45 protein-coding genes and 1 pseudogene (2 of these 46 only partly in view) are annotated in these 57671 nt (G+C 63.5%); 10 read left to right on the top strand and 36 right to left on the bottom strand.

Features of this window, described 5'->3' with window-relative positions; genetic code table 11:
• The 6 genes in view from AUL39_RS04275 to gndA are tightly spaced (at most 54 nt apart) and all read right to left on the bottom strand, a layout consistent with a single transcriptional unit that may run on beyond the window.
• Positions 1-807, bottom strand: partial view of a D-isomer specific 2-hydroxyacid dehydrogenase family protein gene (locus tag AUL39_RS04275; RefSeq protein WP_059053915.1) — the 5' portion only. Its footprint begins 183 nt before the window's first position; only the first 807 of its 990 coding nucleotides appear in the window; its start codon is at positions 805-807; the stop codon falls past the left edge of the window.
• Positions 808-810: 3 nt separating this feature from the next.
• Complete coding sequence (locus AUL39_RS04270) at positions 811-1305, bottom strand: PTS system mannose/fructose/N-acetylgalactosamine-transporter subunit IIB (RefSeq protein ID WP_059053912.1); 495 nt, start codon at positions 1303-1305, stop codon at positions 811-813.
• A 24-nt stretch (positions 1306-1329) separates the two neighbouring features.
• Positions 1330-1746: a PTS sugar transporter subunit IIA gene (locus tag AUL39_RS04265; RefSeq protein WP_059053910.1), complete on the bottom strand. Its 417-nt coding sequence runs from the start codon at positions 1744-1746 to the stop codon at positions 1330-1332.
• Positions 1747-1795: 49 nt separating this feature from the next.
• Positions 1796-2722 (bottom strand): PTS system mannose/fructose/sorbose family transporter subunit IID, encoded by a 927-nt coding sequence (locus AUL39_RS04260; RefSeq protein WP_082667223.1) that lies wholly within the window; start codon positions 2720-2722, stop codon positions 1796-1798.
• Positions 2723-2776: 54 nt separating this feature from the next.
• Entirely contained in the window at positions 2777-3589 is an 813-nt protein-coding gene (locus AUL39_RS04255) for a PTS sugar transporter subunit IIC (protein WP_268873218.1), read from the bottom strand.
• A 42-nt stretch (positions 3590-3631) separates the two neighbouring features.
• Positions 3632-5071: an NADP-dependent phosphogluconate dehydrogenase gene (gndA, locus tag AUL39_RS04250; RefSeq protein WP_059053905.1), complete on the bottom strand. Its 1440-nt coding sequence runs from the start codon at positions 5069-5071 to the stop codon at positions 3632-3634.
• Positions 5072-5406: 335 nt separating this feature from the next.
• On the opposite strand from gndA, the gene AUL39_RS04245 reads away from it, so the two are divergent.
• Positions 5407-6288, top strand: coding sequence for a MurR/RpiR family transcriptional regulator (locus tag AUL39_RS04245; protein ID WP_059053902.1), 882 nt, complete (start codon positions 5407-5409; stop codon positions 6286-6288).
• A gap of 188 nt (positions 6289-6476) precedes the next feature.
• Here AUL39_RS04245 and AUL39_RS04240 read toward each other — a convergent pair whose 3' ends face one another.
• Entirely contained in the window at positions 6477-7574 is a 1098-nt protein-coding gene (locus AUL39_RS04240) for an iron-containing alcohol dehydrogenase family protein (protein WP_059053901.1), read from the bottom strand.
• Positions 7575-7639: 65 nt separating this feature from the next.
• Positions 7640-8299, bottom strand: coding sequence for a bifunctional 4-hydroxy-2-oxoglutarate aldolase/2-dehydro-3-deoxy-phosphogluconate aldolase (locus AUL39_RS04235; protein WP_082667221.1), 660 nt, complete (start codon positions 8297-8299; stop codon positions 7640-7642).
• Positions 8300-8688: 389 nt separating this feature from the next.
• On the opposite strand from AUL39_RS04235, the gene AUL39_RS04230 reads away from it, so the two are divergent.
• On the top strand, positions 8689-10779 hold the full coding sequence (locus AUL39_RS04230; RefSeq protein WP_059053899.1) for a glutamine synthetase III family protein: 2091 nt from the start codon (positions 8689-8691) through the stop codon (positions 10777-10779).
• A gap of 386 nt (positions 10780-11165) precedes the next feature.
• Here the strand turns inward: AUL39_RS04230 and AUL39_RS04225 are convergent, their stop codons facing one another.
• The 5 genes from AUL39_RS04225 to AUL39_RS04205 form a co-directional block, all read right to left on the bottom strand.
• Positions 11166-11705, bottom strand: coding sequence for an HdeD family acid-resistance protein (locus AUL39_RS04225; RefSeq protein WP_059053897.1), 540 nt, complete (start codon positions 11703-11705; stop codon positions 11166-11168).
• Positions 11706-11849: 144 nt separating this feature from the next.
• Positions 11850-12926, bottom strand: a complete 1077-nt coding sequence (locus AUL39_RS04220) for an ABC transporter ATP-binding protein (protein ID WP_032110949.1) — start codon at positions 12924-12926, stop codon at positions 11850-11852.
• A 3-nt stretch (positions 12927-12929) separates the two neighbouring features.
• Positions 12930-14651, bottom strand: a complete 1722-nt coding sequence (locus AUL39_RS04215; protein WP_059053894.1) for an ABC transporter permease — start codon at positions 14649-14651, stop codon at positions 12930-12932.
• Positions 14652-14720: 69 nt separating this feature from the next.
• Entirely contained in the window at positions 14721-15878 is a 1158-nt protein-coding gene (locus AUL39_RS04210) for an ABC transporter substrate-binding protein (RefSeq protein WP_059053891.1), read from the bottom strand.
• 232 nt (positions 15879-16110) lie between these two features.
• A complete protein-coding gene (locus tag AUL39_RS04205; protein ID WP_059053888.1) occupies positions 16111-16677 on the bottom strand; it encodes a manganese efflux pump MntP in 567 nt (188 codons plus the stop codon).
• A 177-nt stretch (positions 16678-16854) separates the two neighbouring features.
• Between AUL39_RS04205 and AUL39_RS04200 the strand changes: the two genes are divergently transcribed.
• Positions 16855-17775, top strand: a complete 921-nt coding sequence (locus tag AUL39_RS04200) for a zinc dependent phospholipase C family protein (protein ID WP_059053886.1) — start codon at positions 16855-16857, stop codon at positions 17773-17775.
• Positions 17776-17913: 138 nt separating this feature from the next.
• On the opposite strand, the gene AUL39_RS04195 is transcribed toward AUL39_RS04200, so the two are convergent.
• The 5 genes and pseudogenes from AUL39_RS04195 to gltB all read right to left on the bottom strand — a co-directional run bounded on the left by AUL39_RS04195 (position 17914) and on the right by gltB (position 26495).
• Positions 17914-19080: an iron-containing alcohol dehydrogenase gene (locus tag AUL39_RS04195; protein ID WP_059053884.1), complete on the bottom strand. Its 1167-nt coding sequence runs from the start codon at positions 19078-19080 to the stop codon at positions 17914-17916.
• A gap of 55 nt (positions 19081-19135) precedes the next feature.
• Positions 19136-19591 (bottom strand): annotated as a pseudogene (locus AUL39_RS04190) (flavodoxin); the annotation flags it as partial.
• A 359-nt stretch (positions 19592-19950) separates the two neighbouring features.
• Positions 19951-20283, bottom strand: a complete 333-nt coding sequence (locus tag AUL39_RS04185) for a hypothetical protein (RefSeq protein WP_059053882.1) — start codon at positions 20281-20283, stop codon at positions 19951-19953.
• Between the two features lie 116 nt (positions 20284-20399).
• Entirely contained in the window at positions 20400-21872 is a 1473-nt protein-coding gene (locus AUL39_RS04180) for a glutamate synthase subunit beta (RefSeq protein WP_059053880.1), read from the bottom strand.
• Positions 21873-21875: 3 nt separating this feature from the next.
• The gene (gene gltB, locus AUL39_RS04175; RefSeq protein ID WP_059053878.1) at positions 21876-26495 is read right to left on the bottom strand and encodes a glutamate synthase large subunit; all 4620 of its coding nucleotides are present in this window, start codon (positions 26493-26495) and stop codon (positions 21876-21878) included.
• Between the two features lie 341 nt (positions 26496-26836).
• On the opposite strand from gltB, the gene AUL39_RS04170 reads away from it, so the two are divergent.
• Positions 26837-27874, top strand: a complete 1038-nt coding sequence (locus tag AUL39_RS04170) for a DUF2804 domain-containing protein (RefSeq protein WP_059053876.1) — start codon at positions 26837-26839, stop codon at positions 27872-27874.
• Between the two features lie 340 nt (positions 27875-28214).
• Here the strand turns inward: AUL39_RS04170 and larC are convergent, their stop codons facing one another.
• From larC to larE, 3 genes are read right to left on the bottom strand one after another with little or no spacing between them, the layout of a single operon-like run.
• The gene (gene larC / locus AUL39_RS04165; protein ID WP_070807544.1) at positions 28215-29615 is read right to left on the bottom strand and encodes a nickel pincer cofactor biosynthesis protein LarC; all 1401 of its coding nucleotides are present in this window, start codon (positions 29613-29615) and stop codon (positions 28215-28217) included.
• Entirely contained in the window at positions 29612-30316 is a 705-nt protein-coding gene (larB, locus tag AUL39_RS04160) for a nickel pincer cofactor biosynthesis protein LarB (RefSeq protein ID WP_059053873.1), read from the bottom strand. Before larB ends, larC begins: the two co-directional genes overlap by 4 nt.
• Complete coding sequence (gene larE / locus AUL39_RS04155; protein WP_201783910.1) at positions 30313-31191, bottom strand: ATP-dependent sacrificial sulfur transferase LarE; 879 nt, start codon at positions 31189-31191, stop codon at positions 30313-30315. Before larE ends, larB begins: the two co-directional genes overlap by 4 nt.
• A 180-nt stretch (positions 31192-31371) precedes the next feature.
• Here larE and AUL39_RS04150 point away from each other — a divergent pair, with 180 nt between their 5' ends.
• Positions 31372-31986, top strand: a complete 615-nt coding sequence (locus tag AUL39_RS04150; protein ID WP_059053871.1) for a zinc ribbon domain-containing protein — start codon at positions 31372-31374, stop codon at positions 31984-31986.
• A gap of 20 nt (positions 31987-32006) precedes the next feature.
• Here AUL39_RS04150 and AUL39_RS04145 read toward each other — a convergent pair whose 3' ends face one another.
• The 4 genes from AUL39_RS04145 to AUL39_RS04130 all read right to left on the bottom strand — a co-directional run bounded on the left by AUL39_RS04145 (position 32007) and on the right by AUL39_RS04130 (position 36554).
• Positions 32007-32873: an EamA family transporter gene (locus AUL39_RS04145; protein WP_059053867.1), complete on the bottom strand. Its 867-nt coding sequence runs from the start codon at positions 32871-32873 to the stop codon at positions 32007-32009.
• A gap of 39 nt (positions 32874-32912) precedes the next feature.
• Positions 32913-33860 (bottom strand): polyphosphate kinase 2 family protein, encoded by a 948-nt coding sequence (locus AUL39_RS04140; RefSeq protein WP_070807543.1) that lies wholly within the window; start codon positions 33858-33860, stop codon positions 32913-32915.
• A 59-nt stretch (positions 33861-33919) separates the two neighbouring features.
• Positions 33920-34912: an HAD-IIB family hydrolase gene (locus AUL39_RS04135; RefSeq protein ID WP_082667220.1), complete on the bottom strand. Its 993-nt coding sequence runs from the start codon at positions 34910-34912 to the stop codon at positions 33920-33922.
• Between the two features lie 127 nt (positions 34913-35039).
• Entirely contained in the window at positions 35040-36554 is a 1515-nt protein-coding gene (locus AUL39_RS04130) for a radical SAM protein (protein ID WP_059053863.1), read from the bottom strand.
• A gap of 606 nt (positions 36555-37160) precedes the next feature.
• On the opposite strand from AUL39_RS04130, the gene AUL39_RS04125 reads away from it, so the two are divergent.
• Genes AUL39_RS04125 through AUL39_RS04115 form a run of 3 tightly spaced genes read left to right on the top strand, consistent with a single transcriptional unit; the run spans position 37161 to position 41326 of the window.
• Positions 37161-38798: a class I adenylate-forming enzyme family protein gene (locus AUL39_RS04125; RefSeq protein ID WP_059053860.1), complete on the top strand. Its 1638-nt coding sequence runs from the start codon at positions 37161-37163 to the stop codon at positions 38796-38798.
• A 54-nt stretch (positions 38799-38852) separates the two neighbouring features.
• A complete protein-coding gene (locus AUL39_RS04120) occupies positions 38853-40658 on the top strand; it encodes a thiamine pyrophosphate-dependent enzyme (RefSeq protein WP_059053858.1) in 1806 nt (601 codons plus the stop codon).
• A gap of 29 nt (positions 40659-40687) precedes the next feature.
• Complete coding sequence (locus AUL39_RS04115) at positions 40688-41326, top strand: indolepyruvate oxidoreductase subunit beta (RefSeq protein ID WP_201783908.1); 639 nt, start codon at positions 40688-40690, stop codon at positions 41324-41326.
• A gap of 619 nt (positions 41327-41945) precedes the next feature.
• Here AUL39_RS04115 and AUL39_RS04110 read toward each other — a convergent pair.
• Together AUL39_RS04110 and AUL39_RS04105 are read right to left on the bottom strand one after the other, a co-directional pair.
• The gene (locus AUL39_RS04110; protein ID WP_059053855.1) at positions 41946-42872 is read right to left on the bottom strand and encodes a PLP-dependent cysteine synthase family protein; all 927 of its coding nucleotides are present in this window, start codon (positions 42870-42872) and stop codon (positions 41946-41948) included.
• A gap of 2 nt (positions 42873-42874) precedes the next feature.
• Positions 42875-44053, bottom strand: coding sequence for a trans-sulfuration enzyme family protein (locus AUL39_RS04105; RefSeq protein WP_059053853.1), 1179 nt, complete (start codon positions 44051-44053; stop codon positions 42875-42877).
• 568 nt (positions 44054-44621) lie between these two features.
• On the opposite strand from AUL39_RS04105, the gene AUL39_RS04100 reads away from it, so the two are divergent.
• Positions 44622-44993, top strand: a complete 372-nt coding sequence (locus AUL39_RS04100) for a YegP family protein (protein WP_059053851.1) — start codon at positions 44622-44624, stop codon at positions 44991-44993.
• A 253-nt stretch (positions 44994-45246) separates the two neighbouring features.
• Here the strand turns inward: AUL39_RS04100 and AUL39_RS04095 are convergent, their stop codons facing one another.
• From AUL39_RS04095 to gatC, 4 genes are read right to left on the bottom strand one after another with little or no spacing between them, the layout of a single operon-like run.
• Positions 45247-45858, bottom strand: coding sequence for an HD domain-containing protein (locus AUL39_RS04095; RefSeq protein WP_059053848.1), 612 nt, complete (start codon positions 45856-45858; stop codon positions 45247-45249).
• Entirely contained in the window at positions 45855-47390 is a 1536-nt protein-coding gene (gene gatB, locus AUL39_RS04090; protein WP_059053846.1) for an Asp-tRNA(Asn)/Glu-tRNA(Gln) amidotransferase subunit GatB, read from the bottom strand. The genes AUL39_RS04095 and gatB overlap by 4 nt, the downstream gene beginning before the upstream one ends.
• Positions 47387-48883, bottom strand: a complete 1497-nt coding sequence (gene gatA, locus AUL39_RS04085) for an Asp-tRNA(Asn)/Glu-tRNA(Gln) amidotransferase subunit GatA (RefSeq protein ID WP_059053844.1) — start codon at positions 48881-48883, stop codon at positions 47387-47389. The genes gatB and gatA overlap by 4 nt, the downstream gene beginning before the upstream one ends.
• Positions 48883-49209 carry an Asp-tRNA(Asn)/Glu-tRNA(Gln) amidotransferase subunit GatC gene (gatC, locus tag AUL39_RS04080; RefSeq protein WP_059053842.1) on the bottom strand — a complete coding sequence of 109 codons (327 nt, stop codon included), beginning with the start codon at positions 49207-49209 and terminating at the stop codon, positions 48883-48885. The genes gatA and gatC overlap by 1 nt, the downstream gene beginning before the upstream one ends.
• Positions 49210-49998: 789 nt before the next feature.
• Here gatC and AUL39_RS04075 point away from each other — a divergent pair.
• Complete coding sequence (locus AUL39_RS04075) at positions 49999-51102, top strand: ATP-binding protein (protein WP_059053841.1); 1104 nt, start codon at positions 49999-50001, stop codon at positions 51100-51102.
• Between the two features lie 23 nt (positions 51103-51125).
• Here the strand turns inward: AUL39_RS04075 and AUL39_RS04070 are convergent, their stop codons facing one another.
• The 5 genes from AUL39_RS04070 to pepT form a co-directional block, all read right to left on the bottom strand.
• A complete protein-coding gene (locus tag AUL39_RS04070) occupies positions 51126-53000 on the bottom strand; it encodes an ABC transporter ATP-binding protein (protein ID WP_059053840.1) in 1875 nt (624 codons plus the stop codon).
• 2 nt (positions 53001-53002) lie between these two features.
• On the bottom strand, positions 53003-54757 hold the full coding sequence (locus AUL39_RS04065; protein WP_059054133.1) for an ABC transporter ATP-binding protein: 1755 nt from the start codon (positions 54755-54757) through the stop codon (positions 53003-53005).
• A complete protein-coding gene (locus tag AUL39_RS04060; RefSeq protein WP_059053838.1) occupies positions 54744-55247 on the bottom strand; it encodes a MarR family winged helix-turn-helix transcriptional regulator in 504 nt (167 codons plus the stop codon). The genes AUL39_RS04065 and AUL39_RS04060 overlap by 14 nt, the downstream gene beginning before the upstream one ends.
• Before the next feature lie 128 nt (positions 55248-55375).
• Entirely contained in the window at positions 55376-56671 is a 1296-nt protein-coding gene (locus tag AUL39_RS04055; protein ID WP_059053836.1) for an MFS transporter, read from the bottom strand.
• 176 nt (positions 56672-56847) lie between these two features.
• Positions 56848-57671: the 3' portion of a peptidase T gene (gene pepT / locus AUL39_RS04050; protein WP_059053835.1), read on the bottom strand. The gene runs 460 nt beyond the window's last position; the window shows 824 of its 1284 coding nt (coding positions 461-1284); the start codon falls outside the window, past its right edge; it ends in the stop codon at positions 56848-56850.

Here is a 57671-nt window from a genome sequence, read left to right as displayed (position 1 = left end):
ATGCATGACGTCGATGGCGAGACCGGCAACCGTTCCGTCATCGAGGGCCTTGAGCATGGCCTGCTGGTCGATGAGGTCCGCGCGGGCATTGTCGACCACGTAGACGCCCTTCTTCATCTTGGAGAACTGCTCCTCGCCAAGGATGTGGTAGGACGTGGGGTTGAGATCGGCGTTCAGGGTAAGCACGTCGCAGTTGCTCACGACGGTATCCAGATCGGTGTACTCGACGCCCAGGACATCGGCCCAGTGCTCGAAGTGCTTGGGATCGCAGGCAAGAACGCGCATGTCAAAGCCGCGCTTGAGAATCTCGACGACCCTGCTTCCGATGTTGCCGCAGCCGATGATGCCAAGCGTCTTGCCAGAGAGCCCGTTGCCGAGGAAGCTGGCGCGCTCCGCCCAACGGCCCTCGTTCGCCGCCACGTGGGAGTCGCTCACGCGGCGCATGCAGTCCATGAGCGTCGCAACGGCGCCCTCTGCAACTGCGTCGCGCTCGACCTTCGGCGAGACGGTGGTCACGAGCGTGCCGCATGCGGCGGCCGCGTCGACGTCAACGTTGTTAAAGCCAATTCCATGCCTGCTCAAGAGAAGGAGGTCGCGCTTGTTGTCGAAGAACTCCTTGTCAAAGAAGGGGGTCACCGACGCGATGACGATGTTGTATCCCTCGAGCGCCTGGGCAAGCTCCTTGCCGTGGCAGTCGCCGGCGACACGAACGCGCTCTACCGGACCAATCTTCTCGAGACGCTTGATGTGCTCGGGAAAGTGCTGCCCAAACGAGGAGGAGTTGACGATAGCGATCCGATAATTCATGCCCTACTTTCCCATCTTCTTAGCAGCGTCATCCATCGAGAGCTTCTCGCTCGAAGGAATGTTCTGGAAATAGACCTCGACGCCCTTGTCAGAAATCTCCTTGAGGTCCTCGTAGTCCTTGTCCGAAAGGTAGACAGTCTTGATGACCTGCACGGTGTTGGGCTTGTTGCAGACGTTGCCCACATCGACCGAGGTGATAGGCACGCCACCCTCAACAGCCGTCTTCACGTAGTCCGCGTTCTTGAAGACCAGCATGAGCTTCCTGTCGCCAAACTGGTTCTTTGCATACTGCTTCACGAGGCCCTTGGCGGAGAAGACCTTGATCTTGAGTCCACCGGTAGACTGGGTCGACTCGTAGATCTCCTTCATGAACGCGTCCTTGGCGGTGTCATCGTCAACGACGTAGATCGTGTTGGTGCCGTTGCCCTTGGACCAGACCTGCATGACCTGGCCGTGGATGAGGCGATCGTCAATTCTTGTGAGGTTGATGGTTGCCATAATAACTACCTGCCTTTTCTTTCGCTATTTCCCGAGCAGAATTGCCCTGTCCTTGACCACAACGCCGTCACGGGCTGCCTGCGCTGCAGTGTTGACGAGCTCGTCGAGGTCCTCCGTATCATGGATGTCTTGAGCAAGCTGGACGAGCATGGGCATGTTAACACCAAGCACGACCTTGCAGTCGCTCTTGCCTAGGCAGGAGAGTGCAACGTTGCTGGGGCTGCCCCCAAACAGGTCGCAGCACACGATGGTGTCGGCGCCGTCGGCATCGTTCTTGGCAACGACCTCAAACGCCTTCTCCCTGAGGTCATCAACAGAACAACCAGGCAAAAGCCCCATTGCCGTGACGTAGTCCTGCTTGCCCATGATCATCTCGACACTCTTGACGAGCTCCTCGCCAAAGTGGCCGTGCGTGATGACGAGAACTCTTCTCTCCTTCAACGGAGGACCTCCTATAGACAGACGGTAAATGGTTTCCTAAAACCTAATCCTAGAGGACGTTCACAAGGCCGAGCACGAGAAGCACGATCGTGTAGATGATCATGGCCTTGGTGATCTTGAGGCCGTTCTTCTTGAAGTACAGGTACAGAAGGACAACGGCCAGGAGCGGCAGGAACCCAGGAAGAATTCCGTTGAGGATGGTCTGGATGGCAAAGGTCTTGCCCGACAGCTCGAACGAGATGGGCGTGGACACCTTGACGTAGCTAGCTGCCAGAATGCCCATCATGAACAGTCCGAGAACGCCCAGGCCATCGATGACGGCCTTGATCTTGGTGCCCTTCATGACCTCAAGCGCGGCACGACGGCCCATCTTGTAGCCAAGCTTCACAAAAGCGAAGCCGTAGATGAACGTTGCAACCGTGAAGCAGATCCAGGGGAGCAGAGCGCCCCATGCGCTGCCCTGCTGAGCGAGCGGCAGGAACATAGCGATGAAGATGTACTGAACGGTACCGGAGTCGATGGAGTCACCAATGCCGGCGAGCGGGCCCATGAGGCCGACCTTCGTTGCGTTGATGATCTGCGGGCTGATTGCCTCGTCTGCCCTGCCCTCGTGGAGCGCCTTGGCGCGCTCCTCCTCGAGCGAAGCGGTGATGCCGGTGATGAGGCCCTGGCCCCAGATTGCCTGGGTGTTGAAGAACACCATGTGGCGCTGGTACGCCTCGCCGAGCATGACCTTGTTCTTGTAGAGCTTCTGGAGGATCGGCATGAGGCCAAAGAGGAATGCGGGTGCAATCATACGGTCGAACGAGTGTGGAACCTCGTTTGCCCACCATCCGCGGAACCAAGCCTTGAACAGGTCGTGCTTGGTAATCTCTTCGGGTGCGTTCTCGTCACCGAGCATGAGAGCGGGGTCGGCCTCAATCATGCCCTCACTGTTGAGGTAGTCATGATAATCGTTGGAAAGCGTCTCACTCATTGTGATTGGTTCCCTTCTAGGTTGCCTTGGCTGGGGATGTCAAAGTTGTTGGTGCTAGTCCTCGTCATCCTCGTCCTCGTCCTCTTCCTTCTTGGCGGTGAAGAGGGTGTACAGGAAGGCGATGATGATGCCGAAGGCAGCCCAGGTAACAGTAGTGATGCTGGACATCGTGACGTCAAGCGACGCAGCGGTGCTCACGGCGTTGATTCCGCTCACGAACTGGTTGGCGGTAACGACCAGGAAGTAGCCCAGGAAGAAGAAGGGCAGGAGCTTCTGGTTGCCGATGACGTGCATGGTGACTGCGATACCGAGGGCAGCCAAGCCACCGCCAACGGTGTTGAGGGCATGCAGGATCGGGCCGTTGCTGATGGAGTTCATGAAGTCGGAGATGACAGGAGCGCCAAGGTAAAGAGCGATGAACATGGTGGGCACAAACAGTGCGAACGAAATCATCGTAGGAACGGCGCCAATCCAGAACGCGAGCTTGTGGCTCTCGCCCTCAGCAGCATAGACATCCATCTTCTGGATGGCGAAGGTGTTCAGGAAGAAGCGGAGCTGGTAGAGATAGCTGCCGAGCAGGCCAACGGGGACTGCGATTGCAACCGCTGCGTTGGGGTCAAGGTTACCGATGACTGCCGCAGAGACGGCGACTGCCGCAGAGATGGACGGCTCAGAGGGAAGCGGGCCACCAGGAGCAACGACGCCCATGTAGATGAGCTGGATGGCGGCAGTCGTGACCATTGCCACCTCCATGTTGCCAAGGACAAGACCAACCCACATGCCCGTCATGAGAGGAGAAAACCTCATTGTAAGAGTCGCGTAGCCAAGGGCTCGGGACTCGATTGCGGCTACGAAGACCGCAATCAACCACAAGTTTGACCAGGAGAAAAATGCTCTGCTGCTAGACAGCTAGTCGAGCTTCTCCCAGGTGTGATGGAAGGACTCGTCGTGCGGACGGTCGTCGCGATGGAACGTGTGCGCGCCAAACCAGTCGCGCTGGGCCTGGCACATGTTGGCCTCGAGCTTCTCGGAGGTATAGCCATCGAAGTACTGCAGGGAGGCGACCATCGTGGGGATATAGAGGCCGCACTCGATGGCCTTGGCAACGACGCGACGGTATGCAGGGATGGCAGCCCTGATCTCCTCGCGGAACTCGTCCGTAAGGATGAGGTTCACGACCTTCTTCCCCTCGCTGTATGCGGACTTGATGCGATCGAGGAAGCCAGCGCGGATGATGCAACCCTCACGCCACAGCAGCGCGATGTCGCCGAGCTTGAGGTCCCAGTTGTGCTCGTCGGAGGCGGCGGACAGAAGCTGGAAGCCCTGCGCGTAGGCGATGATCTTGTTGGCGTACACGGCCTGCTCGAGGTCGGCGAGGAAGGCCTGCTTGTCCTCGATGTGCGCCGCGGGCTTCTCGGAGAAGACCTTGGAGGCCTCGACGCGCTGACCCTTGATGGCAGAGAGGTTGCGGGCGAACACCGCCTCGGCCATGGTTGGGATGGGCATGTGCATCTCGAGGCCGTCAATGGCCGTCCACATGCCGGTGCCCTTCTGGGCCGCCTCGTCGAGGATGTGGTCGATGAGGTCGTCGCCGGTCTCGGGGTCCTTCTCGCGCAGAATCTTGTAGGTAATTTCGACCAGGAACGAGTTGAGACGGCCGTTGTTCCAGCTCTCGAAGACGTCTGCCATCTCGGCGTTGCTCATGCCGAGAAGCTGCTTCATGATCCAGTACGCCTCGTCGATGTTCTGGATGTCACCATACTCGATGCCATTGTGAACCATCTTCACGTACTGGCCAGAGCCCTCGGGACCAATGTAATCGCAGCAAGGCGAGCCATCAGCGGTATGGGCCGAGATGTCAGTGAGGAGCTTGGCAAGGTAGGTGTCGTAGAGGTTCTTGTCACCGCTGGGCATAATGGAGGGGCCAACGAGGGCGCCCTTCTCGCCACCGGAGACGCCCATGCCAAAGAAGTTGATGCCCTTCTCGGCATAGTAATCCATGCGACGCTTGGTGTCCTTGTAGTACGAGTTGCCAGCGTCGATAACGATGTCGCCGGACTCAAGGTAAGGGAGAAGCTCGTCGGTAACGGCATCCACGACGGGACCGGCCTTGACCATGAGGATGATCTTGCGAGGAGTCTCGAGAGAATCGCAGAACGACTTGAGGTCGTAGGAGTCGCTCACGAGCTTCATGCGGTCCTCGTGACCCTGAACGCGGTTCTCCATGAACTTCTTCGTGGCTTCGCCGTGCCTGTTGAAGACAGAAACGGAGTACCCCTTGCTGGCGATGTTCAGGGCGAGACTCTGTCCCATGACGCCCATGCCAAAGACCCCAACGTAACTACCCATATTGCTCCTCTCGTCGGCAGCACTTGCCTACGTAACGGCTACATACTATGACACTTTTCAAGTAATTTTTTTCTTTTTTCTCTAAACGGAGAAATATTTTTTGTGGACGTACTGTTGAGATTTCATTTCTTATATGTGTGGATGGCAATTTTATCTTTTGCGAAGGGGAAGTGATAAGATTGCGGCTTCTTCCACTTCTGCGGATAAATCGCCGTTGACCTGCTAATGTTTATTTAAGGTCACCTGTTGGGACAAGGACTGGAAAGACCCCCTTGGGCCACCGGCGACAAGCCCTACCCCATCGCGCTATTTCTCTGGAAACATTGGAGTGCGCCATGCCCGTCCACAACAGTTCGGTCTTGCTCAAGATCAAGGCTGCCATGCCCTCCTTCTCCTCCAAGGAGAGGGAGATTGCCGAGTACGTCATTGCCAACCCCGATGACGCCTCGCTCATGACAATCTCCGAGATGGCCTCCACCCTTGGCCTGGCGGACTCCACGGTCTTCAAGTTCACGAAGAAGCTCGGCTACCAGGGCTATCGCGATTTTAGGAACGACCTTCTCACCGATGCCTACAATCCGGAGATTTCGGTCCACGAGAACGTCTCGCGTGACGACTCGGCCATCGACATTGCGAAGAAGGTTTTTCGCTCTTCAGTCATGTCGCTCGAGGACACGGCGAAGCTCTTCGATGCAGACGATCTCGACAAGGCAGTCCAGCTTCTGCTTGATGCACGGCGCGTCTCGTTCTACGGAAGCGGCGAGTCGAATGCCGTCGCCTATGACGCTTACCAGAAGTTCCTTCGCTCCCCTATCGAAGTCCAGTTCGCCGCTGACTACCACGTCCAGCTCATGCAGGCCTCTCTTCTCGGGAAGGAAGACTGCATCTTTGCCATCACCCACACGGGCCTCTCAGAGGGAATCATCAACATCGCGCGCATCGCGAAGGACGCAGGCGCAAAGGTGATTGCCGTAGCAAGCTACCCCTCTAAGTACCTGGAGCAATACGCGGACGTCATCCTGCTCTCGGCATCTGAGGAGACGGGGTACCGCTCGGAGTCGCTCTCGAGCAGGATCGCCCAGCTTGCCCTCATCGATTCGCTCTACACGACCGTCATGTTCCGCAAGCCTGGCGTTCCGGAATCCCTGCACGCCATTAGGTCTGCCATCAGCCTCACCAAGTTGGACAACCCCGAGAATTACATGTCCCAGCTGTAGGACAGTGCCCAGTAGGCGCCCAGTAGGGCGGTTCCTGCGCGCGGATAGGCGCATGCGCGCGGGGCTGCACGAACAGACGCCCGCACTAAGACGCGACCCCGGCTGCCTCTCCCCCAAGGCAGCCGGGGTCGTTTTCCCTTCGCTCCGCGGGCTTCCCCACAGACGCGGAATAGGTGTATGAGAAGTGCCTATGCCATCTCGTGAACCGCGTCGTGCAGGCGCTTGCGGTCCGCCGGGTCGGTGCTCGTGAAGTGACGAGAGTTCGCGATGTACTCCTCGAGCTTGTCCATGTTCTCCTCGGTCGGCTCGATGCCAAGGTCGGAGAGGGTCAGCGGCATATCCATGCTGCGCATGAACTCGCGCAGCTCGGCCTCCTTGTCCTCCTGGCCGTTGAAGTAGAGCTGGCAGAAGAGGCCAACTCCCACGATCTCGCCGTGGATTGCGTCAGCCGCCTCCTTGGTGAAGATGGTGCGAACGCCATCGTAGATGACGTGAGCAAGCTCAGACTGCTTGAAGCTCTTGGTGGTGTTGGCGATGACGCCCGTCACCGGCACGTTCATGAACGCGACGTCGTAGAGCGTCTTTGTTGCCTTGTGCTGCCTGTTGTCCTCGATTGCCTTGAGGGCATTCTGCTCCAGCACCGAGTACGTGTAGCACGCAATGCTATAGGCCGAGAATATGTCGATGGGCGTGTCCTCCTCCTTGAGGGCGGGCTGGCCGTTGAGCATCTCGATGCGCTTGGCCATGGCGTCAACGATGCCTGCCGCGTTGTAGCGGATGGGGCAGTTCGCAATCACGTCCATGTCCATGAGGCAGGCATCGATCTCGTGGTCGAACCTCCAGCTGAGCTTCTTGCCACCCTCCGGCGTGTACATGACGCTCATGCACGTGAACGGGGCGCACGTGGATGCCGAGGTGGGGACGTTGACAGTCCCGAGCTTTGCCACCTCGCCAACCGCCTTTGCGAGGTCCATGATCTTGCCGCCGCCAATGCCAACGATCTCCTGCGCGCCGTAGGCGTGGGCCTTGTCGGCAAGCTCCTTTGCCGCCTCAAAGGAGCACCATCCGCCAAAAACCTCCAGCTGGAAGTCAATGCCGGACTCGTTCATGCTTGCGGTGAACTTGTCCTTCACGGCATCCCATGCACGCGGACCGGCAACGACAAGGACCCTGCGGCCAAAGCGGCGAATTTCCTCGCCAATGTGGTCGAGAAGGCCGCTCTCCTGCCGATACCTTCCTGCACCAAACTTGATTGCGCTGTCGAGCTTAGTTGTGCTGCTTGCCATGGAATCTGCTCCTCTCGTCAGCCGTCTGAGCGACAGCCACGTTGCCTGCATGCCGCACCTGGTGCCTACATGCCCCTGATCTCGCGAACCATCTTTGCTGCCTCGGCGGACTTGCGCTCCACCTCGGTGAAGTCACCGTCGCTGAAGAGGGCGGGCTTCACCATCCACGTGCCACCAGCAGCGATAATCGCCTTGTCGCTGAGATAATCGCGGAGGTTATCGGCGTTGACGCCACCGGTAGGCATGAAGCGGTGCCCAACAAACACCGAAGCCAGTGCGTCGATGGCCTTGATGCCACCGTAAATGCCTGCAGGGAAGAACTTGGTGACCTCGATGCCCCGGTTGACCAGGGTCGTGAGCTCGGTCGGCGTCACACCGGCGGGAATCACGTCAATCTTGTTAGCGAGGCACCAATCGACAACCTCGAGGTCAAAACCGGGGCTCACGATGAACTTCGCGCCAGCATCCACCGCACGCTTTGCCTGGTCGAGGTTGAGTACGGTTCCCGCACCAACGAGGACGTCGGGGCACTTGGTTGCCATGGCGTGAATGCAATCGGCCGCCGCGGAGGTCCTGAACGTCACCTCGGCTGCAGGCAGGCCGCCCTTAGTAAGCGCGTTTCCCATGGGAACTGCATCCTCGAGCTTCTCGAGAACGACAACCGGCATGACGCCGATCTTCTCGACATTCTCATAGAAGCCATCCTGCTTCATATAATCTGTCATGAGTGTCTCCTTGGCCCGCTCCGTCCGTTACGTGAACCATTATAGAAAAGTTTTTTCTTTTTTTCCTCAACAATTTGGAAAATTTTCTTTGTTTTTCCCTGTTGTTGCCACGGCTGCGCCCGCCTTCATTTCCCCTCGATAGCCGCACGCCCCTTTTACTCGCGAATCTCTGTGACTCTTGCGAGCGTACGGTGCGGTTGGAGGCGCCAAATGCCCCCAGACGCCCCTCTGTCCCCCAACCTTCCCTTCCTTGAAATTGCGTGGAAACAAGCTCTTCCCGCTTTGGGAAACAAAGCCACGGTACAGTGGTGTGCGTACAAGGGTACAGGGCGGGCAGCAACCCTCGCGCGGTACCTCCGGGAAAGTTCAGGGACAGGAGAAGAGGCAGTATGGCCACAGACAAGGTCTCAGAGGAATACGGGAGCCTGCTGTTCACCGACAAGGACATGCAGGAGCGCCTCCCCAAGCCGACCTACAAGAAGCTCATGCAGGTCATCAAGGAGGGCGCGCCTCTCGACATCGACATCGCCAACGAGGTCGCCCACGCCATGAAGGAATGGGCACTCGAGAAGGGCGCCACGCACTACACCCACTGGTTCCAGCCGCTGACGGGCATCACGTCCGAGAAGCACGACAGCTTCATCTCCCCCAAGGGCGACGGCTCCGTGCTCATGACCTTCTCCGGCAAGGAGCTAGTCCAGGGCGAGCCCGACGCCTCGAGCTTCCCCTCCGGCGGCCTGCGCGCCACCTTCGAGGCCCGTGGCTACACCGTGTGGGATCCCACCAGCCCCGCCTTCATCAAGGACGAGGTCCTCTGCATCCCCACCGCCTTCATCAGCTACACCGGCGAGGCGCTCGACAAGAAGACCCCGCTGCTCCGCTCCGAGGTCGCCCTCGAGAAGCAGGCCAAGCGCCTGCTGGCGCTCTTTGGCCAGAAGCCGCACCGCGTCTACACCACCATCGGCCCGGAGCAGGAGTACTTCCTCATCAAGGAGGAGGACTACCAGGCCCGCCCCGACCTCATCCTCACCGGCCGCACCCTCTTTGGCTGCGAGCCCGCAAAGGGCCAGGAGCTCGAGGAACACTACTTCGGCGCCATTCGCCCCACGGTCAACGAGTTCATGAAGGAGCTCGATGACGAGCTCTGGAAGCTCGGCATCCCTGCCAAGACCAAGCACAATGAGGTCGCGCCGAGCCAGCACGAACTTGCCCCCATCTTCGAGAAGGGCTCACTCGCGATTGACGACAACCTCCTCACCATGGAAAAGATGAAGCTCATCGCTTCTCACCATGGCCTGGTGTGCCTGCAGCACGAGAAGCCCTTCGACTATGTAAACGGCTCCGGCAAGCACAACAACTGGTCGCTTTGCGCTGACAACAAGAACCTCCTCGAGCCGGGCGACGACCCGCAGGACAACCTGCAGTTCCTGGTCTTTCTCGCCTGCCTGGTTGCTGCCGTCGACGACCACGCCGACCTGCTGCGCATGTCCGTGGCCTCTGCCGGTAACGACCACCGCCTTGGCGCCAACGAGGCGCCTCCGGCGATCATCTCCGTCTTCCTGGGCGACGCCCTCACGCCTATCGTCGAGGCACTCGTGAAGAAGGAGCAGCCCGAGGCCCACGATCGCGAGTCCATTGACCTGGGCGTCCCGCAGCTGCCCGAGGTCCTGCGCGACAACACAGACCGCAACCGCACCTCCCCGTTCGCCTTCACCGGCAACAAGTTCGAGTTCCGTATGTGCGGCAGCCAGCAGAACCTCTCCGATCCCAACGTCATCCTCAACACCGCAGTCGCCGAGCAGTGCGAGCGCTTCGTGGACTACGTTGCCGACCGTGCCGACGAGGACTTCACTACCGTCGCCATGCGCTTCGTGCGCCACACCTTCCGTGACCACCAGCGCATCCTCTTCGATGGCAACGGCTACTCCGAGGAGTGGGAGGCCGAGGCAGCACGCCGTGGCCTGCCTAACCTCAAGACCACGCCGGATGCTCTCCCCGCGCTGATCAAGCCCGAGAACATCAAGTTCTTCGAGAAGTACGGCGTCCTCAGCGAGTCCGAGGTCCACGCTCGTTACGTGGCCAAGGCCGAGCAGTACGCAAAGCTGCTCAACATCGAGGCCAACACCATGGTCTACATGACGCGCCACATGTACCTGCCCGCCCTCTTCGACTACTCCGGCGACATCGCCACGAGCGTCGCGACTAAGGCTGAGCTGGGCATCGACGCCAAGGCCGAGAAGAAGATGGTAAGCGTCCTCACCGACGGCATCAACGCCATCTCTGACGCCGTGGATGACCTTGAGGCCAAGAACGCCCAGGCCAAGGGCCTTGAGGATCCGCAGGCAGCCGATGACTGCTACCGCGACGTCGTCATCCCCGCAATGACCGCGCTGCGCACCGCTGTCGATGACATGGAGAAGGTCTGCGGCCACGACTACTGGCCTGTTCCGAGCTACAACAAGATGCTGTTCTACGTGTAAGCGCAGGACGAAAGCGAGCGATTGGAGCCCCGCCGCAACCAACCTTGCGGCGGGGCTCTTCTTTGGCCGCGGCAACCGCTTTGACGTCACTCCGAATGCATCTAGGGGACTTCCCTGCCCAAAATTTGCGGTTGCCGGTCAAAATTTAGGGTCCCGCTTAGTATCACCTCACGAGTACCATTTCCCTACCTGCGGTTCCGCAAAAGGTTAGAGGCTTCGTACTTGGCAATTCATCTAAAAAGGGCCGGCATCCGCAATTTTTGGGCAACGGGGCTCTCAACATCGCGGAGTCAGGCCGGCGAGAATAAGAGTTAAGGCCCAAGTCACGCGCAACTCAACAACTGGCGACTGCCGCTCCTAAGTGTCTCTATGCCAGTCGAGTTTCCCTACGCGCGGTGCTCGCTCGGCATGCGCACGCCATCCACAATGCGCACGATGCCACAGTAGACCAGCGCAATGCCGCAGATGACCACGGTCGTATCAGCAAAGAGACCAGGCGAGAACAGCACCAGCACACCCAGCACGATGGCGAGAATGGCACCCACCTTGGCGGTTCCAGCCCTCGGCAGGCCAAGCGCCTGCAAGGCGTTTGCGCCGTACAGGGAGTTGAGGCCGGAGACCAGGATGAAGATGCCCAGCAGGATGAAGATCCACGTCACAAAGAAGCCTGGGATGTTCACCAGAAGGATGCCAAAGAGCAGCTCGACGATGCCGGCGTAGAGGTCGGCAGTCGAGAGGATCACGCTCCAGCGCGTGAGCGCGCTCGCCAGAGAAACAATGCCCATGACAACCAGCACCCATCCAAGCATGACGGTGATCGTAAGCATGGCGGATTGCGGGTTGGTGAAGAGAATGATGCCCATAGCCGCCAGCGCAACGCCAGAGACGATGGTTCCCAACTTAGTGCTTGCAAACTTCTGGTCCATGGTATGCCTCCAGACGCGCTAACAAACTGACACACTCTGCTCATACCCATCGATTCTACCCGCCAATACCAAGAACGGGCGCCTCCCCCGCCCATGGCGCAGGAAGACGCCCGTCGAATGAGACAAAGGGAAACTCCCTTTGTCTCACAGTGCGTGAACGTCACCTTTTGTGAAGCTCACAAAGGCATCGTCGCCCACCTCGTAGATCTTGTGGGTCTTGGGGTTGAAGTCCTGAATCTTGACAAGGGTGTTGCCTACCATGACCTGATAGTTCTGGTAGCTACCCATGAAGCGCGAGAGTGTGACCTTGCAGTGGAGGACGCCCTCGTCAGCGAGGGTGGCCGCCTCGGGACGCAGCACCAGGGTGATGTCATCGCCCACGCTGTGGGCGGAAACGCCGTCAACCTCAACGCTGTGCCCCTCGATGGTCGCGACGCCCGTGTCACCCTCCTTCTCGGCAAGCTTGCCACGCAGGAAGTTGGACTCGCCGATGAAGTCGGCCACAAACTCGTCGACGGGACGATAGTAGACGGCGTGCGGGTCGCCAACCTGGTCGATGACGCCACGCTTCATGACGATGATCCTGTCGGCGATTGCCATGGCCTCGGACTGGTCGTGCGTCACGTAGACTGCGGTGATGCCCGCCTCCTGCTGGATGCGACGCACCTCGGTGCGCATCTCCACGCGCAGCTTGGCGTCCAGGTTGGAGAGGGGCTCGTCGAAGAGCAGGACCGAGGGCTCGATGACCAGGGCACGCGCCAGGGCAACGCGCTGCTGCTGGCCACCCGAGAGCTGGTTGGTCATGCGATCCTCCATGCCCTCCAAGCCAACCATGCCCAGGATTCGCGTGACCTTGTCGCGAATCTCGTCGGCGGGGAGCTTGCGGATCTTGAGGCCGTACGCCACGTTATCAAAGATGTTGTAGTGCGGGAGCAGAGCGTAGCTCTGGAAGACCATGGCCGTGTCGCGCTTGTTGGGGGTAAGGTCGTTGATGGGCTCGCCGCCCAGGTAGATCTGTCCCTCGTCCGGGCTTTCGAAGCCGGCGATCATGCGCAGGATGGTGGTCTTTCCGCAGCCAGAGGGGCCAAGCAGCGTCACGAACTCACCGGGCGCTATCTCCAGGTTGGCATCGTGGACGGCGTAGAAGTCCTTCTTTGTCTTGGGGTCCTGATAGATCTTGGAGATGTGCTCAAGGCGCACACCCTTCTTCTCCTTGGCCATGGGTTACTCCCCCTCGCTCTGAGCGTTGATCTTTGCGCTGGTGCCAAAGTGCTTGATGAAGACATTCATGAGCACGACGGCCGCGTACGTGATGATGATGAGAATCGTGGCAAAGGCGCAGGCAATGCCATAGGCGCCCTTCTCGGCGTACTCGTTGATCTGCACGGTGATCATGAGCGTCTGCGGCGTGACCAGCAGGATGACCGCCGAGATTGCCGTGATGGAGCGCACAAAGGCGGTGACGAGGCCAGAGAGGAACGAGTCCTTGATAAGCGGCAGCGTCACAGTCATGAAGACCTGGAAGCTGTTGGCGCCCATGTCGTAGGCGGATTCCTCGATGGACTTGTCGATCTGGCGCAGCGCCGAGATGCCCGAGCGCGTACCGGTTGGCAGCGACCTCACGATGAACACGATGACGAGAATGGCCGCCGTTCCGTAGAGCCCCTGCATAAACCCGGAGTGGAAGACGCCGCTCGAGAAGCCGCGGATGAAGCCGACGCCCAGGACGGTGCCGGGCACGGCCATGGCGAGCATGGAGACAAACTCGATGAAGCCGCGGCCGGGGAAGCGCCGCTTCACCACGAGGTAGGCGATGACCATCGATAGCAGGGCCGTAAGCGGTGCCGCAATGAGCGACAGGCCAAACGAGTCGGCAAAGGCCTCGAAGCCGTGGTGGAGGGTAAAGACCTGGATGAACCACTTGGGCGTGAGCGAGTAGTCATAGCCCCACGTCTTGAACAGCGCGCCAAACGGCACGCACACATAGAGCGCCACGACAAAGACGGCAACGGCACCGCACAGGACCGAGAGCGGGATGCGGACAGAGTTGTCGGTGATGAGCATGCGACCGCGCGCGGCCTTGCCCGTGAGTGTTGCCGTGCTCTTACGCTCGAGCACGTACTTCTGGACGATGAACATAATGAGCGTGATACCGAGAAGCACGCACGACATGGCAGAGGCGCCCTGCTTGTCGTAGGCGCCCGTAATCTGCAGGTAGATGGACGTGGCAAGCGTGTCGTAGGAGCCACCGATGATCATGGGGTTCGCAAAATCGGCGATGGACTCCATGAAGGAGACGAGAAACGCGTTGCCCATGCCCGGCAGGATGAGCGGCAGTGTGACGCTGGTGAAGACCTTCCAGCGAGAGGCGCCCATGTCGCGCGCAGCCTCCTCAAGGGAAGGGTCGATGTTTCTCAGCAGTCCCCTGAACATCATGTAGCACACGGGGAAGAACGTGAGCGTCTGCACGAGGGCGATGCCCCAGAAGCCGTAGACGTTGTTGTCATAGATTCCCAGGAGCGTGCGGGTGATGAGGCCCGCCTTGCCAAAGAGCAGGATCACCGAAAGCGACAGTACAAACGGCGGAGAGACCACGGGGAGCATGGAGACGAGCTTGAAGAGCCCGCTCATGAAGCGTGACTTGAGGTTGACGTATACCTCGACGTAGGCAAAGAGCAGGCCGATGAGCGTGGCCACTATGCCTACGAAGAGCCCCAGGACCAGCGTGTTGCTGATGGCCGTCTCGAAGGACGGCATCGCCAGCACGCGCTGGAACACGGAAAGCGTGGGGCCGCTCTCCCCTACCACGGCATCGACGAGCAGGATTGCCAGCGGATATAGGATGAATAGGGTCAAGAACACGATCAGGACGATGATCGTGGTGACCAGTATTGGATCTGCCAGCAACTTCTTCTGGTCCAGCCGAGCACTCTGACCTCGTGCCATGGCATCTCTCCTCTCGCTTGACGCACTCCGCCCCGAGGCATGCGACGCCCCGGGGCGGAAGGCAGGGTGCTACTCGGTCTGGAAGCGGTCGTCGCCGCCACCGAGGGCGTTCATGATGTCAGAGACGTACTGCTCGGTGTTCTCCTTGGCGTCCTCGAAGTCGTAGTCCATGACGTTGTTGGGATCGAGGCCGTACTCCTCGACAACCGCCGGCTGCTTTGCGTCATCGATGACCAGGAACTGGTAGGCGCCAACCTCCTGGGCACGCTCAACGCACTGCGGCGAGAGAGCGTACTCGATCCAGAGCTTGGCGGCGTTCTCGTGCTTGCAGCCCTTGAAGATGGCCGTGGCGCCAACCTCGTAGGAGGCACCGGAGGACGGGATCACAAGGCCGATGTTCTGGTAGCCGTTGTCGACAATCTGGTAGATGGCGTCGTGCAGGAAGCCGATGCCGATGGTGCACTCGCCGGTGCCCACGTTCTTGGACGGGCCAGAGCCACTCTTGGTGTAGACCTGCACGTTCTTGTCCAGGTCTACCAGGTACTTGATGCCGTCGTCGTGGCCGTACTTCTGGATGACGGTGTTGAGGATGAGCTTAGCCGTGCCGGCCGTGTTGTAGTTGGACATCCAGATGAGGTCCTTGTACTTCTCGTCGAGAAGATCGGGCCAGTCCTGCGGGACATCGAGGCCCTTGCGCTCGAGCTCGTCCTTGTTGTAGAAGAAGCCGAGGATGCCCTTGTAGATGCCGTACCAGTTGCCATCGGCGTCACGGAACTTGTCCGAGATGAGGTGCGAGGCGTTCTTTGCCTCGTAGGGCTCGAGGATGCCCTTGGTCACGGCAACGTTGTAGGGATCGGTGGTTCCGCCAAACCAGACGTCCGCGGAGGGGTTGCCGTTCTCCTCTTCCACCTTTGACTCGACCTCGCCCGTGGAGAGGCGCTGATAGGAGGTCTCAATGCCAAAGAGCTCCTGGAAGTGCTGGGCGCAGGCGGCCACGTGCTGCTCCTCGCAGGAACCGTAGACCACGAGCTTACCGTCCTTCTTGGCGGCCTCGATCACGTCGTCGCTCGCGATGCGGGACAGGTCGTCCGAGCCGGAGCTCGAGCTGGTGTCGGTGCCGCTGGAGCTGGAGCCCGACGTGTCTGATCCACCGCACGCGGCAAGGCCAAGGCCTGCTGCTGCGACAGCAGTCGTGCCAAGAAACTCCCTACGAGATACGTTCTTCATGAGACACCCCAATCCGACGGGCCTTCCTGAGGCCCGCTACGTTGCGCCGTGGCATGCCGCGGCTCTCCCTATGCCCCCAAGGCCACGTAGCCTTGGTTCTTTTATCAAGCTTTACACTTCTCGTTTATTTTTCTTACAGAATTCGATTACCGAGGGAGAGGGTCCCCCTAAGCGGCATACCGAGGCCGTGAGCGGGGCTTGGTTGTTCTCGCATGGGGAGACGGCGCCGGGCTTATGCCAGCAGCGCCTTGATGCCAATGCCGATAAGCACGCAGCCGCCAAGGATCTCGGCGCGGTCGCCGAGGATCGTGCCCAGCTTGCGCCCAAGCGCCAGCGCGATGACGCAGCAGATGGCAGTGGTAAGGCCGATGGTGCACACCGAGAAGACCAGGTCAACGGCCTGCGCGCGCAGCGAAACGCCAACCGCAAAGGCGTCGATGGCGGTGGCGATGGCCTGGACGAAGAGGATCCAGAGGGTAAGCCTCCCCTTCGTGGGCGCGGGCTCGCAGTTACGGCACGCGCGAATGGACGAGACGCCCTCGCGCACCATGTTGCCGCCGATGATGCCCAGAATGACCAGGGTTACGATGCCCGCATAGCTCTCGATGAAGTCCGCCGCGACACCGCCCAGATAGTAGCCAGCAACGGGCATGAGTGCCTGGAAGACACCAAAGAAGACCGGCATGAGCGCGAGCCTGGAGATGCGCTCGTTCCTGTAGGCAAAGGTGTTCGAGATAGTGACCGAGAATGCGTCCGCTGAGAGGGCGAGGCCGAGTACGACAATCTCCAGCAGGCTCAATCTGACTCCCTGAAGGCAGACGACAATCAAGCTCTTAATGCTACCCAAGCAATCGCAACGTAAGGTAATGGCTGTACCGCTCCCCAAAACGCACGAGTTAGATTATCCTAAAGGCTTGATTTGCATCCGTTGCTGGCCGTGGGCGCGGCCTGCATGGCGTACCCAAGGAGCGCGAGCATGCCCTCTCTGATAACGCATCACATCTTTGGTGAGGACGCGGCACAGCGTCTTCCCGAGGGCCTTGTCGACGGCGAGGAGGAACTTCTCGCCTTCCTTCTGGGCAACGAGGGCCCGGATCCCTTCTTCGTGCGCTTCCGTACCATCCCGGCACGCGTTGCCGCATGCCGTCACCTCGCGCACGACATGCACGCCAGTCACGTCACCGATGCGTTTGGCGACATTCGCTCCTCGGTGGGACACCTGCCCCTCGAGGACGAGCGGATTGGCAGGGCGTTTGCGCTGGGGCTTCTCGGCCATTACGTGCTGGACCGCACAGCACACCCCATGATCTACGCGCAGCAGTACGCGCTGCTGGAGCAGCCCGGCCTCTCCGACGCCTCGCACGAGATTCACGCAATCATCGAGAGCGACATAGACTCCTGGATTCTCTGGGAGAAGCGCCACGTGACGGTGCTCGAGCACCACCCAGCCTCTGATCTCATGCGCACGGGGCGCATCGACCGCGTTGGCGGGACGATCTTCTCGCAGGTGGCGCTTGCCGTCTTTGGCCTCAACGTTGGACCCGAGGAGTACGGTGCAGCAGTGAGCGACTACCAATGGGTGTACCGCCGGATCGAGCCGGCGGACTCGCCAAAGACGCGCCTCATTGGGGCGGTTGAGCGCCTGGCGCGGCCGCACTCCATGGCGGAGGCGTTTGCCCACCGCGTAACCGAGTCGGACGAGTGTGCATCGGCGAACCTCGAGCGCCGCGAGTGGGCCAACCCCTTTACGGGCGAGAAGCGCCACGCGAGCTTTGCCGATCTGTTCGAGGAGGCTCTTGTGACGTACCCGCAGCTGGCCGAGGCGTTCGTGCGCGGGGACAAGCAGCGCTTCGAAGCCATTGTGGGCGGCCTCAACTACGACGGTCGCCCGGCGTAGGGACGGCCACGTCCACGTGAGACCATCCCCCCCACATTCTTTATCGGTTTCTGAGAATCTTCTCGACGTTTCCGCAGGTAGATTTTGGCGAGATTCTCAGACTCCGATAAAGAACGGGAGGGGGAGACGGAGGCGGGACTACAGACTCGCTCGGAAGATCTGCGCAACCTCGCCGGTCGTGAGCTTGTGGTAGCCGCCATCCAGAATGATGGTTGCCTTCACGGCAGCGGGGATGAGTTCCTCGGTGAGGCCCAGCTCGCTCGAGTGGCGCACCACGCCAATCTCGTCCATCCAGGCACTCAGAGCCTCAAGGCCAGCCTCGGCAAGCTGCTGGGTTGTGCGGCCCTCAGCGGGCACGTCAAATACGCTGGTAGCAAAGCGCGCGAACTTCTCGACGCCATAGGGCATGACAAGGCGATAGTAGGGCAGCGCCACGGCGGAGAGGGTCATACCGTGCGTGGCGTCAGTCACCGCACCGATGGCCTGGCCCAGCATGTGAACCTCCCAGTCGGTTGACTTGCCACAGGCGATGAGCGTGTTGAGCGCCCAGGTGCACGCCCAGCTGATGTTGGAGCGCGCCTCGTAGTTGGTGGGGTCCTTCACCGCGATGCGGCTGGCGTGCACGAGGCTGCGCATGAGGCCCTCGGCCATGTAGTCGGAGGTGTTGTCATCAGTGCCGGAGAAGTACTGCTCCTGGATGTGGTTGAAGGCATCGAAGATGCCGGCCTTCATCTGGTAGCCGGGCACGGTAAAGGTGAGTTCGGGATTCACGATGGCAAACTTGGGCATCACCTCGGGGCCAAAGACGTGGCCGATCTTGAGGCCCTGCTCGTGGTTGGTGATGACGGAGCCAGCGTTCGTCTCCGAGCCGGTGCCGCTCATGGTGAGCACGTCGCCCACGGGGATGACCTTGCCGGTGGGCTGCTCCATGTGCAGGTAGAGGTGCTCCCAGGGGTCGCCCTCGGTCCAGGCGGAGACCGAGACGCCCTTGGCGTAGTCGATGGTGGAGCCGCCGCCCACGGCCAGGATAAGATCGACGTCGTTCTCACGAGCGACGCGGGCGCCCTCGCGAAGCTTGTCGGCGGTGGGGTTGGACATGACGCCGGGCACCTCGACCACGGTCTTGCCGGCGGCAGCGAGCGCTGAGATCACCTTGTCGTACAGGCCGTTGCGCTTGATGGAGCCACCACCGTAGGTGAGCAACACCTTGGGGCCAAACTTGGCCAGCTCGCCGGGCAGGTCGTCCAGGGCGTTGGGGCCAAAGTGCACGCGGCAGGGGTTCTCGTACGTAAAGTTTCCGAGCATGATGGTTCCTCTCGTCTTTTTGATATGGCTGGTATGGCATTTGTGGCGGGTAGGCCTAGAGCCCAAGGCCCCGAATCCAGGCCTCGAGCTCGCTGGTAGAGGGCCTGTCGTTCATCATGCGGCCATCGAGCACGCGTGCCTGGGGGACAATGTCGCGCACACGGCTGGCTGCGCGGTGGATTCCGCTGCTCCCGCTTGTCGCAAAGGGGACCACGGCCTTCCCTCCAAGGTCGCAGGCCTCCAGAAACGTGTCGACAATGCGGGGTTCCACGTACCACCAGATGGGAAAGCCCACAAAGACCACGTCGTACGGGGAGAGGTCCGGTGCGGCCTGGGCCAGTGCAGGGCGGGCGGAGTCATTGCCCATCTCGACAGACGACCTGCTCGAGGAGTTGTTCCAGTTGAGGTCCCGGCTGGAATAGGGCTGTGCAGGCGTAATGCGGTAAAGGTCTGCCCTCGCAGCCTTGGTAAGGGCATTTGCCGCCCCCTCCGTTGTGCCGGTGGCGCTGAAGTACGCAACTAGTGACTAGTTCATCGGGCATGTCCTTTCTTGTGCACAAGGGGCTCATGGGGCGGAAGCGCCCTTGCGTGCCATTCTGTGACCTGAAGTTAGGTTTAGGTCAAGCGGCATGCCGGTCCATCTTGGAAATTGTCAGCCGCGGAAAGGCGGCCCCGGCGCCAAACGACCCCGAAGCGTGGATTTGGAACGTACTTGCTGCGGCAACGTACCCCCGGCTCGCAACGACGCCCGAGCGAGTCTTTCCGACGCGATTCCGTACGAGATGAGCCCTCCGGCGTCGTTTTGACGCCAGAGGGCTCAAGTTAAACGCGATAGTTGCCAACATGAGACAAAGGGACTGTCCCTTTGTCTCATAGCCACACGAGGGTGTTGGGGGGTGTGGGGTCCTCTCCCCCATCGCCGGCACTGTCGGTGCCGCCTGCAGCTCCAGCGGTAGAGCCCGTCCACTCGGACGATTCCTCGAGCCACGTCCTTGTTGGCTCGTCAAGGTCGGGCGCATCCTTCTCGACGCCGCCCTCCATCCATAGGAGCTTGTTGGGCTCGCCCTGCGCGTCCGGCGAGGACCACAGCAGGCCGTCCCTCCCGGCTGCGGCATCTGCGCGCCGGGCCCCACTTCTTTTGAGCGAGAGATGCCTCTCTCGCATCTCGGTCATCCTGAGCGGTGCGGACGAGGCGTGTGACATGGCCTTTCCTCCAATCGGGAACGAGAAGTGGAACAGGCGGGTGGCGAGAAGCGCGCCAGGCAGCGATCCCAAAAGCGCTCGGCCGGCCCCACGCAGAACCGGCCGAGAAGACCCCCCTAGAGCCCCAACTCGCTAGCAACCTCGCCGGCGCAGGCAAGGCCGTCGGAGATAGCGGCAACCACGAGCGACGAGCCCGAACGCGCATCGCCGGCGGCAAAGACGGGCACCTTGCCCTCTCCCACGGTGCGGTGCGAGCCCGCAGCGGCGAGCTTGGGCCTCACGCCACCACGCACCTCCTCAGTCGTGACGCCCAGCGCGTCATAGACCGAGGCCTCGGGGCCGGTGAAGCCCATGGCGAGAAGGACTAGCTGCGCGGGAATCTCGCGCTCAGAGCCCTCGATGGGCTCAGGCTTGCCATGCGACCAGTCGAGCGAGACCACGCGAAGGCCACGGATGCCGCCGTTCTCGTCCTCGAGCACTTCGAGGGTGTTCGTTGCCCAGCTGCGCGGGTCAGCGCCCTGCACAAGCTCTGCCTCGACCTGACCGTAGTCGGTCTTCTTGACGTTGGGCCACTCGGGCCACTGGTTGGAGGCAGCGCGGACCTCGGGCGGGGCCGGCAGGAACTCCAGCTGGTGGACGCTCTTTGCGTGCTGGCGCAGCGCCGTTGCAACGCAGTCGGTGCCGGTGTCGCCACCGCCGATAACCACCACGTCCTTGCCTTTGGCGCTCACCGCCGGCGTTTCCGCATGACCGTCGAGCAGGGCCTTAGTCTGCGCCGTAAGGTAGTCCACAGCAAAGACCACGTTAGGGTTGTCCGCACCGGGGACGCGCAGGCCGCGCGCCTGAGCTGCGCCCGCAGCCACAACCACGGCGTCGAAGCCCGCAAGCTCAGCCGCAACCTCGGGCGAGGTGGCGTCGGCACCGCAGCGAATCTCGATGCCGCTCTTCTCCATGAGGTCGAGCCTGCGCTTAACGACCTCCTTGGGAAGCTTCATGTTGGGGATGCCATACATGAGCAGGCCGCCCGCACGGTCATGGCGCTCGAAGAGCGTCACGCGCGCGCCGCGGCGCGCGAGCTCCCACGATGTAGCCAGGCCGGCGGGGCCGGACCCAACCACGGCGACGCGGGGTGCGTCCTCAGCGGCAGGCGCAAGCGGCGCGGGGCCGCCCGCAGCCCACTCGTGATCGGAGATGGCACGCTCGTCGTCCTTGATGGTGGTGGGCTCGTCCTCAAGGCCCAGGTTGCACGCGGCCTCGCAGGGAGCGGGGCACACGCGGCTCGTGAACTCGGGGAGCGGGTTGGTGAGCGCCAGGCGCTCAGCGGCGTCGGTCCACATGCCGCGCCACATGAGGTCGTTCCACTCGGGGATCAGGTTGTGCAGCGGGCATCCCGAGCTGCGCGCCTTGCCAAACGAGAAGCCCGTCTGGCAGAACGCCACGCCACAGTACATGCAGCGACTGGCCTGCGAGCGCTGGCCCTTCTCGTCCAGCGGCACGGCAAACTCGCCAAAGTCCTTGAGCGTCTCGGCTGCGGGCCTCTCGCCGTGGGCGACCCTTCCGAGGTCGATGTAAGCTCCGACCTTGCCCATGGCCTACCTCCCGTTCCTCATGGTCTCGAAGGCGATCTCAATCGCCTCGTCGTGGGTCTTGCCCGCGGCCTCGGCGGCCTCGGTGAGCTCGAGGGCAACCTCGTACTCGTGCGGGATAACCTTCACGAACTTGTCCTTGATGTCGTCGAACATGTAGAGCATCTTGATGCCGCGCGGGCTCTTGGTCCTTCTCGCATGCTCCTCGATGAGGACGCGGATGGTCTGGAAGTCGCGCTCGGTTGGCCGCTTGAGTTCGACCATGTCGGTGTTGCAGCGGCTAGGCAGCGTGCCGTACTCGTCGTAGACGAAGGCCACGCCGCCGCTCATGCCCGCGGCAAAGTTGATGCCAACCTCGCCCAGGATGAGGGCCATGCCGCCTGTCATGTACTCGCAGCCGTGGTTGCCCACGCCCTCGCACACGATGGTGGCGCCGGAGTTGCGCACGCCAAAGCGTTGGCCGGCCAGGCCGTTGATGAAGCCCTTGCCGCCCGTGGCACCGTAGAAGGCCACGTTGCCAATGGAGACGTTCTCGTCGAACTTGTATGTGGCGCTGGGTGCGGGGGCAACCGTGAGGATGCCGCCCGAGAGGCCCTTGCCAAAGTAGTCGTTGGCGTCACCAATCACGTTGATGGTGATGCCGGCCGGAAGGAAGGCGCCGAAGCTCTGGCCGCCGGAGCCAACGCAGTCGATGGTGATGGAGCCCTCGGGGAGGCCCTCCGGGTGCGCGCGGGTGACCTCGGAGCCGAGCATGGTGCCCACGCAGCGGTTCACGTTGGCAATGTCAGCGTGAAAGTGCACTGGCGTGAGCGTGCGGCGCGCGGTCTCGGTGTAGGGCACAAAGAGCGTGGCGTCCAGCGTGCTCGAGAGCTCGTCTGCCGGGCCCATCTCGGGCAGGAAGTGACGGGCGGCGGCACCGGGAACGCTCTTGCCAAACTCGTTGGTCACGCTTGCGAGGACGGGCGAGAGGTCGATGGTATTGGCCTTCCAGTTGCCCGGGACCTCCACCTGGCGCAGGCACTCGGGGTGGCCGACCATCTCCTGGACCGTGCGGAAGCCCAGCTCGGCCATGATGTGGCGCAGCTCCTCTGCCACCAGGTACATGAAGTTGACCACGTGCTCGGGCTTGCCGTGGAAGCGCTTGCGCAGCTCGCAGTTCTGCGTGGCGATGCCCATGGGGCAGGTGTCCGTCTGGCAGTCGCGCTGCATGAGGCAGCCAAGCGAGAGCAGCGCGGCCGTGCCAAAGTCAAAGACCTCGGCGCCGAGAAGCGCGGCCACGGCCACGTCGCGGCCATCCATGAGCTTGCCGTCCGCCTCCAGCTCCACGCGCGAGCGCAGGCCGTTCTTGAGCAGCGTCTGCTGGGTCTCTGCAAGGCCAAGCTCCAGCGGCAGGCCCGTGTGGTAGATGGAGTCGCGCGGTGCGGCGCCGGTGCCGCCGTTGGCGCTCGAGATCAAGATCTTGTTCGCGCCACCCTTGGCAACGCCCGTGGCAATGGTGCCCACGCCCGCCTCGGAGACGAGCTTCACCGAGACCGTGGCCTTGGGGTTGGCGTTCTTGAGGTCAAAGATGAGCTCGGCCAGGTCCTCGATGGAGTAGATGTCGTGGTGCGGCGGGGGCGAGACAAGCCCCACGCCAGGCGTGGAGTTGCGGACCTTGGCGATCCACGGCCAGACCTTGGTACCGGGCAGGTGCCCGCCCTCGCCGGGCTTGGCGCCCTGGGCCATCTTGATCTGGATCTCCTCGCCGGAGACCAGGTAGCGGCTCGTCACGCCAAAGCGCGCAGAGGCAACCTGCTTGACCTTGGAGTTTGCCGAGTCGCCGTTGGCGAGCGTGGTCTCGCGGTCGGGGTTCTCGCCGCCCTCGCCCGTGTTGGACTTGGCGCCAATGCGGTTCATGGCAATGGCAAGCGCACGGTGCGCCTCGTCGGAGATGGCGCCAAAGCTCATGGCGCTGGTCTCGAAGCGCTTCACGATGGAGTCGGCGCTCTCGACCTCGTCCAGGGGCACGGGTCCCGAGGCCAGCGGCACAAACTCGAGGAGGTCGCGCAGCATGATGGCGCGTCCCTTGGGGTGGAGCGCCTTGGAGTACTCCGAGAAGAGCTCGGGGCTGTTCTCGCGCACGGCACGATGCAGCAGATAGATGACCTGCGGGGTGATGATGTGTTCCTCGCCGCCAAGCGGGCGCCACTTGGTGATGCCGGAGCTTGCCAGCTGCGTGGGTGCGGGGGTCTTGAGCAGGGCCAGTGCCTCGTCATAGCGCTCGTTGCACTCGCGCTCTACGCCGTCCTCGTCGAGGCCGCCCACGCGCGAGACGGTGCCCGTGAAGCAGCGGTCAACAAAGCCCTGGTCAAAGCCAACGATCTCAAAGATCTGCGCGGAGTGGTAGCCCTGCATCGTGGAGATGCCCATCTTGGACATGATCGAGGTGATGCCAGCGTTGACCGCGCGGTCGTAGTTGGCGATGCCCTCCTCGGCACTCACGCCCAGAGAGCCGCGCTCCGCCAGGGCGGTAATGCACGCGTGCGCCATGTAGGGGTAGATGCCCGAGGCGGAGTAGCCCACGAGCGTGGCGTAGTCATGCGGGGTGATGGCGTCACCGCACTCCACCACGATGTCCGCCTTCATGCGGATGCCGGTGCGGATCATGTGGTTGTGAACAGCCGAGACCGAGAGCAGCGACGGGATAGGAACCTGACCCTCGCCCGCGCGGTCGGAGATGACCACCACGTTGGCGCCGGCGCGCACGGCCTTCTCGACGCCCTTGCACAGGGACTCGAGCGCCGCCTTGAGCGCGCCCTCGCCCGCCTCGCGCGGATAGGTGGCCGAGAAGCACGCGACGTGGAAGCCCTGACGGTCAAGCGAGGCGATACGCTGGAACTCGTCCTTGGTGAGAATGGGGTCGTCCAGGCGAAGGAGCTGGCAGTTCTTGCGGGAGTCCTCGAGCATGTTGCCGTGGTTGCCCAGGTAGAGCACAGAAGACGTCACGAAGCTCTCGCGCAGCGCATCGATGGGCGGGTTGGTGACCTGCGCAAAGAGCTGGTTGAAGTAGTCGAAGAACGAGCGCGGGTGGCCGGAGAGCACGGCGAGAGGAACGTCGGAGCCCATCGAGGCCAGGGGCGGCTTGCCCGTGTTGGCCATGGGGCGCACGGCCTCCTCGACGTCGTCAAAGTGGTAGCCGTGACGGGCAAGGCGCTGGGTGAGGGGCACCTCGGCGTCGATTGCCTCGAAGGGGTTCTTCTCGCTCCTGGCGAGGTCTGCCACCGAGAGGGTCTCCTCGTCGATCCAGTCGCGGAAGGGCTTCTGCGCGGCAAAGTGGGCCTTGACCTCGTTGTCCCAGAGGATACGGCCCTGGGAGGGGTCGACGACGAACATCTGGCCGGGGCCGAGCGAGCCCGTCTGCAGGATCTCGTCGGGCTCGACGGTGAGCGCACCCGCCTCGGAGGCGAGGATCATGCGATCGTCGTGCGTGACGTAGTAGCGCGCGGGACGCAGGCCGTTCCTGTCGAGGGCGGCGCCGGTGATGCGGCCGTCCGAGAAGGCGATGGCGGCAGGGCCGTCCCAGCTCTCGGTGAGCATGGACTGGTAGCAGTCGTAGGCGCGGCGCGCGTCGGAGAGCTGCTTGTTCTTGTCCCACGGCTCGGGGAGGAGCATCGTGACGGCGCGCGAGAGGGGCCTGCCGTTCATGGTGAGGAACTCGAGGACGTTGTCGAGGATGGCGGAGTCGGAACCCTCGCGGTTGATGACGGGCATCACGCGGCCAAGGTCCGAGCCAAGCACGGGTGAGTAGAACTCGGACTCGCGGGCGCGAATCCAGTTGACGTTGCCGCGCAGCGTGTTGATCTCGCCGTTGTGGACGATGTAGCGGTTGGGGTGGGCGCGCTCCCAGCTGGGCGTGGTGTTGGTGGAGTAGCGGGAGTGCACGAGGGCGAGCGCCGACTCTGCGGCAGCGTCGTTCAGGTCCAGGTAGAAGTTGCGCATCTGGGTGGCAACGAGCATGCCCTTGTACACGATGGTGCGCGAGCTCATCGAGCACACGTAGAAGATCTTGCCCTCGAGCGCGTGGTGGGCGGCTGCGGTCTTCTCGATAGAGCGGCGGCACACGTAGAGCTTGCGCTCGAACTCGTCGCCTGCGGGCACGTCTGCCGGACGCCCAAGGAACGCCTGGTAGATGGTAGGCATGCAGGCTAGTGCCGTCTCGCCCAGGTCATGCGGGTCGATGGGCACCTCTCGCCAGAAGAGCAGTGGGATGCCCTGCTCAGCGCAACCCTCCTCGAAGACGCGGCGCGCCACCTGCGCACCCTCCGCGTCCTGCGGGAAGAAGACCATGGCCACGCCGTACTCGCCCTCGTCGGGGAGCAGGTGGCCGTACTTCTGGGCCTCCTTGCGGAAGAAGCGGTGCGGGATCTGGAACAGGATGCCGGCGCCATCGCCGGTGTTTCTCTCCAGGCCCTTGCCGCCGCGGTGCTCGAGGTTCACAAGGAGCGTGAGAGCGTCGTCGAGCAGCTGGTGTGACTTCTGGCCCTTGAGGTGAGCAATCGCGCCGATGCCGCAGGCGTCGTGCTCGAACTCCTCCCGGTACAGGCCCTGACCGGTGCTGGTGTCCTTGGCCACCTGGTTGGATGCCATGTATTCCCCTCTCCAAGCGCCCGCGCAGGCGGGCGTGCCATGCGGGTTCCCGCCGCCTTGCTGCGGCGGGAACCCCTTCGTACCGATGGAAGTCTATGCTGGGTGTGTTTCGTCAAGAAAAACGGGGCTAGCTTGCTGTCCAACATACACACGTCTGAAACGCGTTCGAAAAATGGGCGGGATTGAGTTGCCGGGCAATGCAATCCCGTTGCCGAGCAAATCAATCCCGCGTGCGACTCAGTTACCGGGCAACTCAATCCCGTCCGCCGAAGTGGCGATGTCAACTTCCATCGGACGGCGGATGCTGAATCCACGGAGAGGTCTCGTGGAGAGGGGTTGCCATGTCCGAGCATCGCATCACCGGAACCGGCAGGCTTCTTGACGAGGAGGGCCGCCTTCGCGAGCCCGGCTGGGCAACGCGCCCGCCCTTTGCCTACGATCACGCGGACATCCAGGCGCCACCGTGGCGAATCAAGGATTGGGACTACTACCTCATAAACGACGAGCGCTATGCCGTAGCGCTCACCTTTAGTGACCTGGGATACCTTGGGCTTGTCTCGGCATCTGTCCTGGACTTCTCAGCACGAGCCTTCAAGACCACGTCCGAGACGGTACCTCTGCCGCTGGGCTCGATGGGGCTGCCGGCCAGCTCGGACGCCGGCGACATCTGCTGGGAGAACGCGCGCTGCCGCGTGGAGTGGCGTCACGTGGGAGGCGCGCGGCGCCTCTCGTTTGCCATGCGCGACTTTGACGAAGGCGAGGGCCTTGAGGTCGAGGCCCTTCTCGACCAGCAGCCGCGCGACTCTATGGTCATCTGCACGCCGTGGGACGAGGACCCCCATGCGTTCTACTACAACCGCAAGATCGTGGGCATGCGCGCGTGGGGCGGTTATAGGCGGGGCGCGCTCTTCCACGAGTTCTCGCGAAATGACTCGTTTGGCCTTCTCGACTGGGGCCGTGGCGTTTGGACGTACGAGAACACCTGGTACTGGGCAGTTGCGCAGGGGCGCCAGGGCGGGCGCGTGGTGGGCCTCAATCTTGGATACGGCTTTGGCAACACGCGCGCGGCAAGCGAGAACATGGTCTTCGTGGACGGCGTAGCCCATAAGCTGGGACGCGTTGACTTTGGCATCCCTGTTGGCGAGAACGGCTACGCGTACCTCTCGCCCTGGCATATGACCGACAACGAGGGCAGGCTTGACCTGGCCTTCGAGCCGCAGATTGACCGCACTGACAACATCGACCTTGCGGGCATTATCGTAAGCCAACAGCACCAGGTGTTTGGGACGTTCAGCGGGACGGTGCTGCTCGACGATGGTAGCGCGCTCTGCGTGGACGGGCTACGCGGCTCGGCGGAGCACATCTACAACAAGTACTAGCGGCGGGGTGTGGTGGCGGCCGCGGCGGGGCGCGGTGGCAGGCTCTCTGTTTGACAGCACCCCCGGCGTCGCCGGAGCAGGCGTTTTGGCGACAAGTGCGTACAAAAGGGGCCTTCCGGCGACATTTCTCCGGTTCCGGCGGCACGGCATCTCACTCGGGCGTCGGCACTGAAAAAACCTGCGGCTTAATAGCAGTTCGAGAAAAGCCCTGCCGAGAAGAACCACAGGTAGGCGCGCTGCAGCCATTTTCCGAAGTGCTATTAAGCCGCAGGTTTTGGACAAGCTCTTGGACGCGCCCTCTGGTAAGCCCAGGGACAATGGTCACCAGCAACCACACACCCTAGGCGGATGTCGCTGCGGCTAGGTACACCGTGCGGAAGTCGGTCCCTGCGGCGCGCGCGACCGCGCGCACGGACTCGTACTCCGGATAGGCGCGGAGAAGCCCGTCTCGCCGGCAGACCTTCACGCGCACGATACCGTAGCTTGTCTCGACATCACGCCACGAGACGTCCATCACGCTCCGCTCCATGCGCTGCCGCCGGATGCCAATGGTCGTGGTCTCGGCGAACACGATGCGCTCGAGCGCCTCGCGGTGGGCGTCGTCGCAGATGATGGCCAGCTCGTAGGCGGGCCGGTTCTTCTTCATGAAGACGGGCAGGAAGTGGGCGTCGCGGGCACCGGCCGCCATGAGGTCCTCGAGAACCGCGCCGAGCATCTCGCCCGTGCTGTCGTCGATGTTGCACTCGAGCTTCCAGATCCAGTCGCCAGGGGCAGAAGCGCCGCCAGCGAGAACGGGGGCGCTAACGAAACTCGGGGCGACGCTGTGGGCAGGGGCACCGGCGGAACTAGGGTCGGCGCCGTGGGCAAGGCCGCCGCCGGGAGCCGTGTCGTCTCCGGAGTCCATCTCCTCGATGAGCAGCGCGCGCAGAATGCTGGGCGGATCGTAGTCGCGCTTGCCCACGCCCATGCCACACGCCTTCACTAAGAAGCGCTTCGGCAACGAAGTCGAGGTCATGGCCGCAGCGGCAATGGCCGCGCCCGTAGGCGTGACCAGCTCGCCCTGGCGCGAGCCAACGCTCAGCGGCAGCCCCGTGTCAGCAGCGATGTTTACCACGGCAGGCACCGGCACGGGAATCACCCCATGCTGGCAGCGCACCATCCCCGTGCCGTCGACCACGCGCGGCACGATGACCTTCTCGACCCCCAAGCTGTCCAGGCAGACGGCCGCCGCCACAACGTCCACGATGGCGTCGATGGCCCCCACCTCGTGGAAGTGAACCTCGTCCACGGGAACGCCGTGCGCCTTGGACTCTGCCTGGGCAAGCAGGCGGAAGGTCTTCTCGGCAAGAGACCGCGCGCGAGGCGTAAGGTCGAGCGTCGCGAGCACCTCTCGCACCTGCGCGTAGCTGCGGTGATGGTGCGCGCGCTCGTGGCCGCCGCCGTACGCGTGCGGGTGCGCGGCACCGCCAGCAACGCTCCCCTCTCTCGGCGTCCACTCGGGGTCGTACAGGTATGCCATGTCATGGTCGTGGCCGTCGTGCTCCTCGTCCAGCACCACATCAAAGTCGCAGCAGTCGAGGCCGGCCTTCTCCACGCGACCAATGCGCAACTCAAAGCCCTCGCCCGCAAGCGGAGCCAGCGCAGCTCGCACGGCCTCCTCGCTGGCACCAAGGTCCAGCAGAGACGCCACGGCCATGTCGCCGCTGATACCGGTCTGGCAGTCCCAGAAAAGCGTGCTCACGAGGCGCTCCCTCCCACCGCAAGGCGGTTGATCTGCGTGGCCAGGTACGCCGCGCCAAACCCGTTGTCGATGTTGACCGTGGCCACGCCGTTTGCACAGGAGTTGAGCATGCTGAGAAGCGCCGCCATGCCGTTGAACGACGCTCCGTACCCAACCGAGGTGGGCACCGCAATCACGGGCACCGAGACGAGCCCGCCCACCACGCTCGCAAGCGCGCCTTCCATACCGGCGACTGCCACCACGCAGTTGGCCCCACGGATACCGTCCTCGCGGTCCATCTGGTCGAGCAGCCTGTGGAGGCCGGCCACGCCCACGTCGTAGTGACGTGTCACGCGGGAGCCAAAGAACTCGGCCACGCGCGCCGCCTCCTCGGCCACCGGCGTGTCCGCCGTGCCGGCGCACACCACAGCAACGTGCCCAACCAGCGACACCGGCACCTCCGGCGCAACGCTCAGGATGCGCGAGACCGGGTCGTAGCTCGCCTGGGGCAGCACTTCTCGCACAAGGCCAGCCTGGTGCTCGCTCGCGCGCGTGCCCAGGGCCCGGCCGTCCGCGACAACAAGGTGCTGGAAGATTTTGGGCAGGAATGCGTCGGGCTTGCCCTCGCAGAACACCACCTCGGGAAAGCCGGTGCGCTTCTCGCGGTTGGTGTCCAGCTTGGCAAAGCCCAGGTCGTCGTAGCCGGCGCCGTTCTCGCTCATGCGCGCGCCTCCCCCAGCGACTGGTTCATGGAGCCCGTGTGGTAGCCCGCCAGGTCCATGGTCACGTACGAGAAGCCCAGCGAGCGAAGGTCCGCGGCAACCTGCGCGGCATGCGCGACGAGCAGCCCAAACTCCTCGGGCAGCACCTCGATGCGGGCAATGGGGTCCTTCTCGCCGTGGACGCGCACGCGTACCTGCGTGAGGCCCAGATCGAGAAGCTCCTGTTCCGCGCGGTCCACCATGGCCAGGCGCGTGCGCGAGATGAGCTCGCCGTACACGAAGCGCGAGGACAGGCACGCAAAGGACTGCTTGTCCCAGGTGGGAAGCCCAAACTCGCGCGAGAGCGCACGAATCTCCGCCTTGCGCAGGCCAACATGGCGAAGTGGGCTCAAGATGCCCTGCTCGGCAACGGCGCGCAAGCCGGGGCGGTAGTCGCCCTCGTCGTCCACATTGGAGCCCTCGGCCACATGCGCCACGCCCCTCTCGCGCGCGATGCGGCCAATCCGCTGGAAGAGCTCACACTTGCAGAGGTAGCAGCGGTCCTTGGGGTTGTGGTCAAAGCCCGGGATGCCCAGCTCCTCCGAGTCCACGAGCACGTGCGCGATGGCCTCGCGCTCGCAGAAGGCGTCCGCCTCGTGGCGTTCGCGCTGCGGGAACGACTCCGAGCGTGCCGTGACCGCCAGGCACCTCTCGCCCAGCGCCTCGTGCGCGGCATGCAGGAGCAGCGTGGAGTCGACCCCGCCCGAGAACGCCACGGCGACGCTTCCCTGCTCGCGCAGATACTCCACCAGCTGGCGGTACTTCTCGCGCATCTCCTGGGTCACCGGCGGCACGCGTCGCGCAACCGGGTTCTCGCCAACTGTCGTTTTGTCCAAGAGCGTCACACCTCCCGCAGCAGGCGGCTGGCGAGCCCCCCTGCCCGCCTTCCAAAGCACCCTCCATGGTAGGAGATGCGAGCCGGGCCGCCCGGCAGCGATTAATTGCGCAACAAGTTTTAAAAAAATCGGACGAACAATGGCGCTGTCAGCGGATCAAAGAGAAAGAGAGGCAACACCATGTCACGTACCTGCCCTTACTGCGGAAAGAGCCTTGAAGACGGCGCCAGGTTCTGCAAGCACTGCGGACGGAAGGTCGACGGGGCGCCAGCCAGGAGAGTCGCCCCCACGCCGGCAACGCACAAGGCTCGCCCGAGCAGTGCCACCGGGGCCCAGGCCGGCCGATACTCCCATGCGCTGGAGAAGGGCCGCACCAGAACCTATGACGCCGGAAGTAGCTCGGTTGTCATCAGCCGAGACAATATCCAGGTACGCACCACCGAGCGTAGCATCATTGTCACCGACAAGACGGGCTACGAGGTTATCCCCATGCGGTCCGTCACCGCGGTGGGGCTTGGGTCTGCCAACAAGTACATTGGCGTTGCCCGTATGCTCATCATCCTGGGCGCCATAGCCGTGGCCGTGGCCCTCTTCGGGGTAACCCAGGTAGGGCTACTGGGCGTCCTGCTCGTCATTGTTGGCGCGGTTCTCATCGCCATGGGCAACAGGGCAAGCGTCTATGTGGAGAACGGCTGCTCCAAGCACTTCCTGCCCGTGATCTTTAAGGACACTGCCGAGGCAGAGGAGATCGTGAGAACCATCGCCGACACGTCCAACGCCGTGAAGGCCGAGTAGGCCAGTCTGCCGTCGCGCCCCTACCTAAAGAACGCCATCAGAAGCGTGGACGCCACGATTGTGGCTAGGCCTGTGAGCGAGCGCTTGGTGTAGGTCTCCTTGAAGACCGCCGCCGAGAAGGCCATGGACACCACGATGGACAGCTTGTCGATGGGAACCACCACCGAGACCACACCCGTCTGGATGGCGTAGTAGTAGCAGAGCCACGAGGCGCCCGTGGCAACGCCGGAAAGGCAGATGAAGAACAGCTCGTGCCTGTCGATGCCGCGCACCTCGCCCAGCTTGCCACGCATGGCCACAACCACCCATGCCATGACCAGCACAAAGCAGGTGCGGATGGCCGTTGCAAGGTTTGACTCCACGCCCTCGATGCCCACCTTGGCGAGGATCGACGTAAGCGCGGCAAAGACGGCAGAACCCACGGCGTACCACATCCATGAGCGCCCCTGGACGTCGTGGTCCTGCTGCTTGCGCTCAATCATCATCAAGGTGCCAACAAGGATCCCCGCACAGCCCACAAGCTTCACGGCAAGGTTCTCGGTCTCGCCAAAGAGCACGATGGCGAGAAGCACCGTGAGCACCGTGGAGCACTTGTCGATGGGCACGACCTTGTTGACGTCGCCCATCGAGAGTGCCTTGAAGTAGCAGATCCAGCTCGCGCCAGTGGCGAGACCCGAGAGCGCCAGGAAGAGCAGCGAGTTGGGCGTTATCTGGCCGATGGTGGGGATGGAGCCAACCACGCCCGCCATGAGCCACGCAAACGCCAGGACGACGATGGTGCGAACGGCAGTGGCCACGTCAGAGTCGGTGTGGCGGATTCCGCACTTGGCAAGAATTGATGTGATGCCCGCAAAGACCGCCGAACCCACCGCAGCTAGAACCCACATGCGCGTCCCCTCTCGTTGCGCCACATACCTTGGGTTATGTTAGTCGTTCTCGCGCTCGGCGGCATCGAGTTCGGTTGCGTCGCGCTCGGAGCGGTCATCGTGGCCGCCCGTCTCGGCAAGCAAGCCCTGGCGCGCGGACTCCAGGTCGTCGCGCTGCTCGGCGGGCAGCTCCGGGTAGTGCGGGTCGCATGCCTCGAGCGTGTGGACCATTGCCTCCGAGACGAGCCAGCGCGCGTAGAACTTCTGGTCCGCCGGGACCACATACCAGGGCGCCTCCTTGGTAGCAGTGCGGTCGATGCAGTGCTCGTAGGCGGCCATGTACTTGGGCCACAGCTGGCGCTCGGTCACGTCGGACGAGGAGAACTTCCAGTTCTTGGACTCGTCGTCGATGCGGTCGAGGAAGCGCCTGCGCTGCTCGGCGCTGCTCACGTTGAGGAAGATCTTGAGCACGCGGTAGCCGTTCTCCCACAGGTAGCGCTCGAAGTCGCGGATCTGGCGGTAGCGCTGCTCAAAGAAGTCGTCCTTGGGGGTGTCAATCACGCGCTTGGGCATACGGTAGGTCTTCTGGAGATCGTGCACGCGCACCACCAGCACGTCCTCGTAGTAGCTGCGGTTGAAGAGGCCAATGCAGCCGCGACGCGGGAGCCTGGTGACGGCGCGCCAGAGGAAGTCGTGCGCGAGCTCCTCCGAGGAGGGCTGCTTGAAGCTTGCCACCGTGACGCCCTGGGGGTTTATGCCGCTCATTACGTGCTTGATGGTGGAGTCCTTGCCGGCCGCATCCATGGCTTGCAGGATGACCACGACGCCCTCGCGGCCCTCGGCGTAGAGCTTGTCCTGGAGCTCGGCCATGCGCTGGGTGTTTGCCTCGGTGAGGGCCTCGAAGCTGGGTTTGAGCTTCTTCTCCACGTGGACGTCCGTTGGGTAGTCGCCGAGCTTGAAGTGGCCCGACCCGTCGAACCTGCAGTCCTTGAGCTCCTGGAACTCCATATGCATGCATCTCCTCGAGGTTCTCGGTAGGCGCGCTTTTGCGCGCGCCACTTGTCTACCTACCCCATGGGGGCGGGGCTAACGCACGTGGTTGGTGCGCCGGCGCCGCAGCGGTTCTCGCCCTCTTCGCACATGAATGCGGGCATGGCGCCCGTCTTGGCTGCTGCAGCGATGTCGAGAAGGGCGTCGGCAACCGCGTCCTCGGTCACCGCGCCAATGTGCCAGCGCGCCGCTGCCGCAACCTCAGGAGCCGCATTCGAGACGGCGACGGAATTGGGTACGCCCTCGATGATGGCCAGGTCATTCTCGGAGTCTCCAAAGACGCAGACCTCGTTAAGACCTATGCCCAGCTGGTCCATGAGGATTGTAAGGCCACTCATCTTGGAGACGCCGGCGGGCAGGATGTCCAACGTGGAGGAAGCGGCGCTGGGAAAGACGAAGTCGAACTCGGGGAAGTCGCGGACCAGGTCCTGGCGGAGGTCCTCCATGTGGGCGCGCGAGTGGTCGCTGTGGATGTTGTTCTTCACGTACGTGCCGGCCGGAATGTGCGCCGACGTGCAGTGAAACGCGCGAAAGGCCTTGGGGTGACGCGCAAGCTCCTCGTCCGTGATGCCTACGACAACGTCGCTGTCTTCGCGGTCGTTGTCGTAGGCGGTAAGGGCGGTCCTCTCGCCGTCACGTTTGCGCAGGTAGGCAATCAAGCGTTCGAGACTTTTGCGCGCTGGAACCTCCTGGTAGATCACGCGTCCACGCAGGCGCACGACCTGGCCGTTCACAAAGACGCCAGTCTGGAAGCAGTCGGCCGCGTTGTTCTCGAACATCCACGACATCATGGCAACGGTCCGACCGGAGATGGGGCCGGCAAGCACGCCCGGCGCGGCGTTCACGGCGCGCACAGCGGCAATCGCCGCGTCCGACGCGCGACCCTTGCCATAGGGAATCAAGGTGTTGTCGAGGTCCGAGAGTGCGAGCTTTATCACGACGCTTCCCTTCTCGTGCGCAGTCTGCTGAGAAGAGCATACGGCAGTGCGGAGCGTGACACGGGATTCCATTACCGGGCAACAAAATCCCACGCCCCCAGTCGTCGCCAACCGGCGCAAGCAAAAGCCCCGTCGCCACGGCCATCCGGCAGCAGCAACGGGGCGACAAACGCTTACGCGCGAGAGAACCAATCAGCGCCTACTTGGCTGCGCCGACGGCCTCCTTCTCCTCCTCCGCAAGCTTCTCCTCAACCTGCGAGTCAAGCTCGGCGTCCTTCTCGGCAAGCATCTTGGCCTTCTTGTCGACATCCATCATCGAGATGTTGTCCTCGTAGATCTTCTTGCCGGTGGGGTGCTCCTCGACCCAGATGCGGTCGCCCTCGGGCGCCCACTTCTCGGCGTACTTAGCCGTGCGGGCGCACAGGTGGTCGACGTCCTCCGGCGAGGTGTACTCCGTGGACTTGGCTTCTGCCTCGTGAACCATCTTGGGCAGAACCTGCGGGTTCTCGAGCATGGGGCAGGGGCGCAGCATGTTGTCGTTCCAGGGCCAGTTGGCGCGATACTCCTGGAAGATGGGCTGCTGCAGGCACTCCAGCCAGCTCTTCTCGTGAATGTTGGCGTTGGAGTAGTGAATGAAGACGCAGGGCTCCACGTCACCGCGGGCGTTGACGTGGCAGAACACGCGGCCGCCGGCGATGCAGCCACCCACGAACTCGCCGTCGTTCTGGAAGTCCATGGCCATGATGGGCTTGCCGCCCTCGTAGTCGCGGATTTTGCGGATACGGTCGATCATGTACTCGCGCTGCTCGATGGTGGGCATGAGGTCGGCGTTGGCGCCCTCGCCCACGGGCATATAGTGGAAGTACCACTGCCACAGCGCACCGTGCTCGATGATGAAGTCGTAGTACTCGTCGGAGGTGACGTCCTCGACGTTGTTGCGCGTATAGCAGGTAGAGATGCCAAAGGGCACGCCATTCTCAGTCATGAGGTCCATGGCGCGAACAACCTCGTCGAACGAGCCGTCACCGCGGCGACCGTCGTTGGCGGTCTTGAAGCCCTCGAGCGACATCGAGAACACGATGTTGCCCAGGCGCTTGCAGTCGTCGCAGAGCTTCTGGTCGATGAGCGAGCCGTTGGTGAAGAGGCCAAAGATGCAGTCATCGTGCTTCTCAGCAAGGCGGACGACGTCCTTCTTGCGCACCAGGGGCTCACCGCCGGTCATCATGAAGAAGTGCGTGCCCAGCGCCTTGGCCTCGGTGACAAGGCGATCCATGTCATCGAAGGAGAGGTTGAGGGAGTTGCCGTAGTCGGCGGCCCAGCAGCCGATGCAGTGCTTGTTGCAGGCGCTCGTGGGGTCGAAGATGATGATCCAGGGCACGTTGCACTGGTACTTCTCGGCAGACTGGGTGGTCTCGCGCAGGCCGCGGAACGCGGACTCGTAGGCGCCGTTTAGGACGGCGGTCTTCAAGATGTTGGGGTCAACGCGGTCCCTCACCAGCTCAATGAGGAAGTTCTCCCACTTGGAACCAGGGTAGAATGCCTTGCGCAGGGAGTTTGCCATGTCGGGCGCGGTGTCGGCGAGGAGCTTGCCGCCCATGTCCAGGAACTTGTTGATGGCCTCCTCGGGGTGATCGCTCCTGACGCCCTTGATGGCCTGGTCGATTGCGATGCTAAACGCCTTGCGCTCAGCTGCGTGCGCGATTTTCGACTGCATGGTTGTTCCTTTCGCCCAGTGGCGGTGGTCGAACTGCCTTCCACCGATTTTTCGCACCTTTGTATGGACGGTCAAATATTTTGACCCAGATTTGAAAAAAATCAACCCCGGATCGAGAAAGGCTGAAGAAGCGTTAACGCGGGGCGAGAGGAACGCGGCGGCTGGAGTTGGCGGCGCTTCTCGGCGCGCGGTGGTGGCGCCTCTCGACAGGCGAGACGCCGGAGCGCCACTTTTGGTCTCCGGTGCTGCGAAAACCCGCCCTTGGGCGAGAAAATGGCACCCGAGAAGGGGTTTCGTACGTGATTGCTGCGGGAACCCGCCCTCCGGCGTCAATTTGGCGCCCGGACGAGATTTTTTGTCCAGGCCTTCTCGTCAATGCCGCGTCATCTCGCCGTTTAAGAATTTTCCGAACGATTAGACACCTCTAACCGGCGAAATCGCGCGGCACCACAGCGCCAGCCGCGGAGGCAATTCTCGCCGCAAGTGCAATCTCCCCCACCCCGCCACAGCCCAGCCGTCTAGAATGTCAAATGCTGCCGTCGCGCTACACGCGCCCGCAGCCGCCACCAGGCGCCTCCCGCAAACACCGGGTCATTTGGAGGCAACGTGACCATCGTCGACATGCTGCGCAAGAACGCCGAGCTCTACCCCAACGAGGTCGCCCTCGTGGAGGTGAACCCCCAGCGCCACGAGAACCGCCACATCACCTGGCGCGAGTACGAACTCGTCGAGACCACGGACGACGAGCCCTTTCGCCGCGAGATGACCTGGCAGGTCTTTGACGAGAAGGCCAACCGCTTTGCCAACCTGCTGCTCTCACGCGGCATCCGGAAGGACGACAAGGTCGCCGTCCTGCTCTACAACTGCATCGAGTGGCTCCCCATCTACTTTGGCGTGCTCAAGAGCGGCGCCACCGTGGTGCCTCTCAACTTCCGCTACTCCTCCGACGAGATACGCTACTGCATCGAGAAGTCCGACGCCGACATCCTGGTCTTTGGCCCCGAGTTCACCGGCCGCGTCGAGGAGATCGTCCCCCAGATCCAGAAGGGCCGTCTGCTCTTCTATGTGGGCGACGACTGCCCCACCTGGGCCGAGCCCTACCAGGAGCTCGTAGGCCTGTGCTCCTCGGCAGACCCCATGATCCCGCTCTCCGAGGACGAGGACGCGGCGGTCTACTTTAGCTCGGGCACCACCGGCTTCCCCAAGGCTATCCTGCACCACCACCAGAGCCTCACCCAGGCCGCCATCATGGAGCAGAAGCACCACGGCCAAACGCACGACGACGTCTTTCTCTGCATCCCGCCGCTCTACCACACCGGCGCCATCATGCACTGGATGGGATCGCTCGCCGTGGGCGGACGCGGCGTGCTCCTGCGCGGCGTGAGCCCCAAGACCATCCTCGAAACCGTCTCCAACGAGCGCTGCACCATCGTGTGGCTGCTCGTCCCCTGGGCGCAGGATATCCTTCTCGCCATCGAGCAGGGCACGGTCACCCTCTCGGACTACCACCTCGACCAGTGGCGCCTCATGCACATTGGCGCCCAGCCCGTGCCCAAGAGCCTTGTGCACCGCTGGCTCAAGGTCTTCCCCAACCAGCAGTACGACACCAACTACGGTCTCTCGGAGTCCTGCGGGCCCGGCTGCGTCCACCTGGGCGTGGAGAACGTGGACCACGTGGGCGCCATCGGCGTTCCCGGCTACCAGTGGGAGTGCAAGATTGTGGACGAGAAGGGCGAGGAGGTCACGCCCGGCGAGGTGGGCGAGCTCTGCGTGAAGGGCCCGGGCCTCATGGAGTGCTACTACAAGGACCCCGCGGCCACGGCCGAGACCCTCATCGACGGCTGGCTCCACACCGGCGACATGGCACGCCAGGACGAGGACGGCTTCTACTGGCTGGTCGACCGCAAGAAAGACGTCATCGTGATGGGCGGCGAGAACCTCTACCCCGTGCAGATCGAGGACTTTCTCGCCTCTAACCCTGCCATCCAGGACGTGGCCGTCATTGGCCTGCCCGACGAGCGCCTGGGCGAGATACCCGCGGCGATCATCGAGCTCAAGCCCGGCTGCGAGGACACCACCGAGGCGGACATCAACGAGTTCTGCCTGGCGCTCCCCCGCTATAAGCGGCCGCGCAAGGTGATTTTTGCCGAGGTGCCAAGAAACCCCACGGGCAAGATCGAGAAGCCGCTCCTGCGCGAGAGGTACGGGGCGGCACGCCTGGTAGACCAGGAGAACAAGGCCTAGCGGGCCCACCGAATAGGCAACACAGGCGGGCAGTCCGCCGGGAGAGGAGAGCGCATGGGAAAGCAGCTACTGTCGGGCAACGAGGCCATCGCCGAGGGGGCGTGGTCGGCAGGCGCAGGCGTGGGAACGGGTTACCCCGGCACGCCTTCCACCGAGACCCTCGAGAACCTCGTGCAGCACGGCGACGTCTACTGCGAGTGGTCACCCAACGAGAAGGTCGCCCTCGAGGTGGGCATTGGCTCTGCCATGGGCGGCGTGCGCACGCTGGTCACCATGAAGCACGTGGGCCTAAACGTTGCGGCCGATCCGTTCATGAGCGTCACCAACACGGGCGTGAACGCCGGCCTGGTGCTTCTCGTCGCCGACGACCCGTCCATGTACAGCTCCCAGAACGAGCAGGACACGAGGAACTACGCCGCATTTGCGCGCGTGCCGTGCCTTGACCCGTCGGACTCCCAGGAGGCCTACGACTTCACGCGCAAGGCGTTCGACATCTCCGAGCGCTTCGACGCGCCGGTCATTCTCCACGAGACCATGCGCATCGCCCACACCAGGACCATGGTCGAGTGCGCCCATGAGCGCGACCTTGAGGCCGCCGCTCCGCGCGACTACCAGAGCCAGCCCAGCAAGTACGTCATGATGCCCGCCTACGCCGTGGCGCGCACCCGCGTGACCAACGAGCGCGAGGATGCCCTGGTGGAGTTTGCCGAGACAAGCGACCTCAACCGCGTCGAGATGCGCGACACCAAGGTTGGCATCATCGTTGCCGGCGCCCTTTATAACCACGTGCGCGAGGCGCTGCCCGAGGCATCCACGCTCAAGCTGGGCCTCACCTGGCCGCTGCCGCCCAAGCTCCTCGCGAGCTTTGCGGCCTCGGTGGAGAAGGTCTACGTAGTGGAGGAGTCCTGCCGCTACTTCCGCGACCACGTGGCCGCGCTGGGCGTCAAGCTCTCCGAGCCGCCCGCGGCACCGCTCCCCCGCTCCGGCGAGATCTTCCCCGCCGACATCCAGCGGAGCTTTGGCGTGGCCACGCCCGCGCACCTCGAGGCCGCGAAGGACCTTCCTCCTCGCCCGCCCGCGTTCTGCGCCGGCTGCCCGCACCGCCTGGTCTTCAACGAGCTGCGCCGCATGAAGGCCATCGTGACCGGCGACATTGGCTGCTACACGCTGGGAGCCGTCGCGCCCTTCCGCGCCGTCGACTCGGTGATCGACATGGGCGCCTCCCTCAGCATGAGCCACGGCATGGAGCTTGCCGGCATCCCTGAGCGCACCAAGCGCCCCGTGATTGGCGTCATTGGCGACTCCACCTTTGCGCACTCCGGCATCACGTCGCTTCTCGGCACCGCCTACAACGGGGGCAAGGGCACGCTGCTCATCCTAGACAACCGCACCACTGCCATGACCGGCACGCAGGGCAACCCCGTGAACGGCCTTACCCTCTCCGAGCAGGGCGCGCGCATCAGCCCGCTGGTGGACGCGGACGAGAAGCCCTCGGTTCTCGACCGTCCGGCTGGGCGCCCGCTCGATCTGCCCGCGCTCTGCCGCGCCATTGGCGTCGACGAGGTCATCGAGGCCGACGCGCAGGACTTGAAGGCCGTGCGCGCAGCGCTCAAGGAGGCCGTCTCGCACGAGGACCTGCTCTCGGTGGTCATCTTCCGCTCGCCGTGCCGACTGGTTGACCGCACGCACAAGCCCGCGCCCGTCATCCGCGACTGCCGACGCTGCGGCACCTGCATCCAGATTGGCTGCCCGGCGCTGGGCAAGGACGAGACAAACTACGCCATCATCGACCCCACGCAGTGCGTGGGCTGCGGCCAGTGCGAGCAGGTGTGCCCGTTTGGGTGCATCAAGTCCGAGTAGCCCGGCCCAGAGCAAGGGAGGTAGAACACATGCCACACGCAACAGCATCCGCAGCCAGCTCGACCGTCCACATGGGCGAGCGCGTGCATCTTGATCACACCATGACCGTCCTTCTCGTAGGCGTTGGCGGACAGGGCACAATCCTTGCCGGCAACATCCTTGCCATGACCGCCTCGGAGGCGGGCCTCGACGTTAAGGTCTCCGAGATTCACGGCATGAGCCAGCGAGGCGGCTCCGTCTCGACCATCATCCGCATGGGCGAGCACGTTGACTCCATGGTCTGCGACCCGGGTACGGGCGACGTGCTTGTGGCGTTCGAGGCCATCGAGGCCCTGCGCAACCAGCAGTTCCTCAAGGAGGACGGGCGTCTCTTTGTGAACGATGAGACCATCACCCCCGTACCCGTGAACATTGGCAACGCCCAGATGCCGCGGGGGGTGGGCGCACGCCTGGACGAGATTGGCGCCGTACGCATCGACGCCGGCGAGATTGCCCGTGGCGTGGGGAGCCCTCGCTCGACCAACGTGGTGCTGGTGGGCGCGCTCTCGACGGCGCTCCCCTTTGCCGTCGACGAGTGGCGCGACGCCATCAGCCGCCGTGTGCCGCCAAAGACCGTCGAGGCGAACCTTGCCGCGTTCGACGCCGGTCGAAAGGCGGCCGAACGGTAGGTCGCGGGGTTATGTAGCCACTACGCCTGCGGGTGCCCGGGTCAGTCGCTGGCCCGGGCGCTTTTCTCGTCGCTTCTCGCTTGTCTTTCTCGCCCCCTATTTGCTCCCCTTCTCACCCTCCCTCCTCCTCTCGTCCTCTCGCCCCCTCCTGTAAACCTGCGGCTTAATAGCAGTCCCGAAAACTGCCCTAAGCCAACTACCTGCGGGTTTGCTCAATGGCATATGCAGCAGACTGCTATTAACCCGCAGGTTTGCTACGAGGACCATCTATCCAGTTCGAGGTGGCGCATGCCGTAGCGAGACGGAAGCAGCTGGAAGCGAGCCAGTCGGACAACCCCTCTGCCCAAAATTTGCGGTTGCCGGCCCTTTTTGGGCGAATCGCCGAGTACGAAGACTCTAACCTTTTGCGGAACCGCAGGTAGGTAAATGGCACCAGCGGGGTGATACTAAGCGTAACCCCTATTTTTTACCGGCAACCGCAAATTTTGGGCACTTGGCCACCCAGCAGGGGTTATCCACGACGCCGGAGTAGAGGTCTGTAGTGCGCCCGTTGCAGAAAAGCGCCTATCGGCGGCATGGCGGCGCCAGCGCACCAACCCCCCGGCACCACCCTGACCTTCTACGCGTACAGTCCCTTCGAGAAGTACCGGTCGCCGCGATCGGGAAAGACCGTCACGATGGTGGCGCGCTCGCCCTTCTCGGCAAGACGACCCACAAGCGTCAGGCTCGCAGAGAGCGCCGCGCCCGAGGACGAGCCCGCAAAGATCCCCTCCACCCGCGCGATGAGCCGCGACGCCGAGAAGGCCTCGCCATCGGTCACCTTGATGACCTGATCCACCAGCGACATGTCCATGGTCTTGGCCACAAAGTCGTTACCGATTCCCTCGATATCGTAGTCGCCGTGCTCGCCGCCACCCATGGTCGAGCCCACCGGGTCCGCAAGCACGCCCACAATCCTAGGGTTCTGCTCCTTGAGGTAGCGAGCCACGCCCGTGTACGTGCCACCGGAACCAGCCCCCGCAACAAAGTAGTCAACGTTGCCACCCAGGTCGCGCCAGATCTCCGGACCGGTAGTCTCGTAGTGCGCCTGCGGGTTGGCCGCGTTCTCGAACTGACGAAGCGCAATCGAGTTGGGAATCTGGCCGAGAAGCTCCTCTGCCTTGGCCGCCGCCCCAAGCATGCCGCCCTCGCGCGGCGTGTTCACGATGCGCGCTCCCAGGGCGCGCATGAGCGTCTGCTTCTCCTCGGAGATCTTCTCGGGCACCACGAAGACCACGTTATATCCGCGACCGATAGCCGCGAAGGCGATGCCCAGCCCCATGTTGCCCGCCGTGCCCTCGACGATGGTAGAACCGGGCTTGAGGAGGCCCTTCTCCTCCGCCGCGCGCACCATGTAGAGGCCGGCGCGGTCCTTCACCGAGCCGGCGGGATTCCACAGCTCCAGCTTGGCGAAGATGTCCACGCCCTCGGGCGCGCCCACGTTGTTGAGCTTGAGCAGCGGCGTGTTCCCCACGAGCTCCTCGGCAGAGTCATAGTAGTGACGCATGGCTAGGCCTCCCTGCTTGCCGTGATGGCACCCTCGACGTCTGCGAGAATGTCGTCCTTGTCCTCAATGCCAACGGAAAGGCGAATGAGGCCGTCGGTGATGCCGACCTTCTCGCGCACCTCCGCGTGAATCGCCGCATGGGTCATCGTTGCCGGGTGGCAGACGAGAGACTCAACGCCGCCAAGGCTCTCGGCCAGCGCGACCAGGCGCGTCGAACGGAAGAACGCCCGGTAGTCGTGGCCCGGCGCAAGCTCGAACGAGATCATCGCCCCGGCACCCGATGCCTGGCGGCGCTGGACCTCGTAGCCTGGGTCGTCCGGGAGGCCAGGGTAGTGCACGGCCGAGACCTCGGGGTTTCTCGCAAGCGCCTCGGCAATGTACTGGGCGTTCTCCACGTGCCGGTCCATGCGCACGCCCAGCGTCTTGATGCCGCGCACGAGAAGGAACGAGTCCTGCGGGCCCAGGACGCCTCCCGTGGAGTTCTGGATGAAGGCGAGACGATCCGCCAGCTCGCTGGTAGACACAACCACCAGGCCCGCGACAACATCCGAGTGCCCGCCCAGGTACTTAGTCGCCGAGTGCAGGACGATGTCCGCACCCAGCTCGAGCGGGCGCTGCAGCCACGGCGTCATGAAGGTGTTGTCGACAACGGAGAGCACGTTATGCTCGCGAGCCACGTCGGCAATCGCCGCGAGGTGGGTGACGCTCATGAGCGGGTTAGCGGGGCTTTCGACAAGCACTGCCCTGGTGCGAGGGCCAATGGCATGCTCGAACTCATAAGGCTGGGTGGTGTCGACCATGCGGTACGTGATGCCAAAGTGGTTGAAGACCTTATCGAGCACGCGGTACGTGCCACCATACACGTTGGTGGGAATGATGACCTCGTCGCCCTGGGACAGCAGCGAGAGGACCGCTGTGATGGCCGCCATTCCGCTGCCAAAGGCAAAGCCGACGACGCCGCCCTCGAGGTCTGCGATGAGGCTCTCGAGCGCCGCGCGCGTGGGGTTACCCGTCCTGGAGTACTCCCAGCCAGAGACGGTGCGGCCCACCTCCACCTGCCGGTACGTCGAGGTCTGGTAGATGGGGACGTTCACGGAGCCCGTCGCTGGGTCCGTAGTGGTTCCGGCGTGGATGAGGCGCGTCGAGAGGTGCTGCGCGGCGGGACGCTTCTCTTGTGACATTGCTTCTCTCCTATTCGGGTGGCCACAGTTGGAACACCCATCACTACCTGCGCAAATATGACAGACCAGAGCCAAGCCCCGGCGCATGCCCAGGGCCTTCTCGCATGTTCAACGTGCTATGGATTGGGAAAAGGGGCACCAGCCAACAAGCCGGGCTGGACCAAAGGAGTGTCTAACGGCGACAGCCAGTGAACGTGCAACAGGCGCGGGTAGCGAGCGCACTCGTGTATACGAGGTTCTCCAACTCCTGCGCCTCCCCTACGGGTCACCGTCTCTTCAGGCCCCGCTGCCGCGGGAGCCCGATTAATTCCTAGTGTTGCACTGGGGTATTTATACGGCAGCCGACTCCGTGCGCCGCGACTGCCCGCCAATGCGAAACGCAATGGAGACGAAGCCGCCGCGGCGGGCTTCTCGCCAGATGCAGCGACACATCAGTGCCGATTCCGTCTCAAATGCGACCGCTCGCCACCTTGGTCGCATTAGCTACCACATGGGAGTGGAATCTATACCCTAACGACGGCCTATTGGCCCAAAGTAGTATCCGGCGCAAGCGTTTGGGGTGATTGGTATGGGGCAGTACGTACTCAATGAGAACGAAGGGAAGTACCTCTTCAACCTGTGTGCGAGCAACGGTCACATCGTCGCCACGTCCATGGTCTTCCCATCCAAGGACGATTGCCTTGACGGCATCAATCGCATTCGCAAGACCGCGAAGGACGCAGCAGTCGAGGACACGACGTCGCTCGACTGGCAGTCCCTGCCCGCACCGAAGTACCGCATCTTCCAGACCCTCTCGGGCAACTACTTCTTCCGCTTCTATCCGAGCGAGAGCAACGACATTGCCCAATCGCACTCCTATCCCCACAAGGACAGCCTGCTGAGAAGGATCGAGCGCATGCGCGAGGAGTGCGACTCACCGCTGGCGCAGGATGAGGAGTAGCGCGACGGCGAGAGGCGCAACGACCTTCTCTGCGTGAAATGCCGCTCCGGCGAGAATTTGGCGTCGGGGTGGCATCCTTGTACGTGATTGCTGCGGCAACGTGCCTCCGGGCGCCATATTGACGCCCGGAGGCACGTCTCGTACGGATTCCCATATAAAACCCACGCTCAGGCGCCGTTTTCTCGCCTGAGCGCGGGTTTTCGTCACGCCGAGGCGGCCTCTTTTGTCCACGACATGGCGGAGACGGCCTGCCTCAGCGCTCCCCACGCCACTCGGCAACAAACTCCTCGTAGAACCCCTTGAGGTAGGCCCCACGCTCAGCCGCGAGAAGGCGTCCGGCCTGCGTGCTCATGCCCTCGGCGAGTAGCAGGAGCTTATCCTCGAAGTGCGCGACCGTAGTGTCGCGGCATTCTCCGCTCTCGTCCCAGAGAGCCCGCCCATGCGCGCCGCCAAAGGCGAAAGCGCGGCCCACGCCTATCGCGCCGATGGCGTCCAGGCGATCGGCGTCGCGCACGCAGGCCGCCTCAAGGCTGCTTGGGGGCTCTATCCCGTTGGCGAAGAAGGAGACCTCCCGTATGGCCTGGCAGACGCGGTGCCTCTCTTCCCCCTCAACACCCTGGGCATCCAGGAAAGAGACCGCGTGGGCCAGCGACGCGCTCGTCCCGGGAAAGAGCTTGTGGTCGTCCACGTCGTGCAGCAGCGCCGCAAGCCTGCAGACGCCGACGTCCGCCCCCTCGCTGCGAGCGATGGCCGCAGCGTTGCGACAAACTCGCAGGGCATGGTCCGCCCCATGGCCGGACGCATCCCCCGCAAGGAGATCGCGCGCGTACGCGGCAGCCGCTGCGATGGTCCCTTCGTCAATCATGCCTCGAGGCGCGCGGTGAGCAGCTTGTTGAACAGCTTGGGGTTGCCCGAGCCCTTCGACGCCTTCATGCACTGCCCCACCAGGTAGCCCACGACCTTCTTGTTGCCATCGTGATACTGCTGGACCTGATCGGTACAGCGCGCCAGCACCTCGTCCACGATGGGCTCGAGCGCTGCCGTATCCGTCACCTGGCGCATGCCACGCTCGTCCACCACGCGCTCCGGGTCCTTCTCGGTGCCGTTGACGGCCTCGAGCACCTCGCGTGCCTGCGCAAACGTGATGGCGTCCTCGGCGAGAAGTCCGGAGATGCTCCGCACCTGCGCGGGCGAAAGCGCGTCGAAGCTCGGTGCAAGGTTCACCATCACGTTGGCGATGGTTGCCACGGCCTTCTTAGGCGCGCCCTCGAGCGCCTTCTCGAAGAAGTCAGCGACGGCAGGGTCGCCCGCAAGCTGGGCGGCGTCGGCGCGCTTCAGGCCGTAGTCGTGCATGTAGCGGTCGCGCTTGGCGTCCGGCAGCTCCGGGATCTTCTCGCGCGCCTCCTCGATGAAGTCGTCGGTGAGGTCGAATGGCGCCAGGTCAGGGTCGGGGAACAAGCGGTAGTCGTCCGCCGTCTCCTTCACGCGCATCACCACGGTGCGACGACGGCTGGGCTCCCAGTGACGCGTCTCCTGGTAGATGATGCCGCCCTCCTCGAGCACCTCGGCCTGGCGGCAGATCTCGTACTCAAGCGCGTCGTGCAGGCTCTTGAACGAGTTGATGTTCTTCATCTCGGTCTTGGTGCCCAGGCGCGTCTCGCCGCGGCGACGCAGGCTGATGTTGCCGTCGCAGCGCATGGAGCCGTTCTCCAGCGAGCAGTCGGAGATGCCGAGCGTCTTGAACGTCTGCTGCAGCTTCTCCATGAAGAGACGGGCCTCCTCGGGCGTGCGCAGGTCGGGCTCGGTGACCAGCTCGATCAGCGGCGTGCCGCAGCGGTTGTAGTCGATGAGGCTCTCGGTGGCCGCGGTGATGCGGCCCTCCTCGCCGCCCACGTGCACCATCTTGGCGGCGTCCTCCTCCATGTGGATGCGCAGGATGCGGATGGGCGCCACGTAGGAGCCGTCCTTCTCGCGCGAGATGGGCGTCTCGCCGTCGCCCGCCACGTCTTCCCAGGCCGGGCGCTCGGCCGCGCCCTCGCCGGAGACCTCCAGGTCAAGGTGCCCGTGCATGCAGAAGGCCACCGGCCCCTGCGTGGTCTGGAAGTTCTTGGCCATGTCGGGATAGAAGTAGTGCTTGCGGTAGAACATCGAGTGGCGCATGATCTGGCAGTTTGTGGCCAGACCCGCCATCACGATGGACTGGATGGCCGCACGGTTGGGCACCGGCAGCGCGCCCGGCATGCCCAGGCACACGGGGCAGACGTTGGTGTTGGGCGGGTCGTCGTGCGTGTTCTTGCAGTTGCAGAACATCTTGGTTTCGAGCGTGGTGAGCTCGGTGTGGACCTCAAGACCAATGACGGCCTCCCAGTCCTTCAGAACCTCGGCGAGCTTCTTCACGAGAGCTCACCCCCCTTCCCGGCAAACTCGGGCGCAACGGCACCGCGCGCGGAGAAGGACTTCTCGACGGCGCGAGCAAAGCGCAGGAGCTTGCGGTCTGAGAAGGCTGGCCCCTGCAGCTGGACCGAGACGGGCAGGTGGGACTCTGCCCCCAGGCCCAGCGGCACCGAGATGCCGCCGTTGCCGGCAATGTTGTTCGAGATGGTGAACATGTCCGAGGCGTACATCTGCGTGGGGTCGCTCATCTCGCCAAACTTGAACGCCGTGCGCGGCGAGGCGGGCATGAGAATGACGTCGCACTGCTCGTATGCGCGCTTGTAGTCCTGCGTGATGAGGGTGCGCACCTGCTGCGCCGGGTAGTAGTACTTGTCGTAGACGCCGCTGGAGAGAAGGTAGGCCCCCAGCATCTGACGGCGCTTGGCCTCCTCGCCAAAGCCGTGCGCGCGGCTCTTGGACGTTTGCTCGGCAAGCGAGAGGCACCCCTCCTCCTGGTAGCCGTAGCGCACGCCGTCAAAGCGGGCGAGGTTGGAGAAGGCCTCGCACGGCGCGATCACGTAGTATGCGGCGATTGCGGACTTGATGTTGGGGAGGTCGACCTCGACCAGCTCGGCGCCGGCGTTCTCAAGAGCCTTCGCCGCACCTTCCACGGCCGCGCGGACCTCCGTCGTGAGGCCGGCGGCCTCCATGAGCGCGGGCACCACGCCCACGCGCATACCCTCGACGGGATCTTCGAGGTGCTCGAGGAAGTCGACGGCGCAGGGCTGGCTCGTGGAGTCATACGGGTCACGGCCGGCAGCGGTGAGGGCGTTCATGGCAAGGGCCACGTCCTCCACGCTACGGCCAAAGGGTCCAACCTGGTCGAGCGAGGAGCCAAAGGCAACCACGCCGTAGCGACTCACGGCGCCGTACGTGGGCTTCATGCCCACCACGCCGCAGAGGCTCGCTGGCTGGCGGATGGAGCCACCCGTGTCGGAGCCCAGCGAGATGGTGACCTCGCCGGCGGCGACGGCCGCAGCCGAGCCGCCCGAGGAGCCGCCGGGCACGCGCTCGGTGTCCCAAGGGTTGTTCGTGCGGTGGAAGGCCGAGGACTCGGTGGACGAGCCAAACGCAAACTCGTCCATGTTGGCCTTGCCCATGGGCGTGGCGCCCGCGTCGAGCATGCGCTGCACGCACGTTGCGGTGAAGGTTGACTCGTAGTTCTCGAGCATCTTAGAGGCGCAGGTGGTGCGCGTGCCCACCAGGTGCATGTTGTCCTTGAAGGCCACGGGCACGCCGGCCAGGGGCCCGAGCTTCTCGCCCGCCGCGCGGAGGCGGTCCGTCTCGGCGGCGGCAGCAAGGGCAAGGTCGGACGAGACCTGCAGGAATGCCTGGACCTTCTCGTCACGTGCTTCGATGGCATCGAGGGAGGCCTTGGCCACCTCGGTTGCGCTAAACTCCCCCGCGGCCACGCCGGCAGCGATGCGCGCGGCGGAGAGCTGGTCGATGTTGGCCATTAGGCGATGCCTCCCTCGTCCTCGTCGGTGCCCAGGATCGAGGGCACGCGGAAGTAGCGGTCGCGCGTGGAGCCCGCGTTCTTGAGCGCCACGTCGATGGGCAGCGCGCGGGCGGAATCGTCGATGATGTCCTCGCCCATCACGTTGGAGAGGTCGCCGATGGGGTGGAAGGTGGGGTCGACCCCGTCGAGGTCGTACTGGCGGATGGGCTCGAGAAGGTCGATTGCCTCGTTCATGTAGGCGGTCATCTCGTCGAGCTCCTCGTCCGTGAGGGCTATGCGCGCGTAGCCCGCGATGCCCTGCACGTCTTCCCTGCTGAGTGCCATGGATCCTCCTGTCTGGAGCTGTGTCACGCCGTCCATTCTACGGGACTAGGCGCCGACCTGCGGCGTCACATTACCAAGGCGCAACACGAGGGCGAGAGGGGCGCGGGACGGCGGGTGCGCGGGAGGCCGACCACCGCCGGGCCGATACAGATTCGTGCCCGAATGTGTGACGCGCGCAGGTCGATACACATTCGGGCAACGAATGTGTAGCGCGTTCAGGCGCGCTTACAACACATTCGTGCGAGAAGGGCCCTGCTCTGCCGAGAAACCCTAGCTTACAGGACCGTAAGGCAGCCGTAAGCCTGGTCGATGGCACCAAATCCCAGCTCGCGGGAGTATATGGTCAACGAAAAGCAACGACCAAGCGTCGCGTCGGAAGGAGTCACCATGAACGTCCTCGAGCACATCGCCTTCATCGCTATCGTGTGCGTACTGAGCCTCATCGTCATCATCGGCGACAGTGGCGAGCGCAACCGGCGCCCCCTCAGCCATCGCCGCCGCTAGCGCGAATCGCCGCTGGCAGAGCGCCTGCCACAAGCGCCCGCACCCCAACAACGCCCACCTTCCTCCCACGGGGAGAGGGACCCACGTCCCGCTCCCCGGCCCTTATTTCTGGCAGGGTAGCCTTCGTTCCCAAGACACCCGCACTACACGTGCGAGAGTACATCCAAGCCGCCAAGAAAAGGCCAGCGCTAGAAAGGAAATCCATGCAGCTTGCCCGCAAAGGCGAACAAGGCGAAAATAGGCGAACAAGGCGAAAATAGGCGAACAAGGCGAAAGGCACCCACCATGCCACCGATTAACCCCTTCACCCCCGAGTTTGGCAGTGTCCCCCTGGTAATGGCGGGCCGCCAGTCAATAAGAAGAGAGCTGTTCGACGCCTTTGTCCAGGGCAGGGGCAACCCCAATCTCTCCAGCATTCTTGTTGGCCCGCGAGGATCCGGAAAGACCGCCCTTCTCACGTATCTTGGCAAAGAAGCCTCTGCCCAGGGGTGGATCGCGGTCCATTCCGTTGCCATGCCCGGCATGCTCGAGGACATATACGAGCAGACTCTTCTCGCATCCGCCGACGTCTTGGGCGAGGGGAAGGCAAAGTCCCTTCGACTTACAGGCATTGGCGTGGGACCCGTGAGCGCTAGCTGGGAGGCTGCGCCTGCCCCCTCCGAGAATTGGCGCACCCGCATGGGCAGGCTCTTGAGCACAATCGAAGACGCCGGACACGGCCTTCTCATCACCGTCGACGAAGTGGTTGCCACGCTCGACGAGATGGTCACTCTCGCTGCTGTCTATCAGCTCTTCGTGCGCGAGCAGCGTCGAGTAGCCCTGGTGATGGCGGGTCTCCCCCACAACATAAGCGCCCTTCTCAACGACAAGAGCGTTTCCTTCCTGAGAAGAGCGCAGCGGCATACCCTGGGAACCATTCCCGACGCCGACGTGAGGGAGGCCTTCAAGGAGACAGCGGCAATCGGCGGAAAAGACGTCACGGACGACGCGCTCGAAGCGTGCGTCCGTGCGATCGGGGGCTTCCCCTACATGCTCCAGCTCGTGGGGTTCAGATGCTGGCAGGCGACCAGCACGGACGACGTCATATCTGCACAGGAGGCGCGCCGAGGAATCCAAGATGCGCAAGAAGACTTTCGGGCGCATATCCTCGCGCCAACGCTCCGGGAGCTCTCCGAGATTGACCTGCAATTCGTCGAAGCGATGCTCGAGGACGAACGCGAGAGCCGCATATCGGATATCGCAAAGCGCATGGGCGTGGAGAGCCGTTACGCCTCGAAGTACCGAAGCAGGCTGCTTGCCGAGGGGGTCATCGAGCAGGTCGCCCGCGGGGTGGTGCGCTTCGCTCTTCCCGAGTTCAGGGCGTTCGTTCGAGAAGAGCTCGGCGCCTAGCCAGTCTTCGCCTTGCCCCCGCCCTACGCAACCTCCTCGAACTGCGACTGGTACAGCTGCGCATAGAAGCCGCCCGCGGCGAGAAGCTCCTCGTGCGTGCCCTTCTCCACAACGTCGCCGTCGCGCAGCACCAGGATGGTGTCCGCGTTCTTGATGGTCGAGAGCCGGTGCGCAATCACAAAGCTCGTACGCCCTGCCATGAGCTTGTCCATCGCGCGCTGGATGCGCCACTCGGTGCGCGTGTCCACGTTCGAGGTGGCCTCGTCCAAAATGAGGATGGGTCTGTCGGCGAGAACCGCACGGGCTATGGTGAGCAGCTGGCGCTGGCCCTGGCTCACGTTGGCGGCACCCTCATCCAGCTCGAAGTCGTAGCCGCCCGGCAGCGTCTTGATGAAGTGCTCGCAGTGCGCATAGCGCACGGCGGCCTCCACCTCCTCGTCGGTGGCGTCAAGGCGCCCAAAGCGGATGTTCTCGCGGATGCTGCCCTTGAAGAGCCACGCGTCCTGAAGGACCATCGAGAAGTTCTGGCGAAGGTCCTCTCGCCCAACGTTGCGCACGTTGTGGCCGTCCACGGAAAGCGAGCCCGCGTTCACGTCATAGAAGCGCAGCAGGAGCTTCATGAGCGTTGTCTTGCCGGCGCCGGTAGGCCCCACAATGGCCACCGTGCGGCCAGGCTCAACGTCTGCCGAGAAGTCCTGGATGATTGTCTGCCCCGGCAGGTAGCCAAAGGACACGTGGTCAAAGTCCACGGCGCCCGTGGCATGGCCAATCGCCTCAACCGGCGCGCCCGTGGTGGGGTCAAGCTCCGCAGTCTCTTCCTCCTCCGGCGCCTCCAGGAACTCAAAGACGCGCTCGGCGCAGGCGGCCATCTGCTGCAGCACGTTGGACACCGTTGCCAGCTGCGTAATGGGCTGCGTGAAGTTCTTGACGTACTGGATGAAGGACTGGATGTCGCCCGGCTGGATGGCGCCCGTCACGGCAAGGCCAGCGCCAACCACAACCACGCCCACGTAACCCATGTTGCCCACAAGGTTCATGAGCGGCTGCATGAGGCCCGAGAGGAACTGGCTCTTCCACGCGCTCTCAAAGAGCTGGTCGTTCTCCTCCTCAAAGCGCTCCACGGCACGCCCGCCGCGGTTGAACGCCTGGATCACCACCTGCCCCGAGAAGTCCTCCTCGACGCGCCCGTTCACGGCACCAAGCTGCTCCTGCTGCAGACGGAAGTACTTCTGCGAGCGGCGGATGAGCGCGCCTAGGACAAGCGCCGATACCGGCAGCGTCACAAAGGTCACGCCCGCCAGCGGCACCGAGATGGTGAGCATCATGATGGCCACGCCCACCACCTGAGTGACGGAGGTCACCAGCTGGATGAGGCCCTGGTTGAGCGACTGGCTCAGGGTGTCCACGTCGTTGGTCATGCGCGAGAGCACGTCGCCCTTAGAGATGGACTTGCCGTCAAAGTACGAGAGGGGCACCTTGGAGATCTTGTCGGCGATCTGGCCGCGCATGCGGAACACGACCTTCTGCGTGATGCCCGTCATGATCCAGCTCTGGAGGCCAGACGCCGCGGCGCTTGCCGCATAGATGACGAGAAGGGTCACCAGGATCTTCTCGATGAGGCCAAAGTCGATGCCGCCCGTCCCGGCCGCCGCGGCCTGAACGCCACGGATGACCTCGGTGGTTGCGTTTCCCAGGACCTTTGGCCCCACAACCGAGAACACCACCGACGCCATGGCCAGGACCACCGCCGTCACAACCCCCACGCGATACGGCCCCATGTAGTGCAGGAGCTTTCGAATGGTCCCCCTGAAGTCCTTTGCCTTCTCTCCTGGCGCCATGCGGCTGCCAGGCCCGTGCGGACGCGGCGTCTGCCGGAGCTGTTGTGTTTTCTCGGCCATGTCTACTCCCCCTCCGCAAGGCCAAGCTCCTTGGCGCTGAGCTGGCTCTTTGCAGTCTCCAGGTACTCGGGGCAGCTGCGCAGGAGCTCCTCGTGCGTTCCCTGCCCCACCACACGGCCCTCGTCGAGCACGATGATCTGGTCCGCGCCCATGACGGTGGCGATGCGCTGCGCCACCACCAGGACCGCGGTGTCCGTCTGCTCACGGGCAAGCGCCTGGCGCAGCCGCGCATCCGTGGCGTAGTCGAGCGCCGAGAAGGAATCGTCCAGCACCAGGACCTCGGGACGCGTGGCAAGCGCGCGGGCTATGGCCAGGCGCTGGCGCTGCCCGCCGGAGACGTTGGTGCCACCCTGGGCGATCGTCGTCTGGAGGCCGTCTTCCTTCTCGGTCACAAGCTCCGTGGCCTGCGCCACGTCAATGGCGCGGAGCAGGTCCTTCCCGCTGGCGCCATCTGTGCCAAAGGCCACGTTGCTGGCGATGGTGCCCGAGAAGAGAAAGCCCTGCTGGGGCACGTAGCCCACGCGCGAGCGCAGGTCGGCGAGGGACATCTTGCACGTGTCCACGCCGTCGAGCGTAATGGTGCCCGCCGTGGGGTCGTAGAGGCGCGGCACCAGCTGCACGAGCGTCGACTTGCCCGAGCCCGTGGAGCCAACGATTGCCGTAACCTTGCCGGGCATGGTGGCAAAGCTCACATCGCTCACCACGTTGCCCTCGGCGTCCGGGTAGTGGAAGCCCACGTGGTCAAAGACCAGCCTGCCGCGCGGCGCGTCTGCCGCCGGCGAGACGGGCTGCTCTGGCTCCGCCACGGCCGGCGTGACGTCGAGCACCTCCCGAACGCGGCCAACGGAGACCTCGGCGCGCGGCAGGATCACGGCCACCATCGAGACGATGAGGAAGCTCATCACGATCATCATGGCGTAACTGATGAAGGCCATCATGTCGCCCGCCTGCATGGCGCCGACGGCCACCCCGTGCGAGCCAAACCACACGATGGCGACCGTGGCCACGTTCATTACGAGCATCATGAGCGGCATCATGAGGGTCATGGCACGGTTCACAAAGAGCTGCGCGTCGCGAAGGTCGCCGGACGCTGCATCAAAGCGCTTGAGCTCGTGGCTCTGGCGACCAAAGGCGCGGATGGTCATTATGCCGTCGAGCATCTCTCGCGCAAGCAGGTTCACGCGGTCTACCAGCGACTGCATGACCTTGAAGCGCGGCATGGTGAGCGTGAAGAGCACCGCCACAATCCCCAGCACGGCGAGAAGCGCCGCGCCCACAATCCACGTGAGGCCGCCTCCCATGGTCATCACCTGGACCACGGCGACCACGCCCATGACCGGGGCAAACATCACCATGCGCAGCATAATCACGATCATGTTCTGGATCTGCTGCACGTCGTTGGTGCAGCGCGTGATAAGCGACGACTGCGAGAACCGGTTGACCTCCGCAGGCGAGAAGGACATCACCTTTGCGAAGACGTCGCGGCGCAGGTCGCGCGCAACGGCCGCCGCCACGCGGGACGAGATGAGCCCCGAGAGCACTGCAGCCGCGAGCGAGCCCACGCAGAAGCCAAACATCACGAGCGCCATGTGTCCCAGGTAGGCGGAGTTGCCCGCCTCGGACCCAACCACGCCCACGTTCACGATGTCGGACATGTAGCGCGGCAGCGACAGCTCGCAGAGCGCCTGCACCAAGAGCAGCACGAACACCGCCACGACCTCGCCCACGTGCCCGCGAAGGAGCTTAGCGAGCCTCATGCGCGCCATCCCCCTCCATGGGGCAGCCGGTCTGAGAGCCGGCTCCCTCAACGCGCCTGGTGACAACCTCGACCAGGCGACCCGAAATGCGCACCAGCTCACGCGCGTCGTGCTCGCCCAGCTCGCAAAGGACCCCCGCCACGTAGCCGTTGATGCCGTCGATGCGTTGCTGGACCTCGGCCTCGCCCTTGTCGGTAAGGCGCACGATCACGCTGCGGCGGTCATGGGGACTGGCGTGCCGCTCCACCAGGCTGCGACCCTCGAGCTGGTCGATCGTCTTGGTGATGCGCGCCGTAGACACCTGGCACGCGCGCGCCAGGGCAGTTGGGGTCATGCCCTCGGGCTGGTGGTGGAGCGCGTGCAGGGCGTTAATCTCGCCGCGCATCTCCATGTCCTTGGAGTGCGCCCCATGGCCGGCCCTAAGGCCATGAATCGAGGTCATGAGCTGCTGGGCAAGGCCGTCCCAGTCCGTCTTCTCGACGTTCGGCATGCTCTGCTCCTCTCGATTGATTGCTAATGCCGTTAAACAGTTGGAGATGCTACCCCGCTCGAGCGTGTTAGTTAATGGCGTTAGCGAGAAGCAGCGGGCTTACATAAGGTCTACATTTATTAACGGAGTTAGCGATTCTCGCCGGGGGCTTGGCCGGCACCAGGCACCGCTTGCGCGTCCTTCTCGCCGTCACGGCGCGTGAGCAGGAGAAACGCGAGTGCGAGAACTGCCACCACCGCCGAGGCGACAAAGAGCGTCCCCTGCACCCCCAGCACGTTTGCCACCAGCGGCGCCACAAGCAACGGCAGGGTCCCCGCGCTGTTGGTGCCCGCGTTCATAACCGAGGTCACGCGCCCCACGTACGAGACGTCGCAGCTGCGCTGCAGGATGGTGTCCTTCACGGGCCGCATGGCGCCAAAGCCAAGACCGGTCACGAGCTGGCCCACCACGGCAATGGCCACGTTCGCCGTGCCAACGTAGATCATGGAGCCCACTCCTGTCACCAGCAGCAAGACGGAAAGCGTCCCCAGCGTAAGCTGCCTTGTTGGAAAACGCAGAACCAGCAGCGACCCTGCCGTTGCGCCCACGCCGGCGCAGGCGGAGAGCCAGCCCATCCAATCGCCGCTCACGCGCAGCACGTCGCGGTAGAAGAGCGACTCGAGCGAGTCAAACGCTCCGTAGGCAAAGAAGCCCAGGAAGTAGAGGAGGAAGAGCATGCACAGGGTTCTGTGCGAGAAGGTCACGCGAAAGCCCTCGGCAAGCTGGTGCCAGAAGCCACCGTGAGCGGCGGTCTTCTCGCCTGCTGCGCGATCCGCGCGCTGCTCGCCCACGGTACCCGGTGCCTCAGGCGTTGCCCAGACAAGCGCGGCGGCGAGAAGCGACGCAACGGGGATGGTGACAAAGCAGGCCTGGTTGGTGGAAAGCGTGGTCACGAAGCCGCCGATGAGCGGCCCCACGATGACCGCCACCGAGACGGCGGTGCCGCACAGGCTGTTCATGCGCTTGAGCTCGCGCGGGCGAGCGGTGAGGAAGCGCGGGTAGGCGCTCACGGTGGTGCCGCAGAAGCCGTCGGCCAGTCCCTCGAGTGTCGAGACGATGGCGAGCATGGGATAGCTCAGGGGCATGAGCAGAGCAAAGATGCCGAGAAGCGCAAAGCCCGCGAGCGAGGTCGCAAGGGTAAGGCGCGGGCCCACGCGGTCTGTGACCACGCCAGCGAGGGCGCCGCCCACCACCAGGGCAACATTGAGAAGAATGACCAGGGCGGAAACCTCGGCGGCGCCGGCGCCAAGCTGGTAGGTGGCGCAACCGATGAGCCCCACAAAGTACGTGGCAGTGAAGCACACAACAAGCAGGAAATTTGCAAGGACAAGGCGGCGCGTGGGCGTAAAGAGCGGGCGCCGAGCATAGCGAGAACGGGAAGGCATGAGGTCTCCAAGGGTTTGGCGGCGAGAAGGACGTTGCCCCGTCTTGGGGCGGACGATGCATCGCTACTTTGCGAGCTGTCCTCCTGCGATCCCTGCCATGAGTGCCTCCTTGGTTAACCAACGTTCGCACAATGTTACGCGCGTGCCGCTTGCCGCGCAAGGAGGTGGTTGGGGTATTAGCCCTCCGCGTAGATGCCCATAAGCGCCTGGAGCACGTCAACCATGGTCTCCAGCTCGCGCACCGGCACGAACTCGGTCACGCCGTGAGCGTTGTGGTAGCAGGCCGAGAGGTTCGCGCACGGCAGGCCGCGGAAAGAGAGCTGCGCGCCATCGGTGCCGCCACGCATGGGGACCGTCCGCATGGTGACGCCGCAGGCAGCATACGCCCGACGCGCGGACTCGATGAGGTGCGCGTTCTCGGGGCGGGTTATGACCTCGGCCATGTTGCGATACTGGTCGCGGATCTCGATGGAGAGCACGGGCTGGGCGGCTGCCGCGGACGGGCGCAGCGCGTACTCCTCGTTCACCTGGGCCACGGCCGAGCGGAGCAGGTCCTTTCTCGCCTCAAAGCGGTTGCGGTCGTGGTCGCGGATGATGTAGTCCGCACGGGCATCCTCGCAGTTGCCCTCAATGCGCTCCAGGTAGAAGAAGCCTTCGCGGTCCTGCGTGAACTCCGGGCGGTCCTGGGGCGGAATGAGTTGGTGCACACGGAGCAACGCCTCGGAGGCGTTGACCATCACGTCCTTCGCGGTGCCGGTGTGGACCGAGCGTCCGTTGGCGCGGATGGTCGCCTCGGCAGCGTTGAACGTCTCGTAGCAAAACTCGCCCAGGGGGCCGGCGTCGATGGTGTAGCCGTAGGCAGCACCCAGCGCGTCAAGGTCGAGCAGCGCTGCGCCATGGCCGATCTCCTCGTCAGGGACAAACGCCAGCGCGAGCGCCGGATGCGGGATGGCGGGGTTCTCGGCAAGGCGTGCGAGAAGCGAGACGGCCATGGCCACGG

Origin of the sequence: Tractidigestivibacter scatoligenes (assembly GCF_001494635.1) — a bacterium.
Lineage (GTDB): Bacteria > Actinomycetota > Coriobacteriia > Coriobacteriales > Atopobiaceae > Tractidigestivibacter > Tractidigestivibacter scatoligenes.
This window is presented reverse-complemented; position numbering and strand designations above follow the sequence as displayed.

Excerpts from the sequence above, each read along its gene's own strand:
- AUL39_RS04130 (WP_059053863.1), bottom strand. The coding sequence starts at position 36,554 with ATGCAGTCGAAAATCGCGCACGCAGCTGAGCGCAAGGCGTTTAGCATC.
- AUL39_RS04210 (WP_059053891.1), bottom strand. The coding sequence starts at position 15,878 with ATGAAGAACGTATCTCGTAGGGAGTTTCTTGGCACGACTGCTGTCGCA.
- AUL39_RS04070 (WP_059053840.1), bottom strand. The coding sequence starts at position 53,000 with ATGGCCGAGAAAACACAACAGCTCCGGCAGACGCCGCGTCCGCACGGG.
- AUL39_RS04270 (WP_059053912.1), bottom strand. The coding sequence starts at position 1,305 with ATGGCAACCATCAACCTCACAAGAATTGACGATCGCCTCATCCACGGC.
- gltB (WP_059053878.1), bottom strand. The coding sequence starts at position 26,495 with ATGGCATCCAACCAGGTGGCCAAGGACACCAGCACCGGTCAGGGCCTG.
- AUL39_RS04055 (WP_059053836.1), bottom strand. The coding sequence starts at position 56,671 with ATGCCTTCCCGTTCTCGCTATGCTCGGCGCCCGCTCTTTACGCCCACG.
- AUL39_RS04195 (WP_059053884.1), bottom strand. The coding sequence starts at position 19,080 with ATGCTCGGAAACTTTACGTACGAGAACCCCTGCCGCGTGCACTTTGGC.
- AUL39_RS04135 (WP_082667220.1), bottom strand. The coding sequence starts at position 34,912 with ATGGAATCCCGTGTCACGCTCCGCACTGCCGTATGCTCTTCTCAGCAG.
- AUL39_RS04150 (WP_059053871.1), top strand. The coding sequence starts at position 31,372 with ATGTCACGTACCTGCCCTTACTGCGGAAAGAGCCTTGAAGACGGCGCC.
- gndA (WP_059053905.1), bottom strand. The coding sequence starts at position 5,071 with ATGGGTAGTTACGTTGGGGTCTTTGGCATGGGCGTCATGGGACAGAGT.
- AUL39_RS04215 (WP_059053894.1), bottom strand. The coding sequence starts at position 14,651 with ATGGCACGAGGTCAGAGTGCTCGGCTGGACCAGAAGAAGTTGCTGGCA.
- AUL39_RS04220 (WP_032110949.1), bottom strand. The coding sequence starts at position 12,926 with ATGGCCAAGGAGAAGAAGGGTGTGCGCCTTGAGCACATCTCCAAGATC.
- AUL39_RS04245 (WP_059053902.1), top strand. The coding sequence starts at position 5,407 with ATGCCCGTCCACAACAGTTCGGTCTTGCTCAAGATCAAGGCTGCCATG.
- AUL39_RS04105 (WP_059053853.1), bottom strand. The coding sequence starts at position 44,053 with ATGTCACAAGAGAAGCGTCCCGCCGCGCAGCACCTCTCGACGCGCCTC.
- AUL39_RS04060 (WP_059053838.1), bottom strand. The coding sequence starts at position 55,247 with ATGCCGAACGTCGAGAAGACGGACTGGGACGGCCTTGCCCAGCAGCTC.
- AUL39_RS04225 (WP_059053897.1), bottom strand. The coding sequence starts at position 11,705 with ATGGACCAGAAGTTTGCAAGCACTAAGTTGGGAACCATCGTCTCTGGC.
- AUL39_RS04140 (WP_070807543.1), bottom strand. The coding sequence starts at position 33,860 with ATGGAGTTCCAGGAGCTCAAGGACTGCAGGTTCGACGGGTCGGGCCAC.
- AUL39_RS04230 (WP_059053899.1), top strand. The coding sequence starts at position 8,689 with ATGGCCACAGACAAGGTCTCAGAGGAATACGGGAGCCTGCTGTTCACC.
- larB (WP_059053873.1), bottom strand. The coding sequence starts at position 30,316 with ATGAGCGAGAACGGCGCCGGCTACGACGACCTGGGCTTTGCCAAGCTG.
- AUL39_RS04240 (WP_059053901.1), bottom strand. The coding sequence starts at position 7,574 with ATGGCAAGCAGCACAACTAAGCTCGACAGCGCAATCAAGTTTGGTGCA.
- AUL39_RS04095 (WP_059053848.1), bottom strand. The coding sequence starts at position 45,858 with ATGATTGACGAAGGGACCATCGCAGCGGCTGCCGCGTACGCGCGCGAT.
- AUL39_RS04180 (WP_059053880.1), bottom strand. The coding sequence starts at position 21,872 with ATGGGCAAGGTCGGAGCTTACATCGACCTCGGAAGGGTCGCCCACGGC.
- AUL39_RS04120 (WP_059053858.1), top strand. The coding sequence starts at position 38,853 with ATGGGAAAGCAGCTACTGTCGGGCAACGAGGCCATCGCCGAGGGGGCG.
- AUL39_RS04100 (WP_059053851.1), top strand. The coding sequence starts at position 44,622 with ATGGGGCAGTACGTACTCAATGAGAACGAAGGGAAGTACCTCTTCAAC.
- AUL39_RS04260 (WP_082667223.1), bottom strand. The coding sequence starts at position 2,722 with ATGAGTGAGACGCTTTCCAACGATTATCATGACTACCTCAACAGTGAG.
- AUL39_RS04075 (WP_059053841.1), top strand. The coding sequence starts at position 49,999 with ATGCCACCGATTAACCCCTTCACCCCCGAGTTTGGCAGTGTCCCCCTG.
- AUL39_RS04185 (WP_059053882.1), bottom strand. The coding sequence starts at position 20,283 with ATGTCACACGCCTCGTCCGCACCGCTCAGGATGACCGAGATGCGAGAG.
- AUL39_RS04145 (WP_059053867.1), bottom strand. The coding sequence starts at position 32,873 with ATGTGGGTTCTAGCTGCGGTGGGTTCGGCGGTCTTTGCGGGCATCACA.
- gatC (WP_059053842.1), bottom strand. The coding sequence starts at position 49,209 with ATGGCACTCAGCAGGGAAGACGTGCAGGGCATCGCGGGCTACGCGCGC.
- AUL39_RS04235 (WP_082667221.1), bottom strand. The coding sequence starts at position 8,299 with ATGACAGATTATATGAAGCAGGATGGCTTCTATGAGAATGTCGAGAAG.
- AUL39_RS04200 (WP_059053886.1), top strand. The coding sequence starts at position 16,855 with ATGCCCTCTCTGATAACGCATCACATCTTTGGTGAGGACGCGGCACAG.
- AUL39_RS04170 (WP_059053876.1), top strand. The coding sequence starts at position 26,837 with ATGTCCGAGCATCGCATCACCGGAACCGGCAGGCTTCTTGACGAGGAG.
- AUL39_RS04110 (WP_059053855.1), bottom strand. The coding sequence starts at position 42,872 with ATGCGTCACTACTATGACTCTGCCGAGGAGCTCGTGGGGAACACGCCG.
- gatA (WP_059053844.1), bottom strand. The coding sequence starts at position 48,883 with ATGGCCAACATCGACCAGCTCTCCGCCGCGCGCATCGCTGCCGGCGTG.
- AUL39_RS04115 (WP_201783908.1), top strand. The coding sequence starts at position 40,688 with ATGCCACACGCAACAGCATCCGCAGCCAGCTCGACCGTCCACATGGGC.
- AUL39_RS04065 (WP_059054133.1), bottom strand. The coding sequence starts at position 54,757 with ATGAGGCTCGCTAAGCTCCTTCGCGGGCACGTGGGCGAGGTCGTGGCG.